The organism is Methylobacterium sp. J-001, assembly GCF_022829565.1.
In the GTDB taxonomy this organism is placed as follows: Bacteria; Pseudomonadota; Alphaproteobacteria; order Rhizobiales; family Beijerinckiaceae; genus Methylobacterium.
Map to the genome: position 1 here is coordinate 1 of NZ_JAKSYN010000112.1, position 54,111 is coordinate 54,111.

General features: G+C 69.1%; 58 protein-coding genes, 1 tRNA gene and 1 pseudogene (1 of these 60 only partly in view). 33 read left to right on the forward strand and 27 right to left on the reverse strand.

The features are described from left to right. Nucleotides 1-33: 33 nt before the first annotated feature. A complete protein-coding gene (locus MKK65_RS12135; RefSeq protein ID WP_243957972.1) occupies nucleotides 34-1,203 on the reverse strand; it encodes a saccharopine dehydrogenase family protein in 1,170 nt (389 codons plus the stop codon). Nucleotides 1,204-1,342: 139 nt separating this feature from the next. Between MKK65_RS12135 and MKK65_RS12140 the strand changes: the two genes are divergently transcribed. After that, nucleotides 1,343-2,119: a DUF4163 domain-containing protein gene (locus MKK65_RS12140; protein ID WP_243957973.1), complete on the forward strand. Its 777-nt coding sequence runs from the start codon at nucleotides 1,343-1,345 to the stop codon at nucleotides 2,117-2,119. Nucleotides 2,120-2,276: 157 nt separating this feature from the next. Then, entirely contained in the window at nucleotides 2,277-5,963 is a 3,687-nt protein-coding gene (gene putA / locus MKK65_RS12145) for a trifunctional transcriptional regulator/proline dehydrogenase/L-glutamate gamma-semialdehyde dehydrogenase (RefSeq protein WP_243957974.1), read from the forward strand. Between the two features lie 4 nt (nucleotides 5,964-5,967). Here putA and MKK65_RS12150 read toward each other — a convergent pair whose 3' ends face one another. From MKK65_RS12150 to MKK65_RS12165, 4 genes are all read right to left on the reverse strand, one after another. Further along, entirely contained in the window at nucleotides 5,968-7,560 is a 1,593-nt protein-coding gene (locus tag MKK65_RS12150) for an ABC transporter substrate-binding protein (RefSeq protein ID WP_243957975.1), read from the reverse strand. A gap of 188 nt (nucleotides 7,561-7,748) precedes the next feature. Next, on the reverse strand, nucleotides 7,749-8,042 hold the full coding sequence (locus MKK65_RS12155) for a DUF2218 domain-containing protein (protein WP_058192738.1): 294 nt from the start codon (nucleotides 8,040-8,042) through the stop codon (nucleotides 7,749-7,751). Nucleotides 8,043-8,961: 919 nt separating this feature from the next. Next, nucleotides 8,962-9,342 carry a cytochrome c gene (locus MKK65_RS12160; protein ID WP_243957977.1) on the reverse strand — a complete coding sequence of 127 codons (381 nt, stop codon included), beginning with the start codon at nucleotides 9,340-9,342 and terminating at the stop codon, nucleotides 8,962-8,964. A gap of 792 nt (nucleotides 9,343-10,134) precedes the next feature. Further along, nucleotides 10,135-11,583: an FAD-binding oxidoreductase gene (locus tag MKK65_RS12165; protein WP_243957990.1), complete on the reverse strand. Its 1,449-nt coding sequence runs from the start codon at nucleotides 11,581-11,583 to the stop codon at nucleotides 10,135-10,137. A gap of 138 nt (nucleotides 11,584-11,721) precedes the next feature. Here MKK65_RS12165 and MKK65_RS12170 point away from each other — a divergent pair, with 138 nt between their 5' ends. From MKK65_RS12170 to MKK65_RS12180, 3 genes are all read left to right on the forward strand, one after another. After that, complete coding sequence (locus MKK65_RS12170) at nucleotides 11,722-12,417, forward strand: fumarylacetoacetate hydrolase family protein (protein ID WP_243957979.1); 696 nt, start codon at nucleotides 11,722-11,724, stop codon at nucleotides 12,415-12,417. Nucleotides 12,418-12,428: 11 nt separating this feature from the next. Continuing rightward, entirely contained in the window at nucleotides 12,429-12,890 is a 462-nt protein-coding gene (locus tag MKK65_RS12175; RefSeq protein WP_243957981.1) for an NUDIX domain-containing protein, read from the forward strand. A 108-nt stretch (nucleotides 12,891-12,998) separates the two neighbouring features. Continuing rightward, nucleotides 12,999-13,073: transfer RNA gene (locus MKK65_RS12180), tRNA-Gly, on the forward strand. Nucleotides 13,074-13,406: 333 nt separating this feature from the next. Here the strand turns inward: MKK65_RS12180 and MKK65_RS12185 are convergent. The 8 genes from MKK65_RS12185 to MKK65_RS12220 form a co-directional block, all read right to left on the reverse strand. After that, entirely contained in the window at nucleotides 13,407-13,868 is a 462-nt protein-coding gene (locus tag MKK65_RS12185; protein ID WP_147840866.1) for a hypothetical protein, read from the reverse strand. Nucleotides 13,869-13,902: 34 nt separating this feature from the next. After that, a complete protein-coding gene (locus tag MKK65_RS12190; protein WP_243925038.1) occupies nucleotides 13,903-14,103 on the reverse strand; it encodes a hypothetical protein in 201 nt (66 codons plus the stop codon). A 97-nt stretch (nucleotides 14,104-14,200) separates the two neighbouring features. Beyond that, nucleotides 14,201-14,992 carry a hypothetical protein gene (locus tag MKK65_RS12195; RefSeq protein WP_147840864.1) on the reverse strand — a complete coding sequence of 264 codons (792 nt, stop codon included), beginning with the start codon at nucleotides 14,990-14,992 and terminating at the stop codon, nucleotides 14,201-14,203. A gap of 61 nt (nucleotides 14,993-15,053) precedes the next feature. Further along, entirely contained in the window at nucleotides 15,054-15,248 is a 195-nt protein-coding gene (locus MKK65_RS12200; protein ID WP_147840863.1) for a hypothetical protein, read from the reverse strand. Next, complete coding sequence (locus MKK65_RS12205; RefSeq protein ID WP_147840862.1) at nucleotides 15,245-15,550, reverse strand: hypothetical protein; 306 nt, start codon at nucleotides 15,548-15,550, stop codon at nucleotides 15,245-15,247. The genes MKK65_RS12200 and MKK65_RS12205 overlap by 4 nt, the downstream gene beginning before the upstream one ends. Beyond that, complete coding sequence (locus tag MKK65_RS12210) at nucleotides 15,547-15,723, reverse strand: hypothetical protein (RefSeq protein WP_187275334.1); 177 nt, start codon at nucleotides 15,721-15,723, stop codon at nucleotides 15,547-15,549. Before MKK65_RS12210 ends, MKK65_RS12205 begins: the two co-directional genes overlap by 4 nt. Further along, on the reverse strand, nucleotides 15,720-16,079 hold the full coding sequence (locus tag MKK65_RS12215) for a hypothetical protein (protein WP_147840861.1): 360 nt from the start codon (nucleotides 16,077-16,079) through the stop codon (nucleotides 15,720-15,722). The genes MKK65_RS12210 and MKK65_RS12215 overlap by 4 nt, the downstream gene beginning before the upstream one ends. A gap of 299 nt (nucleotides 16,080-16,378) precedes the next feature. Continuing rightward, nucleotides 16,379-16,600, reverse strand: a complete 222-nt coding sequence (locus MKK65_RS12220; RefSeq protein ID WP_243957982.1) for a hypothetical protein — start codon at nucleotides 16,598-16,600, stop codon at nucleotides 16,379-16,381. A gap of 136 nt (nucleotides 16,601-16,736) precedes the next feature. Between MKK65_RS12220 and MKK65_RS12225 the strand changes: the two genes are divergently transcribed. From MKK65_RS12225 to MKK65_RS12255, 7 genes are all read left to right on the forward strand, one after another. Beyond that, nucleotides 16,737-17,030, forward strand: coding sequence for a helix-turn-helix domain-containing protein (locus MKK65_RS12225; RefSeq protein ID WP_187275333.1), 294 nt, complete (start codon nucleotides 16,737-16,739; stop codon nucleotides 17,028-17,030). 186 nt (nucleotides 17,031-17,216) lie between these two features. After that, a complete protein-coding gene (locus MKK65_RS12230; RefSeq protein ID WP_147840859.1) occupies nucleotides 17,217-18,896 on the forward strand; it encodes an AAA family ATPase in 1,680 nt (559 codons plus the stop codon). Nucleotides 18,897-18,922: 26 nt separating this feature from the next. Next, on the forward strand, nucleotides 18,923-19,168 hold the full coding sequence (locus tag MKK65_RS12235; protein WP_147840858.1) for a hypothetical protein: 246 nt from the start codon (nucleotides 18,923-18,925) through the stop codon (nucleotides 19,166-19,168). A gap of 52 nt (nucleotides 19,169-19,220) precedes the next feature. Further along, on the forward strand, nucleotides 19,221-19,820 hold the full coding sequence (locus MKK65_RS12240; RefSeq protein WP_147840857.1) for a hypothetical protein: 600 nt from the start codon (nucleotides 19,221-19,223) through the stop codon (nucleotides 19,818-19,820). Continuing rightward, nucleotides 19,801-20,166, forward strand: a complete 366-nt coding sequence (locus MKK65_RS12245) for a hypothetical protein (protein WP_147840856.1) — start codon at nucleotides 19,801-19,803, stop codon at nucleotides 20,164-20,166. Before MKK65_RS12240 ends, MKK65_RS12245 begins: the two co-directional genes overlap by 20 nt. Further along, on the forward strand, nucleotides 20,141-20,932 hold the full coding sequence (locus tag MKK65_RS12250) for a metallophosphoesterase (RefSeq protein ID WP_147840855.1): 792 nt from the start codon (nucleotides 20,141-20,143) through the stop codon (nucleotides 20,930-20,932). The genes MKK65_RS12245 and MKK65_RS12250 overlap by 26 nt, the downstream gene beginning before the upstream one ends. A gap of 1 nt (nucleotide 20,933) precedes the next feature. Then, a complete protein-coding gene (locus MKK65_RS12255) occupies nucleotides 20,934-21,254 on the forward strand; it encodes a hypothetical protein (protein WP_147840854.1) in 321 nt (106 codons plus the stop codon). 264 nt (nucleotides 21,255-21,518) lie between these two features. Here MKK65_RS12255 and MKK65_RS12260 read toward each other — a convergent pair whose 3' ends face one another. Both MKK65_RS12260 and MKK65_RS31365 read right to left on the reverse strand, forming a co-directional pair. Continuing rightward, entirely contained in the window at nucleotides 21,519-22,385 is an 867-nt protein-coding gene (locus MKK65_RS12260; protein ID WP_187275331.1) for a BRO family protein, read from the reverse strand. After that, the gene (locus tag MKK65_RS31365; protein WP_162240219.1) at nucleotides 22,382-23,014 is read right to left on the reverse strand and encodes a hypothetical protein; all 633 of its coding nucleotides are present in this window, start codon (nucleotides 23,012-23,014) and stop codon (nucleotides 22,382-22,384) included. Before MKK65_RS31365 ends, MKK65_RS12260 begins: the two co-directional genes overlap by 4 nt. Nucleotides 23,015-23,218: 204 nt before the next feature. Between MKK65_RS31365 and MKK65_RS12270 the strand changes: the two genes are divergently transcribed. From MKK65_RS12270 to MKK65_RS12280, 3 genes are all read left to right on the forward strand, one after another. Next, nucleotides 23,219-23,482 carry a helix-turn-helix transcriptional regulator gene (locus tag MKK65_RS12270; RefSeq protein ID WP_147840852.1) on the forward strand — a complete coding sequence of 88 codons (264 nt, stop codon included), beginning with the start codon at nucleotides 23,219-23,221 and terminating at the stop codon, nucleotides 23,480-23,482. A gap of 802 nt (nucleotides 23,483-24,284) precedes the next feature. Beyond that, on the forward strand, nucleotides 24,285-25,523 hold the full coding sequence (locus MKK65_RS12275; RefSeq protein WP_147840851.1) for a hypothetical protein: 1,239 nt from the start codon (nucleotides 24,285-24,287) through the stop codon (nucleotides 25,521-25,523). 795 nt (nucleotides 25,524-26,318) lie between these two features. Continuing rightward, nucleotides 26,319-26,477, forward strand: coding sequence for a hypothetical protein (locus MKK65_RS12280; RefSeq protein ID WP_156629667.1), 159 nt, complete (start codon nucleotides 26,319-26,321; stop codon nucleotides 26,475-26,477). A gap of 517 nt (nucleotides 26,478-26,994) precedes the next feature. Here MKK65_RS12280 and arsH read toward each other — a convergent pair. Further along, nucleotides 26,995-27,747 (reverse strand): arsenical resistance protein ArsH, encoded by a 753-nt coding sequence (gene arsH, locus MKK65_RS12285; RefSeq protein WP_147840850.1) that lies wholly within the window; start codon nucleotides 27,745-27,747, stop codon nucleotides 26,995-26,997. A gap of 47 nt (nucleotides 27,748-27,794) precedes the next feature. Here arsH and MKK65_RS12290 point away from each other — a divergent pair, with 47 nt between their 5' ends. The 8 genes from MKK65_RS12290 (at nucleotide 27,795) to MKK65_RS12325 (ending at nucleotide 36,654) form a co-directional block, all read left to right on the forward strand. Further along, nucleotides 27,795-28,142 (forward strand): ArsR/SmtB family transcription factor, encoded by a 348-nt coding sequence (locus MKK65_RS12290; protein ID WP_056251363.1) that lies wholly within the window; start codon nucleotides 27,795-27,797, stop codon nucleotides 28,140-28,142. Further along, nucleotides 28,142-28,567, forward strand: coding sequence for an arsenate reductase (glutaredoxin) (arsC, locus tag MKK65_RS12295; protein ID WP_055959023.1), 426 nt, complete (start codon nucleotides 28,142-28,144; stop codon nucleotides 28,565-28,567). The genes MKK65_RS12290 and arsC overlap by 1 nt, the downstream gene beginning before the upstream one ends. Nucleotides 28,568-28,603: 36 nt before the next feature. Beyond that, nucleotides 28,604-29,899: an arsenic transporter gene (locus MKK65_RS12300; protein WP_147840849.1), complete on the forward strand. Its 1,296-nt coding sequence runs from the start codon at nucleotides 28,604-28,606 to the stop codon at nucleotides 29,897-29,899. Nucleotides 29,900-29,906: 7 nt separating this feature from the next. Further along, nucleotides 29,907-31,070 (forward strand): MFS transporter, encoded by a 1,164-nt coding sequence (locus tag MKK65_RS12305; RefSeq protein ID WP_147840848.1) that lies wholly within the window; start codon nucleotides 29,907-29,909, stop codon nucleotides 31,068-31,070. A 44-nt stretch (nucleotides 31,071-31,114) separates the two neighbouring features. Further along, nucleotides 31,115-31,510, forward strand: a complete 396-nt coding sequence (locus tag MKK65_RS12310; RefSeq protein ID WP_147840870.1) for a hypothetical protein — start codon at nucleotides 31,115-31,117, stop codon at nucleotides 31,508-31,510. Nucleotides 31,511-31,592: 82 nt separating this feature from the next. Then, nucleotides 31,593-31,988 (forward strand): FixH family protein, encoded by a 396-nt coding sequence (locus tag MKK65_RS12315; RefSeq protein WP_056251379.1) that lies wholly within the window; start codon nucleotides 31,593-31,595, stop codon nucleotides 31,986-31,988. Then, a complete protein-coding gene (locus tag MKK65_RS12320; protein WP_147840847.1) occupies nucleotides 31,985-33,490 on the forward strand; it encodes an efflux RND transporter periplasmic adaptor subunit in 1,506 nt (501 codons plus the stop codon). Before MKK65_RS12315 ends, MKK65_RS12320 begins: the two co-directional genes overlap by 4 nt. Continuing rightward, nucleotides 33,487-36,654: an efflux RND transporter permease subunit gene (locus MKK65_RS12325; protein WP_243957985.1), complete on the forward strand. Its 3,168-nt coding sequence runs from the start codon at nucleotides 33,487-33,489 to the stop codon at nucleotides 36,652-36,654. Before MKK65_RS12320 ends, MKK65_RS12325 begins: the two co-directional genes overlap by 4 nt. A gap of 170 nt (nucleotides 36,655-36,824) precedes the next feature. Here the strand turns inward: MKK65_RS12325 and MKK65_RS12330 are convergent, their stop codons facing one another. Continuing rightward, on the reverse strand, nucleotides 36,825-37,235 hold the full coding sequence (locus MKK65_RS12330; RefSeq protein ID WP_187275330.1) for a response regulator: 411 nt from the start codon (nucleotides 37,233-37,235) through the stop codon (nucleotides 36,825-36,827). A 181-nt stretch (nucleotides 37,236-37,416) separates the two neighbouring features. On the opposite strand from MKK65_RS12330, the gene MKK65_RS12335 reads away from it, so the two are divergent. After that, nucleotides 37,417-38,186 (forward strand): IS5 family transposase gene (locus MKK65_RS12335; RefSeq protein WP_243957987.1). Its coding sequence is split into 2 segments (ribosomal slippage): nucleotides 37,417-37,732 and nucleotides 37,732-38,186, totalling 771 coding nucleotides; the frame shifts between segments, so codons are not numbered across the junction. 225 nt (nucleotides 38,187-38,411) lie between these two features. Here MKK65_RS12335 and MKK65_RS12340 read toward each other — a convergent pair. Both MKK65_RS12340 and MKK65_RS12345 read right to left on the reverse strand, forming a co-directional pair. Continuing rightward, nucleotides 38,412-39,848 (reverse strand): YncE family protein, encoded by a 1,437-nt coding sequence (locus MKK65_RS12340; protein ID WP_147840843.1) that lies wholly within the window; start codon nucleotides 39,846-39,848, stop codon nucleotides 38,412-38,414. After that, complete coding sequence (locus tag MKK65_RS12345; RefSeq protein ID WP_147840842.1) at nucleotides 39,845-40,300, reverse strand: DUF305 domain-containing protein; 456 nt, start codon at nucleotides 40,298-40,300, stop codon at nucleotides 39,845-39,847. The genes MKK65_RS12340 and MKK65_RS12345 overlap by 4 nt, the downstream gene beginning before the upstream one ends. A 181-nt stretch (nucleotides 40,301-40,481) precedes the next feature. Here MKK65_RS12345 and MKK65_RS12350 point away from each other — a divergent pair, with 181 nt between their 5' ends. From MKK65_RS12350 to MKK65_RS12370, 5 genes are read left to right on the forward strand one after another with little or no spacing between them, the layout of a single operon-like run. Beyond that, nucleotides 40,482-40,865, forward strand: coding sequence for a hypothetical protein (locus tag MKK65_RS12350; protein ID WP_147840841.1), 384 nt, complete (start codon nucleotides 40,482-40,484; stop codon nucleotides 40,863-40,865). A 43-nt stretch (nucleotides 40,866-40,908) separates the two neighbouring features. Next, nucleotides 40,909-41,418 (forward strand): RNA polymerase sigma factor, encoded by a 510-nt coding sequence (locus MKK65_RS12355; RefSeq protein WP_243924979.1) that lies wholly within the window; start codon nucleotides 40,909-40,911, stop codon nucleotides 41,416-41,418. Continuing rightward, nucleotides 41,415-42,224: an anti-sigma factor family protein gene (locus MKK65_RS12360; RefSeq protein ID WP_147840839.1), complete on the forward strand. Its 810-nt coding sequence runs from the start codon at nucleotides 41,415-41,417 to the stop codon at nucleotides 42,222-42,224. Before MKK65_RS12355 ends, MKK65_RS12360 begins: the two co-directional genes overlap by 4 nt. Continuing rightward, entirely contained in the window at nucleotides 42,221-43,111 is an 891-nt protein-coding gene (locus tag MKK65_RS12365) for a LysR family transcriptional regulator (RefSeq protein ID WP_147840838.1), read from the forward strand. Before MKK65_RS12360 ends, MKK65_RS12365 begins: the two co-directional genes overlap by 4 nt. Further along, a complete protein-coding gene (locus tag MKK65_RS12370; protein WP_056203338.1) occupies nucleotides 43,108-43,479 on the forward strand; it encodes a YidH family protein in 372 nt (123 codons plus the stop codon). Before MKK65_RS12365 ends, MKK65_RS12370 begins: the two co-directional genes overlap by 4 nt. 3 nt (nucleotides 43,480-43,482) lie before the next feature. On the opposite strand, the gene MKK65_RS12375 is transcribed toward MKK65_RS12370, so the two are convergent. The 6 genes from MKK65_RS12375 to MKK65_RS12400 form a co-directional block, all read right to left on the reverse strand. Continuing rightward, complete coding sequence (locus MKK65_RS12375) at nucleotides 43,483-44,568, reverse strand: sulfite oxidase (RefSeq protein WP_147840837.1); 1,086 nt, start codon at nucleotides 44,566-44,568, stop codon at nucleotides 43,483-43,485. 79 nt (nucleotides 44,569-44,647) lie between these two features. Continuing rightward, nucleotides 44,648-45,631 (reverse strand): beta-propeller fold lactonase family protein, encoded by a 984-nt coding sequence (locus tag MKK65_RS12380; RefSeq protein WP_147840836.1) that lies wholly within the window; start codon nucleotides 45,629-45,631, stop codon nucleotides 44,648-44,650. Between the two features lie 184 nt (nucleotides 45,632-45,815). Continuing rightward, nucleotides 45,816-46,154, reverse strand: a complete 339-nt coding sequence (locus MKK65_RS12385) for a c-type cytochrome (protein WP_147762548.1) — start codon at nucleotides 46,152-46,154, stop codon at nucleotides 45,816-45,818. A gap of 11 nt (nucleotides 46,155-46,165) precedes the next feature. Beyond that, on the reverse strand, nucleotides 46,166-47,389 hold the full coding sequence (locus MKK65_RS12390) for a molybdopterin-dependent oxidoreductase (RefSeq protein ID WP_147840835.1): 1,224 nt from the start codon (nucleotides 47,387-47,389) through the stop codon (nucleotides 46,166-46,168). A 194-nt stretch (nucleotides 47,390-47,583) separates the two neighbouring features. Further along, the gene (locus MKK65_RS12395; RefSeq protein WP_147840834.1) at nucleotides 47,584-48,723 is read right to left on the reverse strand and encodes an adenylate/guanylate cyclase domain-containing protein; all 1,140 of its coding nucleotides are present in this window, start codon (nucleotides 48,721-48,723) and stop codon (nucleotides 47,584-47,586) included. A 101-nt stretch (nucleotides 48,724-48,824) separates the two neighbouring features. After that, nucleotides 48,825-49,922: a YeiH family protein gene (locus MKK65_RS12400; RefSeq protein WP_147840833.1), complete on the reverse strand. Its 1,098-nt coding sequence runs from the start codon at nucleotides 49,920-49,922 to the stop codon at nucleotides 48,825-48,827. 206 nt (nucleotides 49,923-50,128) lie between these two features. Between MKK65_RS12400 and MKK65_RS12405 the strand changes: the two are divergent. Continuing rightward, a pseudogene (locus tag MKK65_RS12405) lies at nucleotides 50,129-50,707 on the forward strand (STAS domain-containing protein); the annotation flags it as partial. 416 nt (nucleotides 50,708-51,123) lie between these two features. Here MKK65_RS12405 and MKK65_RS12410 read toward each other — a convergent pair. Continuing rightward, on the reverse strand, nucleotides 51,124-51,891 hold the full coding sequence (locus tag MKK65_RS12410; RefSeq protein WP_147840832.1) for a hypothetical protein: 768 nt from the start codon (nucleotides 51,889-51,891) through the stop codon (nucleotides 51,124-51,126). A 49-nt stretch (nucleotides 51,892-51,940) separates the two neighbouring features. Beyond that, the gene (locus MKK65_RS12415) at nucleotides 51,941-52,789 is read right to left on the reverse strand and encodes a MurR/RpiR family transcriptional regulator (RefSeq protein WP_187275329.1); all 849 of its coding nucleotides are present in this window, start codon (nucleotides 52,787-52,789) and stop codon (nucleotides 51,941-51,943) included. 148 nt (nucleotides 52,790-52,937) lie between these two features. Here MKK65_RS12415 and MKK65_RS12420 point away from each other — a divergent pair, with 148 nt between their 5' ends. The 3 genes in view from MKK65_RS12420 to MKK65_RS12430 are tightly spaced (at most 53 nt apart) and all read left to right on the forward strand, a layout consistent with a single transcriptional unit that may run on beyond the window. Beyond that, a complete protein-coding gene (locus tag MKK65_RS12420) occupies nucleotides 52,938-53,702 on the forward strand; it encodes a COG4280 domain-containing protein (RefSeq protein WP_147840830.1) in 765 nt (254 codons plus the stop codon). Nucleotides 53,703-53,755: 53 nt separating this feature from the next. Continuing rightward, nucleotides 53,756-53,923 carry a hypothetical protein gene (locus tag MKK65_RS12425; protein ID WP_187278719.1) on the forward strand — a complete coding sequence of 56 codons (168 nt, stop codon included), beginning with the start codon at nucleotides 53,756-53,758 and terminating at the stop codon, nucleotides 53,921-53,923. Then, a protein-coding gene (locus tag MKK65_RS12430; protein ID WP_147840829.1) for a phosphatase PAP2 family protein crosses the window boundary here: on the forward strand, nucleotides 53,920-54,111 show its 5' end (the start). Its footprint extends 612 nt past the window's final position; only the first 192 of its 804 coding nucleotides appear in the window; it begins with the start codon at nucleotides 53,920-53,922; its stop codon lies beyond the right edge, outside the window. Before MKK65_RS12425 ends, MKK65_RS12430 begins: the two co-directional genes overlap by 4 nt.

Here is a 54,111-nt window from a genome sequence, read left to right on the forward strand (position 1 = left end):
GGTTGCTTCGCTGCGCTCGCAATGACGGGAGGATCAGAGATCCGTCCGCACGACGTTCGGAAACCCCAAAATAAAATCCGGTCCGAAGGCGGTGACGGGCGTGTGGAACCCGGCCGGCACCGCGCCCGACGCGACACGCCGGGCGGTCTCAAGCGCGGTCAGGACCGTCAGCGTGTAGCCCTCGGGGGTCTCCATGCGGCTTGCCGCGCGATGACCGGACCCGTCCCAGGCCTCGGCCAGGAAGGTGCTGCGCGCCGTCGCCCGCGCCGTCTCGGAGGGTCCCGGCGGCAGTCGGTCGATGCCGCGGTTGATCAGCCGCTGCGCGGTCCCGCCGGCGATGATCCGGCGCAGGCCGGCCGGCAGGCCCGCGGCTGCGGCCATGGCCGGGAAGGCCTCGAAATAGACCTCGATGTTGGGCACCCGCGTCGAGTACCACGCGCTCGAGACGTCGCCCCAACCGAGCCCCACGGTGCGCCGGGCGCCACGGCCGAAATCGGCGCTGCCGCGGGGCGGGCTCGGCAATTCGACGATATGGCCGTCTCGGCGGATCCGCGTCCCCCAGGCGATGCCCTCGACCATGGTGCGGGCCGTCCCCCGGCTGAAGCCGCCGAAGCCGCCGATGGAGATCCGCAGATGCGTGGCGCCGGGCAGCCGGTTCGCCACATGGGCGGCGAGGCAATCGCTCGGCACCACGTCGAACCCGGCTGCCGGGAGAAGGACGATGCCGGCGGCCTTCGCGTCCGCATCCCGGGCGGCCAGTGATTCGAGCACGTCGATCTCGCCGGTGATGTCGACGTAATGCGCCCCCGCGGCGAGGCAGGCCTCGGCCATGGGTTGGGCCGTCTTGGAGAACGGTCCGGCCGCGTGGATCACCGCGGCGATGCCGGCGAGCATCGCGCGCAGCCGGCCCGGATCATCGAGGGGCGCGGCGCGCCAATCGAGCCCGAGGCGGGCGGCCAGTGGCCGGAGCTTGTCGGGATCGCGCCCGGCCAGGACCGGATGCAGGCCTTGCGTACGCGCGTGTTCGGCGAGCAGCGTGCCGGTGTATCCGGTGGCGCCGTAGATCAGGATCGCGGTCATGGCTGGCCCTGTACCATGGCGGGCGTATGCATCGGCAGGGGCGGCCTCCGACGGGCGCTCGTCGAACACGGTTCGTCCCGGCCCCACCGTTGCGCGTCCGGTCTGCCGTGCGCTGCGAGACATGGCGTTCTCCGCCGATCCGTTAGATCGGCGGCCTGTGACGGATTGAGCGTCGCGAAGGCGGTCCTGAGGCAGGATCGGATCGGGATTTGGCGGTCCGAGACGCCGCAAATGGGGCGCGTGGGATGCGTGGGAGCGATCGATGAAGGTGCGTCTTCGGCTTGCGGCGTTCGGGGTCTTGCTCGTCGCCACCGGTGTGCCGGCGAACGCCGCCGACCGGATCGTGCAGATGCAGGCGGCTCAGGTCGGACCGGGCATCGACGCCTTTCCGCAGATCGTCGACCCGGTCGACGATGCGGAGCGGCGGATCAATGCCGCGCTCAGGCGCCTCGACGCACAGGTCCGCAAGGCGGCGAAGAGCTGCAAGGCCGAGGGCGGTGCGAACAGTTCGTGGGAGCGGGGCGTCCGCACGGCCATGCACGGTCCCCGCTTCCTCAGCTTCGAGATCAACGACGGTACCTATTGCGGCGGTGCCCATCCGAACACCGGCACGACGGTGATCGTCTACGATCTCACCACCGGCACGCCGGTGGATTGGACGACGCTGCTGCCACCCGCGCTGACCGGCAAGGTCGCGCTGGCGACCCAGGCCGACGAGACCAAGATGGTGACCCTGTCGTCCGAGCGGCTGCACGCCCTGTACCTCAAGGCCTACCGCCCCGAGACCGGCAAGACGAAGGCGAACGCGGACGATAAGGCGTGCCGCGATGCGGTGACCGAGACCGTCTCCGGCGAACCGCCCGCCATGACCATATGGCCCGATGCCGAGGCGGGCGGGCTCGCCGTCCAGTTCGATCTGGCTCATGTGGTGCAAGCCTGCGCCGACACCGTGGTGATCCCGACATCGACGCTGCGTCGCGAAGGCGTCCAGACCGTGCTCACCGATGCGATCGAGGCCGCGCAGGCCAAGCGTCCGTAGGACGCGTCCCGAACGACGCCCCTACTGCGCCGTGCAGGATCGGCTAACCGGCGCTACACCCGGCTCGGGAATTGGCAGACAAGGCCTGAACAAGGACGGCAGACCATGTAGCCTGGGGTGACGGTGTGAGCCGTCGCGCAACCCCGAGAGGCGTACCATGTCCGGATCCGGCCATCCCCACCCGTCCGTCGACGTGGGCGGCCATCCGTTCGCAGCCTTCGCGGCGGAGACCATCCCTCTGTCGCCCCTCCGGGCTGCCATGGTCGCCGCCTGCCGCCGGCCCGAGCCGGACTGTATCGCGCCGCTCCTCGACCGCGCGCGCCTGCCGCCCGAGGCGGCCGCTCGCGTCGCCGAGACCGCCCGACACCTGATCGAGGCCCTGCGCCGCCAGACCCGGCACGGCGGCGTCGAGGGGCTGATCCACGAATACGCTCTGTCGAGCCAGGAGGGCGTGGCGCTGATGTGTCTGGCGGAAGCGCTGCTGCGCATCCCCGATGCCGCCACCCGCGACGCGCTGATCCGGGACAAGATCGCCGGCGGCGACTGGGCGGCGCATCTCGGCCACAGCCCGTCGCCCTTCGTGAATGCGGCGACCTGGGGCCTGCTGGTCACCGGAAGGCTCGCGGCCACGCGTAGCGAGACCGGCCTCTCGGCGGCGCTCACCCGTCTGATCGGGCGCGGCGGCGAGCCGCTGATCCGCAAGGCGGTGGACCTCGCCATGCGGCTGATGGGCGAGCAGTTCGTCACCGGGCGCGACATCGCCGAGGCCCTGCGCAACGCGAAGCGCATGGAGGCGAAGGGGTTCACCTATTCCTACGACATGCTCGGCGAGGCGGCGTTCACCTCCGAGGATGCGGAGCGGTATCTACGATCCTACGAAGAGGCGATCCGGGCCATCGGCGAGGCCTCGGCCGGGCGGGGGATCCTTCGGGGGCCCGGCATCTCGATCAAGCTGTCGGCGCTCCATCCGCGCTACACCCGGTCCCAGCGCGGGCGGGTGATGGCCGAGCTGGCGCCCCGGGTCCTCGGCCTGGCGCGCCTGGCCCGGCGCTACGACATCGGCCTCAACATCGACGCCGAGGAGGCGGACCGGCTCGATCTGTCCCTCGACATCCTCGAAACCCTGGCCTTCGATCCGGATCTCGCCGGCTGGGACGGGCTCGGCTTCGTCGTGCAGGCCTACGGCAAGCGCTGCCCGTTCGCGATCGACGTGCTCGTCGACCTCGCCCGGCGCAGCCGGCGCCGGCTGATGATCCGCCTGGTGAAGGGGGCCTACTGGGACAGCGAGATCAAGCGCGCGCAGGTGGACGGGCTCGAAGGCTTCCCGGTCTTCACCCGCAAGCTGCATACCGACGTGTCCTACCTCGCTTGCGCGCGGACGCTGCTGGCCGCACCGGACGCGGTCTTCCCGCAATTCGCCACCCACAACGCCCAGACGCTCGCCAGCATCGTCGAGATGGCGGGGCCGGAATTCTGGGTCGGCCAGTACGAGTTCCAGTGCCTGCACGGGATGGGCGAGCCGCTCTACGAGGCGGTTGTCGGTCCCGACAAGCTCGGCCGGCCGTGTCGGATCTACGCGCCTGTCGGCACCCACGAGACCCTGCTCGCCTATCTGGTCCGGCGGCTCCTGGAGAACGGCGCCAACTCCTCCTTCGTGAATCGCGTCGGCGACGCCTCCGTGCCCGTGGCGGACCTGATCGCCGATCCGGTCGCCGCGGTCGCGGCAATGCCGATCCCGGGCGCACCGCACGCCCGCATCGCGCTGCCTCGCGACCTCTACGGTCCGAGCCGCGCCAATGCCGCCGGCCTCGACCTCGCCGACGAGGCCGCGCTGGCGCGGCTCGCCGATCATCTGGCCGAGAGCGGCCGAACGGAATGGCGGGCCGTGCCCTCCGGGGCCGACCCGGATTCGGCCGACACGCCGGTCCGCAATCCGGCCGACCACCGGGACCGCGTTGGAACGGTCCGGGCCGCATCGCCCGCCGAGATCGACGCTGCGCTCGCCCGGGCGGACGCGTCCGCCGAGGCCTGGGGTGCGACGGCGCCGAAGACCCGCGCCGCCGCGCTGCGCAAGGCCTCCGACGCCCTGGAAGCCCGGATGCCGGCGCTGCTCGGGCTGATCGTGCGCGAGGCCGGAAAGTCCTACGCCAACGCCGTGGCGGAGGTCCGCGAGGCGGTTGATTTCCTGCGCTACTACGCGGCCGAGGCGGAGCGGACGCTCGACGGGACGCAGGCCCCCCTGGGCCCGGTGGTCTGCATCGCACCCTGGAATTTCCCCCTGGCGATCTTCGTCGGGCAGGTCGCGGCGGCGCTGGCCGCCGGCAATCCGGTCCTGGCCAAGCCCGCCGGCGAGACGCCGCTGATCGCCGCCGAGGCGATCCGGGTGCTGCACGCGGCCGGCGTCCCGGAAGATGCGCTGCAATTCCTGCCCGGGCCGGGCGAGGTCGGCGCGGCGCTCATCGGCGACGCGCGGGTGCAGGGGGTGATGTTCACTGGCTCGACCGCCGTCGCCAAGACCATCCAGGGCCGCCTCGCCGAGCGCCTGACCCGGGACGGCGAGCCCGTCGCGCTCATCGCCGAGACCGGCGGCCAGAACGCCATGGTGGTCGATTCCTCCGCCCTCGCCGAGCAGGTCGTCGCCGACGTGATCGCCTCGGCCTTCGATTCCGCCGGCCAACGCTGCTCGGCCCTGCGCATCCTGTGCCTGCAGCACGAGATCGCCGACCGCACACTCGCGATGCTTCAGAGCGCCATGGGCGAATTGGTGGTCGGCGATCCGCGCGGGATGGCGGTCGATGTCGGCCCGGTGATCACCCGGGCCGCGGCCGAGCGCATCGACGGGCATGTCGCCGCGATGCGTGCGCGCGGGTTTGCGGTTCACCAGGTTCCGCTCCCGGACGCGGCGGCCTTCGGCGCCTTCGCGCCGCCGACGCTCATCGCGATCGACCGCGTCGCCGATGTCGAGCGCGAGGTGTTCGGGCCGGTGCTGCACGTCCTGCGCTATGCCCGCCAGGACCTCGACCGGCTGCTGCCCGACATCGATGCCACCGGCTACGGCCTCACCTTCGGCCTCCACACCCGCATCGACGAGACCGCGGACCGGGTTCTCGCACGCGTTGCAGCCGGCAACCGCTACGTGAATCGCACCGTCATCGGTGCGGTGGTCGGCGTGCAGCCGTTCGGCGGATCCGGCCTGTCCGGCACCGGGCCGAAGGCCGGCGGCCCGCTCTATCTCGGCCGCCTGCTGAAGCGCCCGCCGGCCGCCGCCCTCGACGGGCTGACGGGCGACGAGGATCTGAGCCGCCGCTACGCCGACTGGCTGCGCGCGCGCGGGCACGGACCGCTCGCGGATCGGCTCGCCGCCGAGCGCTTTCCGCAGCGTGCCGAGGTCGAGCTGGCCGGGCCGGTCGGCGAGCGCAACCTGTACGGGCTGCATCCGCGGGGACGCGTCGCGGCGGTCGCGGCGACGGAGACCGGGCTGCTGCTCCAGCTCGGCGCGATCCTGGCAACCGGCAACCACGCGGTGGTGATCGGCTCCGACCCCGGCGTCGATAGCCTCCGCGACCTGCCGGCCGACCTCGGCGCCCGGATCGCGCGGGCGGCCGATCTCGAACGGGCCGGCGATCTGGAGGCGGTGCTGTTCGAGGGCGATACGACTGCCTTGCGGGCCCTGAATCGCGTCCTGGCCGCGCGGCCTGGGCCGATCCGGCAGGTCCAGGGCCGCACACCCGAGGCCCTCGCGAACGGCGACCTCTACGCACTGCCGGGCCTCGTCGAGGAGCGCGCGACCGCGATCAACACCGCGGCCGCAGGCGGCAATGCCAGCCTGATGGCGATCGGCTGAGCGCTCAGGCCGACCGGCGGAGGTTCCAGAAGATCGGCAGGCCGGTCAGCATGCCCTCCAGGTCGCGGCGGTAAGCGGTGGGCTGGAAATACTGGCCGCAGGGAATGTAGGCGCCGACTTCCAGGGCGCGGGCCTGGATCTTGGCCACCAGCGCCTTCTGTCCGTCGAGGTCGGGGGCGGCGAACCAGGCGCTGCGCAACTCTTCGAGCGGCGCGTCGGTGAGCCAGCTCGGGACGCCGGCGCGGCCGTTGCCACGGACGGCCAGGTGAAAGGCCGGCGAGATCATGTCGAGGCCGCCGGAGAAGATGCCGAACATCGACCAGCCGCCCTGGTCCAGGGGCTTCGCGCTGAGGATGCGCTGGTTCACCGTGCCCCAATCGGTGGCCACCACGTCGAGATTCATCCCAAGCTTGCGGCAGAGATCGGCCATCACCTCGCAGACCGCGTTGATCCGCGGCACGTCGGTGCCGGCGAGCAGCACGATTTTCTCGCCGTTGTAGCCGGCCTCCGCCAGCGCCCGCCTGGCGGCGGCGAGGTCGCGCTTGCCGGTAAGCACGCCCATGCCGGCATCGGACGCCATCGGGCCGCCGGCGGTGAAGATGCCGACCGGGCCGCGCCGGATCGTCGGATCGCTGCCGGCCACCGCGTCCATCATCTCCGTCTGGTCCACCGCCGATAGCAGCGCATGGCTGATCTTCGGATTGTCGAAGGGTGGCAGGGTGTGGTTGAGGCGGATCTGGCCGATCAGCCCGGCGCTCTCCACGAGCTCGACGCGCACATCCTTCTGGCGCAGCAGGTCGGGCACCAGATCGACCAGGGGCTGCTCCCACCAGTCGATTTCGCCGGAGCGCAAAGCGCCGGCCGCGGTGGCGCCGTCGGGAATCGTGCGCCACTCGATCCGGTCGAAATGCGCGATCCGGGGACCGGCTGTGAAGCTGGCGCTGCCGTCCGGGCGCGGTCGGTAATCCTCGAACTTGCGGTAGACGTTGAGCGAGCCCGGTACCCGCTCGGCGGCCGCGTAGCGGTAGGGGCCGCTGCCGACGATCTCCGAGACGGCCTGGGTGGCCGGCGTCGCGCTGAGGCGTTCCGGCATGATCACCGGCAGGTAGGAGGTCGGTTTCGCCAGGGCGTCCGGCAGGAGCGGGAACGGCCGCTTGAGCCGGAACTGTACCAGCGTGTCGGAGGGGGCGGAGAGCTCGTCCACCGTGGCGAACAGAGCGCTCCCGAAAGCATCGCGCTGGGACCAGCGCTTGAGGCTCGCGACGACGTCGCGGGCGAGCACCGGCGTGCCGTCGTGGAAGCGCAAACCATCCCGCAGGGTCAGGCGCCAGGTCAGCCCGTCCGGCGACACGTCGTGGCCCGCCACCATCTGCGGTTGGGCGCGGTAGGATGCGTCGAGGCTGTAGAGGGTGTCGAACACCATCAGCGCGTGCGTGCGCGTGACGTAGTTGGTGGTGATGATCGGATCGAGGAGCGCCAGATCGGCGTAAGGCACGAAGCGCAGCGTGGTGTCCGAGGCCGCCCGCACCAGGGCGGGGCGTGCCACCGCGCCCGCGATCAGGGCGCCGGCGCCTTGCAGCAGGGTACGTCGCTTCATGCTGTCGTCCGCTCGTATCCCGGGGTTGCCGACGCCACTGCGCGCGGCCCGATCCGGTTGCAAAGCCTACGCCAGCAGACGGCCGTGGGATCTTCGAGGGACGAAAGAGGCCGCCCGGTCTGTTTCCGAACGCACCCGAGCGTGACGGGTCGGCGCGCTTCAGCGCATCGCCACCATCACCCCGAGAATCAGGCGGCGCGGGACCAGCGGATGTCGCCGAGGCTTTCGCGGAAGGCGAAACGGGCGAGGTGGTCGGCGACCACGTTCTCGAGCCGGGTGAGGTTCACCGGGTCGGCACTGTCGATGCGCATCACCAGGGCGTCGGGCTCGGCATCGAAGGTGCAGACGCGATCCTCACCGAACGGCACGGTGCCGTGCTCGGGGGTCGCCTCGACCTTGAACTTGTGGCTCCAGTGCCGGCACAGCTGCTGCAGGTAGCGGCTCGCCTCGGTGGTCTGCACACGGGCCTGGGAGGTAGGCATTCCGTCGGTCTCCAGAAAAGGGAAAAGGCTGTCTGTCGGTGGACGGCTCATCATTTGTCTCGCACATGCGAGATGAATGGTTCCTGAGCAAAGACCATGCCTGGGCGGGCGCGGGTGTCCCCGGTGTCTGTAATAAGGGTCGGCCCGAAGCGTTAGCAGTCGCTTAACGCCCAGCCCGGCGGCGACGAACCGTGCCGTTGCGGCAACTCCTGCACCCGCCGCCGTGCCGAATTATGGCGCGCCGCACAAATTTTATCGCCTCATTCCGAGACGTGATCGACAGTGTCCAAACGTGCCGTGGCACGCACGGCTCGAACCGGACGCCTGACGCCCCCTTGAGGACAGCGCTGGAGACGAGGCGGTGATGCATCGCGGGACGGCCGAGGCCGCTAACCCGACCCGCAGGCCCGGTACGAAGCCCATCTCCTGGTCGCAGGCGTAAACCCGGGGCGCGCGCCCGCTCCGCAACAGCATGGGATCGCAATCCGCCGCCCGTGCTTGTGCTGGCGCGCCTCTGACGCCAACACGACCATGCCCGCGTCCTCCAGGCTCGTGATGGGCGACGACGTTCTCGAAGACGCCGTGGCGCCGCTCGGCGCGCATCAGACCCGACAGGGCGACGCGGGTACGGGTAGCCGCGATAGGATCGCCATCGTCTGTTGCCGGGTCTCATGTTGGATGCGCGCGGCCCGCTCGTCCGAGTCTGCGGCATAGCTGACCTCAGACGCTGCGAAACGTGCGTCGGCGACGGTTCGATTTGCGGGTGTCGATGGCTTTGCCGAAAGCAAGAAAGCCCTTGAAATCTATCGCAGCATTGCCCGATCCGACGTCAATATTTGGCTGGAGACCGATAAAGTTTTATTCTATTCCGCAAAATTTGGTTCCATATATTGGTAATCCAAAAGTCGACGGCGGTTGATCATTTGCTCTTTGAGATGACGTTAATCATATATTCGTTCAAGTCGCGGAAATCCTTCACTGTCCATGCGAAGCCCGGCAGAGCCACGCCATTTTCGCGCAGGGTTCTGGGAATGAGATCGCCGTTTGCGCGGAGTATGATCGACGATACGATGACACCGGGATAATCGTGGAGACGCTTCTTGAATTCTGGTTTCGTAAGGTTTGGTGTTGGTGGATCGCTCTTATCGGCTAGAGGTCCGGTGCCTGTCATGTCCCTGCCGTGACACATGGCGCAGCGATTCAAGAAAATGCGCTCACCATTGTGAGGGTCGGCAAAAGACGGCGACGGCGTAGAAAGTAGTACGGCTAGAGAAATCGCGAAGGCGTTCTTATTTTTCATAAATATATTTCCTAAATATTATGAGTAATCGTCAAAAAATTCATGTTCATTAATATTATAGCATTCTATCAAGAATTAAAGGCAAATGCCGGCAAGTTTCATGATCTCAAATCGGACTCTGCTCGTCAATTTTGCCGAATCTATGATCGCTGAACGTGGCTGACTCGCACAGCTGCTTCCACGTCGTTTATTGAGTGCCATCCATGATGGTTTCCGGTCCTTGGCGGGCCCAGTCGTCTTGGACTATGCTCACTGGTTGATGGAAGACACAGCGCCAATGCAAAAGCGCTTGAGCTGGGTCAGGGCAGGAACAATCTTTCTGCGCCTCGGCTCGTGGCTCATCGTGCGGGCCTTTTTGGCATTGGGCCTGTGGACGATCGTTTGACTGACATCGTCTGAACGACACCACGCCGATCCGTGACGCATGCTTTGCCTGTGCTTCCGATCATGAGTGCCATCGTAGGGGGGCATCACGATCCTTGCACATCACTCAGGCGCACCTCTACCGTAAAGTTTTGCCGCTGCGTTGTCGGCCGACGTCTTTGATATAATATAGTTACGAGCGCTGATCCTGGCACTCTTGTCATGCGTTTTGGCAATTTTCGCGCACGACTCCGTTCAACTCGATTTCGATCGATGAAGTGACGATCCGGGCGAGGCTGACACTTGCGCACAGATGTTGCGCAGGCCGGTGAAGTTGAATTCCTATCGGCTGTCGGGTCTGTTTGGCAGCTGGCCAATGCTGCTCCGACGGAGTTTTGACGAGGCCGAAACCTGACCCCACCAGGCGCCCTACGCCACAGCCGGCGGCGTCCGGTTCGGATGTGGAAGAACTTTTCCGGGATTCATCCGGTCCGCCGGGTCGAGGGCCGCCTTCACCCGGCGCATCAGGTCGAGCCCGACCGGGTCGCCGTAATGCGCGAGCTCGTCGCGCTTGATCAGCCCGACGCCATGCTCGGCCGCGATCGAGCCGCCGAGCGCGTGTACGATGTCGTGGACGATCCGGTTGAACCGGCCCCATTCCGCCAGGAACGCCGCGCGGTCCATGGCGGCCGGCTGGGTCAGGTTGAAGTGGATGTTGCCGTCACCGAAATGCCCGAAGCCGCAGGGGCGCAGGCCGGGCATCGCCGCGATGCAGGCCGCGCTGGCCCGCTCCAGGAAATCGGGCAGCTTGGAGAGCGGCACCGACACGTCATGCTTGATCGAGGCACCCTCCCGGGTCTGAGCCTCGGGCACGCCCTCCCGCAGGCTCCAGAGCGCCGTGTTCTGGGCGCTGCTCGCCGCGATGGTCGCGTCCGCGATCACCCCGGATTCCAGCGCATCGCCGAGGGCGGCTTCCAGCTCGGCCCGCGTGTCGGCGTCGGGCCGCGCGGAGGAGACCTCGATCAGCGCGTAGGCTCCATGGTCCCCGGAGAGCGGCCGGACCGTCCCAGGGACGTGGCGGAGCACGATCTCCAGGGCGAAGGGCGGCAGGTATTCGAAGGCCGTGAGGTCGCGGTCCATCCGGGTCCGCAGGGCCACGAAGAGGTCGAGGGCGGCGCGCGCCGAATCCAGGCCCACGAAGGCGACGCTGGTGGAGCGGGGCCGCGGAAACAGCTTCAGCACCGCCGCGGTGACGATGCCCAGCGTCCCCTCGGAGCCGATGAACAGCTGCTTGAGGTCGTAGCCGGCATTGTCCTTCCGGAGCGCCTTCAGCCCGTTCCACACCCGCCCGTCGGCCAGCACCACCTCCAGCCCGAGGACGAGATCCCGCGCGTTGCCGTAGGCCAGCACCGCGATGCCGCCGGCATTGGTGGCGATGCCGCCGCCGATGCGGGCGGAGCCCCGCGACGCGTAGGACAGCGGGAACAGCAGGCCGGCCCGCTCGGCCGCATCCTGCACCTCCGAGAGGATCATCCCGGCCTCGACCGTAATGGTCGAATCCACCGGATCGAGCGCGCGCAGGCGGTTCATCCGCTCCAGCGACAGGACCACGCCGCCCTGCGGGATCCCGGCCCCGGTGAGCCCGGTATTGCCGCCGAGCGGCACCACCGCGATGCCGGCCTGGGTGCAGGCGCGGACCGCGAACGCGACCTCCTCGGTGCTGCCCGGGCGCAAAACCGCGAGCGCCGAGCCGGTGAACAGCTTGCGGCTCTCGGACAGGTAGGGGGCGAGATCGGCCGGCTCGGTCAGCACGTGCCGCGCGCCGAGCCCGTCGCGCAGGGCGCTCAGCAGCGTATCGTGGGTGAGGGCTGGCGGCATCATCAGCGAAATTTTGTAGACCAGGGCGCGGGCCGTGCAAGCGCCGGGATGGCGCAGGCCCCCGCACGCCTTACAACCCTACCCCACGCCCGGGACGGCCAAGCGCCCGGATCAGGGCGCCCCACCGCAGAGGTTGCGATGCTCTCCGTCATCCAGAACCCGCCCCGCATCGCCCTGCCGATCGCCGGCAGCAGCGACCTGTTCCCCGTCCGCCGGGTCTACTGCGTCGGGCGCAACTACGCCGCCCATGCCCGCGAAATGGGGGCCGATCCCGACCGTGAGCCGCCGTTCTTCTTCATGAAGCCCGCCGACGCCCTGCAGATCGTCGGGCCGGCGCCGGCGCCGCACGCCTATCCGCCCCAGACGCAGAACTACCATTTCGAGGTCGAGCTGGTGGCCGCTCTCGCCGGCGGCGGCAGCGACATCCCGGTGGAGAGTGCCCTCGACCACGTCTACGGCTACGCGATCGGTCTCGACATGACCCGGCGCGACCTTCAGGACGACGCCAAGAAACTCTCGCGGCCGTGGGATCTCGGCAAGGCGGCCGACGGCTCCGGCCCGATCGGCGCCCTGTTTCCGGCCTCGGCCATCGGCCATCCGGCGCGAGGGTCGATCACCCTCGCGGTGAACGGCGCGATTCGCCAGCAGGGCGACCTCGCCGACATGATCTGGTCGGTGGCCGAGCAGGTCGCCTACCTGTCGCGGTACTTCACCCTGCAGCCCGGCGATCTGATCTTCACCGGGACACCCTCGGGCGTCGGCCCGGTCCAGCGCGGCGAGCGCATGGTCGCGGCGATTGCCGGCCTGGGTGAGATGACCCTCGACGTCGTCTGACGGCGCCAACCATGCTCCTCGACCGGCCGTTCCTGCGGCGCCTGTTCCACCTCGGGGCGCTCGCGTCCCGGGGCATGACCCTCGGCGTGCGCGGCGTGGCTCTCGACGCCGAAGGCCGCGTCGCCCTGGTCCGCCACACCTACGTCGGCGGCTGGCACCTGCCCGGCGGCGGCGTCGAGCGCGGCGAGACCGCCAGCGACGCCATGGAGCGCGAGTTCCGCGAGGAGGCGGAGATCGTCGCCGAAGCACCCCTGCGCCTCCACGGGCTCTACCGAAACGCCGCCGCACCCCGGGACCACGTCGCGGTGTTCGTGCTGCCGGCCTTCGCGGTCCTCGGGGCCAAGACCCCGGATCGCGAGATCGCAGCCTGCGACTTCTTCCCCGTCGATGCGCTCCCCGAGGGCACCACCCGGGCGACACGCGCCCGCCTGCGCGAGATCCGCCAGGGCCTCCCGCCGGACCCGAATTGGTGAATCGTCACGAACCGCAAAAAGGACGCTTGCGTCGCCCGGCGGAATGGTGTTTAGAGAGCGCCGCCGGGGGCCGCCGGCGCGGAAGTTCAGGCGGCCAGGCACTAGTGAGCGGGTGTAGCTCAGGGGTAGAGCACAACCTTGCCAAGGTTGGGGTCGAGGGTTCGAATCCCTTCGCCCGCTCCAATTCACTCGGACAGATTTGGACGCGATTACAGCGCGTTAGCAGAGGCCACCTTCGGGTGGCCTTTTGCGTTCCTGGGGGTGTGGTCCCGTAATTGGTCCCGAAACGGGCTAAAACTCCGCTCGGGATGGGCCCGGCAGGGTGGAAGGCGATCGGCGGTCCCGATTGAAACGGGGCCGGCCATTCGGTCGCAGGCCGACGCTCTCACGCGCCATGGACAGTCCCAAGCCAGGAATTTCCGACCTCGTGTGCGCTGTCGCACATGGACGGTTTTCAGCCGATCGAGGGATTTCGGCGCCGGCCACCCGGATTCCCGCGGGCGGCTAAATCCTGCGTCAGGGGGCGAGCCTGCCGAGATCCTCAAGGTCCTCCGGATCCGGCGGCGCGAGGATCTCGGGTTGGGCTTCCAGCAGCGGCCCGACCGCGGCCGCGATCTCCCGCTTGTCGAGGAGACGGTAGGCCCCGTCGCGCAGCAGGATGACGGCTGGGGCGGGCTTGAGCTTCTTGGCCCCCTTCTCGGGCGTCAGGTACACGCCGTCGTACCCGGGGGGGCCGGGCTTGAACCACACCACGAGGGCGTCCGGCGTCTGCCGCCTGAACCAATCCGACGTTGCGACCCAGGCCGCGCAGGCCTCCTTGGCCACGCGCTTCCGGTTCACGTTCGACAGCTGGGACGCCAGGAACAGCGCGTGCCCGGCGAGCTCGCCAACCGGCAGGGGCGTGAACACGATCTCGCCGGGGGGAGCGTCGACCCGGGTGAAGGTCTCGATGATGGGTTCGGGTTTGGCGTCGGGCATGTCCGCATGATGCGGGCGAGCCGTTAACCGCCCGTCAGCCGGCGGAGCGGGCGGCCTCCCGGGCCCGGCGCTCCGGACCCAGCTTCCTCGCCAGGTCCGCCGGCCGCTGGGCCCGCACGAAGCCGCGGGAGACCTGCCCCGAGAGCTCGGCCATCTCGATCAGGGCGTCACCAGGCGCCCGCCTCAGGGCGTCCCTCGCGTCGCCGTCGGCGGCCTCCATGTAGGCCCGCTCCATCTCGTCCACGAGGACCTCCATTGATTCGCATATGAGAACGAATGAAGAACAAATTGGTGCGGGAGTCGATCCCTGGACGCGACGTTTCGGCCCTCAGTCAGACGAACCAGCTGACCACCAGTGCGACCCCGATGCCGAGGCCGACCTGCAGAACGGTGGAGCGCAGGCGGTCGATCGCTGCGGTGAGGTTGGCGGCATCCAGGTTGGGGGCGGGATCCGCGGGAGCCTGAGGCGGCGGCCCCTGTTCCGGCACCCCATCATCCTCGTCGACCTTCGGCTGCGGCGCATCGCTCCAGCTGAGATGGCGGACCGTGCCGCGGGCCACCTCTGGGCTCTCGCTCGCGTGGTCCGCGTGGGGAGCCAGATACCAGGTGACCCCGTAGCCGGGCGGCGTGTGCTCGTCGCCCTTCATGATCCAGAGATCGAGCTTCACGCCGAGGTGGAACGACGGCATCTCGCCAGCGCGGTAGGCCGCGAGCATCGCGGCCATGTCCATCTCGGGGATCCAGCACTCCAGGAACCAGGCATCCTCGCTCTTGAACTCCCAGTCACCGGCGATGAAGCCGAGCACGCTGGTGAACGGGGTGTAGCCGTTGCCGTCCTCCTGGGGGATGGCGGGCCGGATCGTCACGGGCAAGACCCGGCAGGTGTCGCCCCATCCCGCGAGCCGGACGGTGTCCCTCCGGATCGTGGCCATCCCGGAGATCTGAGGTGTTCGGCTGATGGTCCCGTAGTCCGTGGAGACGGCCTGTCCCATCTTGAGGTTCGAGACCTCGACCCAGAGGGTTCGATAGGGGTCGTGGTGCCACTCTCCCTCGACCTCCGGGATCGCCATCGTCCCGTCCGTAACGATCGATTTCAGCCGCGCGCGCTTGTCCTGTCTCGCCATCTGCCCCCCGAGGTTGAGGCACTCTCGCGGGCTGGCGACGCCCCGTCCAGGGTTCCCGTCCTTAGGCCTGCCTGCGTCCCACGCGGCGCCGGTCGTTGCGGGCCTCCCGCTCCACGGTGTGCCCGATCCACCGGGCGAGCGCGTCCCGGATCCGGGACTCCCGCTCGGCCGGGCCGTCCCCGGGATCCGCGGCGATGATGCACTCGACCGTCCGGGTTGCCCCCCGGGCGAGCTCGTCGATCGTGGACTGCCTCACGGGGTGACCTTCACCAGCGTCAGCCGCGATGCGTTGGCCGCGAGGTGCGACCGCCAGGCCTGCGCGTGCACGCGCCTCGCGAAGCGGACACCGCCAACCTTCTCCGGTATCGCCGAGAGTGGGGGCGGGGGTCCTCCGTTCGGTCCCACCAGTTCCTCGACCGCCTCGCGCAGGACGACCTCCCGCCGGGTCGGCCACATATCGTCGCGAGCCTGTCGGAATGCCTCGTGGTGGCCGGCGAACGTGGCGGCGGCGACGGCGCTCCACCAGAAGGCCTGCTCGGCCGGCCAGTTCCGGATCATCGCGTTCCCACAATCCTGAGGACGATCGCCTGGGGCATCGGGCGCTCGGCGTGACGGGCCATCATCGCCAGCATGGCGAGGCCCTCAGCCTGGTTGAGCAGCAGGGCGGCCGCCTTGTCGACGGCGTCCCGAGCGGCGGCGATCTTTGCCTCGGTGGTCGTTGTCTCGGTCATGCCGCGTCCCTCTTATTCCAGGACCACTCCATCGACGGGGTGAACCTCCGCATCAGGGCGTTCTTCGCGACCCGGACGCGTCCCCGGTTGCGACGCCGGGCGCGTCGGGACAGGGGCTTGCCGATCGAGGGGCGCATCGCCTCGGTGCGGGCCTCCTTCGTCGCCAGGTTCTCCAGGACCTGGCGCCAGAAGTTCGGGAGGAGCTCCCGTGGCATGCCGTGCCGCATGAGAGCGACGTCGCGATCGTACGCCCCACGCTGGGCCTCCAGCAGCGAGGAGGCGGTCCCTATCTCAGGGTGGACCACGGCCATCCGGGGTGGCGCCAGGCGGAAGGGCGTCTCGGTGTAGATGCGCATGGCTCAGGACTTCCGTCCGTTCACGTGAGCCTGGAGACGGCCCAGCCCGGCGCTGATCCAACGGCCGGCGTCGAGCATCCCGAGGGCGAATTCCGCCCCCATGGCCGCCCCCTACCTGGCCGCATGCGCAGCCGCAGGATCTCCCTCCCGCCATGTCCGGCGGGAGATCAGCGCCTCCAGCGTACCGGCCGAGGCGTCGCAGTCGGCTTGAGCCGCCAAGCGCCTGGCTGCCCGCGGGATGGCGTGTGCCGGCAGGCCTGAACGCCGGAGCTGTCGGCGGATGCCGCGCTCAGACTTGGTCATGCCGGCCTCCGTGCCTTGGCCTCGGCCGCCCGGCGCTGCTCGGCGAGCAGGCCGTCGAGGCTGTCCCGGAGCGCCCGGACGAGCGTCATCCCGTCGATGTCGTCGGGGTCCGTGCAGGCCTCGGCCTCGCGCAGGGCGGCCCGCACCGCGGCGATGTCGTCCTCAATCGCGACGTGGCGCTTGGGCGCCTCGCCACCCAGCCCCTTGACCTGCGCCATCCCATTTCCCCCATCGAATCCGTGCAAATGGGAGTCTGCCACGGATCGAAGATTTCCACTGGACGGCGTCCGAAAATTCGCGCAGCCGGCTGAGTCGCAGGGGGTTCCTTGCATGCCGATCAGGTACGCTCAGGGCATGAGCATCTTCGACCTTGGCGAGTCCCTCGCCCTTGCGCGGCGCCACCGCCGGCTCTCGCAGCGGGCCCTTGCGGCCAAGGCCGGCGTCAGCGTCGAGTGGGTGTCCCGCTTCGAGCGCGGTGACAGCATGGAGCCATCGATGCACCGCGTGATGCGATGCCTCCATGTGCTTGGGCTGGACCTGCGGCTGTCGACGTACAACCAGGGCCGGCCCAGCCTCGACGACCTCATCGCGCAGGACGAGGAGGCCGATAGCAGCCCGGCGCTGAAGGCGGCGCTAGGGCTTGGTTAACCCTAGGAACGCGACTCGGTCCGCAACGGCTGCACATAACTTGCACCCTGAGCCGGCTTGGCGCATAACGGCGTCACACCGGAGATGACGTCGATGATCTGCCCTCGCTCGAAACGGATGCCCTGCCTGACCGCCTGAGCCCTGCTCGGCGCGCCCCGCGTGCACTCCCGTTCCAGCGAGATCCCCATGACCGACGACGCCTCTCGGGCGCGCGCCGCTGCCGTCCAGGCCGCCCGTGCCACGCTCCTCGACTCCACCGCCCTGACGGGGCCCCGCCAGCCCGAGGCTCCCATCGGGCCGCGTGCGAAGGCGTTCGGCGGCGAGCACGTGCGGTACGACGCCCGCGTCGACGCCGGCCTGGCTCTCGCCCGGTTCCTCGGCGAGGAGCCCCGGCTCCCGGCCGCGCTAGTCCGGCAGCTCGGGCAGACCCGGCGGGACGTCAGCATCGCCTCCCTGCAGAAGGTGGAGGCGGCGCTGCGCGGGCACGCCAACGCGGAGACCACGTCGGACGCGGGCCGGAACGCCGCGGCGCTGCTGGCGGATGACCTGCTTTTCGCACAGGCGGCGCTGGGGTCCGCCAAGGCGGCGGCGTGCTGCAGCTCGATCTGCTTGCGCCTGGCGCTGGCGTCGGCCTCCAACGGGCATCACGCCGCCGCTTGGCTCGCCCTGCGGAACGCCCTTCGATACTGCGGCGATGCCACGGAGGAGCTGGACGAGGCGGGGTACGTTTCCGAGGACCTGGCCAGCAGCCTGGCGCCGTACGACAACCACGTGGCCCGATTCGCCGAGACGCTCGCGATCATCGCGGCGGCGCACCGGCAGATCGGCATCGAGGAGGACCTCGCCCGCGGTGGCGCCGGCGGCACCGCCAAGGACTGGGTCGACGCGCAGGCGGACGGCCTCGCCGCGCTGGCGCAGCTGGACTGGCCCCTCGGCGACGGAGGCTGGAGGGACCGGGCGGCGCGCGCCACCCCGACGCTCGTCGTCCTAGCCAAGGGGGCCTTGGACCACCTACCCGGTTCCGAGACCACGGGCTCATCGCGGACGTCGCGGGGGTCCACGCCGCGCGCGGAGTTCAACACGCTCGCCGGGGAGGCCCTGCCGCTCGTCCATGGCGTCGATGTCGTGGCCGTCGGCAAGCTGCTCGACGCGCGGTTCCCGTGGTTCACGGACCTCACCGCGCTGCTGCTGCGGGACCTCGCCAACGGGGGTGTAGCCCGGCTGCGGAACACTCTCGCGGTGTCGCCGCCGGGCAGTGGGAAGACGAGCTACCTGCAGGTGTTCTGCGAGGCGGCCGGGATCCCGTGCGTCCTCTACAACGCCGCCGGCGTCGCCGACGCCGCGTTCGGAGGAACCTCGCGCCAGTGGAGCACGGGGCGCGCAAGCGTCCCGTTGCAGACGATCCAGCGGCTCCGCGTCGCCAACCCCGTAATCATCATCGACGAGATCGAGAAGGCGGGTACGAGGTCGGAGAACGGGCGCCTCACGGACTCCCTGATCGCCCTGCTGGAGCCGGTAGGGAGCCGCGCCTTCCACGAGGTCTATCTGGAAACGAACGCCGATCTGAGCGGCACCCAGTTCCTGGCGACGGCCAACGGGACGGGAGCCGTCCCCGGCCCCCTCCTGGACCGCTTCCGCGTCGTGCACGTCGGCCTTCCCAAGGCCGAGGACCTGCCCGTCGCGGCGGCCAACCTCGTCGCCGAGCTCCGCGACGAGCGTGGCCTCGACGCCGGCTGGCTCCCCGACCTCGACGGCGACGAGCTGCATCTGCTGGCGCGCGTGTGGAAGGGGGGCAGCCTGCGCCCGCTCCGCCGCGCCGTGACGACGCTTCTCGACGGCCGCGAGACCCTCGCCCGTCGCCACTGACACCTCATCACTGAAGGAGACCCTCCATGTCCGACGCACGCCCGAATGCCGCCCCGGCCGCCTCCCTCGACGAGGCGATCCTCTCCCTGCGCGCCCGCCGGGAGACGAGCGACCTCCGCTTGGAGGCCGAGTTCTCAGGCCTGTCTGTACTCCACCTGGCGCGGCGGGCGCAGGCCCTCGGCCGCCTCGGGCCCTGCGACGTCGACCGCCTCGTCCAGGGCGTCGTCCGCCTCGTCGACGCCCTGCCGGGCACGCGCGGAGACAGGGCGTGAAATCCGCGCGCGGCCCCCCTCTGCCCACCCCGCATCCTGACAGGAGACCCCCATGCTCATCGACGAATTCCGCGTCATAGCCGACGACGCCGTGTGCCGGCATCCCGGGCACGTCGACGTTGTACCCACCGGCGTCAGCCCGTCCCCGCACGGTCCCCTCGTGACGTGGACGGGCGGCAGCGTGCTCCCCCGGCAGGACAACGGCAGGACAGTGGCGCCGCCCCCCGCGCAGGACGTCCTCCGCGTCCTGGCGCGCACCCTCGCCCTGCGCTGGCAGACCGGCCGCGCCGTCGTCCCGGACGACTGGGACGCCACCCTGCGGGCGCGCCACCCGAGGACGTTCGAGGACGGCGGGCCGTACTCGGGTGGCGGGTGGCGGTGGCTATGGGAAGCGGGCGCGAGCCTGATCTCCGAGGCCGGCGCGACGGGATTCCGCACGACGCAGACCAAGGAAAAGTTTGCGCAAGCGCGATGGTATTACTCCATCGAAGGCAAGACTAGGAAGGCGATGCGCAATGAAGTCAACACTATAGTTGACTGCGTAGAGCACCTGTCGGCCTTCATCTGCGAGACGTGCGGAGCGCCTGGTCGGATCCGGCACGGAGGCTGGTCGAAGGCCTGCTGCGACGCCCATGCCGCCGGGAAGAAGTGACGTCTACCGCAACCTGACGCGCCGGCTCTGGTCCGTGCGCGTCGGCGGCCGGGTCGTCGGCCACGTGCCGGCGATCGTGCTTGCCGACGTCGTCCTCCGGGCGTCGGAGGCGGGCAGGCTGCGGTGCCTCCGGACGGGGGCCCGGGACGTCCACGCGTGGGCGACCGGCACGGTGGCCGAGGGGGACCGGCCGCCCTCGGCGCAGCGGCTTCGGTACGGGCTCTGGTGTCCCGGATTTAGGACGAACGGCCTCCTGGTCACCCGGGCGGCGCAGGTGTGGTTCGAGGCCGACGGGTCGGCGTGGTGCGTGGGAGGGTGGGATGCTGAGAGCCTGGATTTTCAGTGACGTGCACGACGACGCCGACTGCTGGGAGGGCCCGGCCGTCCCGCCGTGCGACGTGGCGATCATCGCCGGCGACGTCGCCGACGGCCTGACGCGGAGGTCCATCCCCTGGCTCGCGGCGTGCGTCGTGCCCTTCGTGCGGCGCGTCATCTACGTCCCCGGGAACCACGACTTCTACGCGTCGAGGTGGCAGAGCGAACTCGAACGCGGGCGCGAGGCCGCGGCCGCCGCCGGCATTCACATCCTCGCCGTCGGGGAGACCCTCGACATCGAGGGCGTGCGGTTCGTCGGGGCCACGCTCTGGACGGACTATGAGCTCCTCGGCGAACCGTTCCGCGTGTTGGCGCAGTCAACGTGCGGGGACCGCGTCGGCGGAATGCGGGATCATCGGCAGATCCGGACGCGGCTCCCGTCGGGCGAGACGAACGCTTTCCGGCCACCGATGGCCGCGGCCGCGCACGTTGCCCAGCTCGGCCGGATCGAGCGCGCCCTAGCCGAGCCGCACGCGGGCCCGACCGTCGTCGTCACGCACCATGCGCCGCATCCCGCGTCGCTGGGCAGGCAGGGTCCGTTGCAGGCGATCGATGCCGCGTACGCCTCGGACTGCAGCCGCGTCCTCGAAGGGGAGCACGCCCCGGATCTCTGGATCCACGGGCACATCCACCGGTCCGCCGACTACCGGATCGGTGGGACCCGCATCCTCGCGAACCCGCGCGGCCGCCGGGGCGAGAACCCCGCCTTCGACCCGTCCCTAGTCCTGGAGATCTGACATGCGTGCGCTCGCCATCCTCGCCCTGCTCGCTGGCCCGGCCGGGGCGGACCCCTACCAGCCCGCCCCGGGCCTCTACTGCCCCGAGGGGGCCGACGTCCCCGCCATCGTCGTCGGGCCCGCCCCCGGCGAGGTCGGCATCGATCTGATGGAGTGCCACGGGGCGAGGATCTCAGGCGGCCGGGTGACGGCCTCCCGGTGCTACGGCAACGGGGGCCGGCCGGTCCCCTACGAGGCGGAGCTCAGCCTCCTGCCCAGCGGCGTGCTGCTGCACGACGGCGTCCGGTACCGGCGGCGGCCGTCCGGGGGGCCGTGCCCGTAGGCCACCGAGCGCCTGGATCGGGGGGTGCTGCAGCGCGCTCCACGAGCGAGGCCGGATTTCGCTCGCGGTGTAACGCCGATCGCGCGGACTGAAACGCGCGAAAATATGCTGAGAGCGTGCCGAAACCGTGCGCAGGCGTGCCCGGGCCGGGTTGCCAATGATACCGAACCGGCCTTCGCTCCCATTTCGCTGCACCAGATTTCAGTCACGAAAAAGGGGCCCGGTCACCCGGGCCCCTCGTCACCACTCAGAGTCTGAGGGGTGTCAGTCGAACAGGTCGGGCTCCCGTGCGGCCCGCCAGTCGACGGAGACGCAGAGCTCGCGTCCGTAGTGGAGGATGCCCTTCGACGTCATCTTTGGCGTCGCACGGGGCTTGCCGCCGTACTCCTCGATCCGGACGCGGAACGGGGCACGGTCGATGAGGTCCTGCCGGGGGAGGTTCGACCTGTTCAGATCCAACAGGTCGCCGCGCTCCTTCAGCCAAGCGATGAACTTGTTCGGCTTTTGCCCGAGGGCCTTGCCACCGGCCTGGAGGCTGTAGAGATCCTCGCTCTCGGTGAACCGCTCGACGCACTCCACCGCCGGCAGGGCCCGCTGTACCTGCCGCTGCGAGGCGGTGAGCTGGCGAGAGGTGTCGATGAGCTCCTGGTCTGTGATGACGAGGCGCTCGACGAGGGCGTCCTCCCGATCCATCCGGGCCAGGAGCATCCTCCTCAGCACCCTGTTCTCGTCGAGGTCCTCGGGGATCGCGACCGGCGTCGGGGCGGGTGCCACGGCGTAGGAACCGGTCCGCCGGATCTCGGGGAGGACCTCGTTCATCGCCCACCGACGGAACCGCCATGCCGTCGCGCCCTTCACGAGGGCACGCTGGCTGCGCATCAGCAGGGTGTAGAGACCGCCCTCGGTGATGACCAGGACCTCGCCCTGGGGATGCCCTAAGAAGATCTTAGCCCTCTCGTCCTCGTCGAGCGCCTTGAGCGAGACGGACGGGTTCGAGAGGCGGGCGGCCTTGCAGACGTCGGCGCCGACGAACCAGGGCTGCCCGTCGATCTCCACGACGCGGATGTCGTGGTTGTCGAAGCGGAAGATCGAGATCGCCGGCGCGGCCGGGATGCGGACGATGGCGTTCACGCGCGCCTCCCGTCGGTGGCGAGGGGTACGGCCACGAAGGCGATGTTCGGGGGCAGTAGGCCGGCGATGTCCCGTGCGGTCTCGGGCGCACCGATGACGATGCCCCGCTCGTACTGTCTGTTCTCGGCCAGGCATTCGACCATGTCGTGCAGGTCGCTCACGACGGCGGCCCGGCAGACGTAGACGCAGGGCACGTCCTTCCCGTCGATCAGGACGTGCCAGAAGGCCCGGGCGAACGGGCGGACTTTGCTGACCTCGGCGCCCGGCAGAAATGCGCCCGGGTCCCGGCGGAAGATCGCCTCGCGCGCCTTGTCGTTCTTCCCGCCCGGCGCGTCGTCGCCGGTCACCAGGAGGAGGCGGTCACGCGCAGCGGCTTTGGCGGCCTCGATCCGGAGCTCGATCGTACCGAGGACGCTCCTGCGCAGCATCGGGAACGCCGGCTCGGCAGTGCGCTCCAGGAGGAACGACCGCGCCGCGTGGGGATCCTCGACGCTCATGGCCGCCGCGATCTCAAGGACCGAGGCCTCCTCGAAGCGCTCGGCGTACTGCGAAATTCCCTGGGCGAGGGACGCGGCGAGGCTACCGTTCGGGGCGGTCGTGGTGGTAAGGTGGGTGCACGGTTCGGTCACGGGGATGCTCCTGTGGCTGACCAGGCCTCGGCGGCGTTCGCGCGCTTCCGGGGCCATTTTTTTCGCCAGTGGATCCGGCGATGTCGGCACGAATCGGAGGATATCACCTTCTTCTGAGAACGCGAGTCGATGTGCCGTCATTGCACGTTTCGGGCGCTTTGGTGATAATGGCCTTCCATCGAATCCGGCTCGGAGTGCCTCGTCGTGTATCCCTCCCCAATGCAGCTGCGCGCCGCGCGGACCCTCGTCGGCCTGACGCAGGACGAAATTTCCCGACGCGTCGGCCTGTCCCAGAGGACCATGGTCGCCGTCGAGATGAGGAAGTCGTCCCTGAGCGCGCTCCACTCCGTGATGGGGTTTTACGCCGGCTTGGGCATCAGCTTCTCAGGCACGCCCGACTACACGGTGCAGACCGTCACCTACACGCAGGCGACGCCTCCGGACGTGCCCCCGATCCCGGACACGTAAGGGAATGTCTGGCGGGCGGTGACCTGCGCGCGGCGCGGTTCGCTGCCGCGATGAGTTTGCCTCGGTAGCGCCCGCCCCACCGTGCCAGGACGCTCTCCACGCCCTCGCTCGCCAGCGTGGCCCGCACGGCGGCCGCGGTTGGGGTGGGCCTCAGCCGACTCTCCCAATCCTCCTCGTGGACTAAGCGGACCGCGCGAATCGGTCAGGTGTAGTCAACGGGCACGGATGCGTCCCCAAGGGCGGCGCAAGCCGATCGGCATGCCCGGTAGGTCGGGACAGGGTCGGCGAGGATGCCGACTCGCAGCAGGCCTGCGAAGGTGAGTAGGAACGCCTGGTCACTGGGCATCACGCCTCGGCTCCGATCCTACCGGCGTCGATGTGCTTCACGGCCGACAGGGCCCGCTCCAGGGCCGCCGCGAGGTCATCGGGTAGACCCCGATCGGGTTAGGAGTTCGAGCCACCAGCTCACCAAGCTGTTCGCGGATTCGATATGTCCTCACGGCATCAGGCGACGGCCGCATGCGAGCACAAATAAATTTTCGACCGCATTAGAGCCCCGTGGAGCCGTCCACGGGGCTCGTTGGCTGAATCCTCCGGTGCCTCGAAGTTAGGCCGTGGGCGAGGCTGAAATCGATGCTTTACCCCCGTGAGATCATGCACCCCGTCGGGGCGGTAGAACTACTGGTCTCGCGAAGTATATCAGTGGATCTCCAAAGCACAGACCCATAGACTAAGGCTAATTTCGAGCGGATCATCGGTCCCGACACGGCGGTGTGGTGCCTGACGTGTCGATGGATACGACATGCTCAACACGGCACAGGCGCGCGACCGCGCCCTCGATTTCCACTGGCGCATCCCGGAGAACATCCTCTCGGCCGCCGGCATCCCCGACATCCCCGATCGCAGGCAGGACGTCGCCAGGCGCAGCGTCCTCGCGGCCGCGTGCATCGCGGCCGACATGGCGCCCGGCGAGGATCGCTGGGTCAGCTACTCGCGCCGCAAGGCGTTCTACGCCGGTCAATCGCGGTACATGGGCCTGCCCTACACCTACGACCGCGTGCTCGCCGCCGTGGCTGAACTCGTCGAGCTCGGGCTGATCGAGGAGGTCCGGGCCCGCCCTGGCGACCACCTCTCCACCGGGATGCAGAGCCGCCTGCGTGCGACCCCCGACCTCGTCCACGCCTTCCGCGACGCGCCCTTCGAGTACGAGACGCGCCGCTGCCGCCTCATCCTCAAGGACGAGGCCGGCGACGTCATCGGCTACGACCCGACACGTCAGACGCGACGCCTGGAGGCCGAGCTCGACCGCATCAATGCCTACCTCGGCAACGTCTCGGTCACGATGCCGACGGGCGACGGGTGGGAGCACGCCACGCGCGTTGTCCGGGCCCGCAACGACCGCAAGGAGAAGGGGACGTGGGCCAGCGTCGTCCCGACCCCGAGCCCCGAGGTTTACCGCGTGTTCGGCCGTGGCCGTTGGGACCGCCACGGCCGGCTCTACGGATGGTGGCAGAACCTCCCCAAGGGACGCCGCCGGGAGCTCCTCATCAACGGCGAGGCGGCCTTCGAGCCGGACTTCGCCACCCTCCATCCGCGGATCCTCTACGCAGCCCGTGGTCACGTCTTGCGCCACGATCCCTACGTCACGGGAACATTCCCCCGTGACGAGGGCAAGCTCGCCCTCAACGTCGCCTTGAACGCGAAGACCATGAACGCGGCAGCGGCGGCCATTATGGACAAGGACGACTGGGAGCACGGCTGGGACTACACCCGCGGCCTGCTCAAGGCCGTCGTGGCGCGGAACACCCCCATCGCCGCAGACATCGCTGCAGACCGTGGGATCCGCTGCATGGCCGTAGACAGCGCCATGGCGGTGGATGTCCTCAAGGCCTGCGAGAAGGCGTCCATCCCCTGCCTGCCCGTCCACGATAGCTTCATCGTACCGGCCTCCAAGGGCCCGTGGATGGAGGCCAAGATGGACGAAATCCTGACGGGCGTTCTCGGCGCTGTAACCCGTTCTCCCTCAACGATAATCGGGTGATTGGTTCCACATATGGGCCCCTGGGCCCCCGTTGTCCCCTTGGGCCCGGGCCTCCTGGTTCCCCGCGGGTCGTCATCCCGCCGTCGTCCCCCTGCTACCTTCCCCGTCGCTGCCGCCCGCCCCGTTCCCTGGTGTAGCTCACTACCGTGACGTTCTGCGCCGCCCTCCCTGGATGTGGCTGGCCGTCGACGCTCAGGGGGGGTCGTAGGAATGGCTCTACCCCCTACTGGACCGCCGTTGTTCCAAGTCTAGAACCGCCGCTTACCCCTTGCTAGACCGTCGTTATTCGCCCTCTTTTTGCTTGTCCGATGCTGTTCGGTGGGGTATATTCTAGGCTGTCGACGTATCCGTCGTCCTCGCGATGCACCACATCCTGAGCGCACCCTCCGGCCCCCGGGGTCGGGGGGTGTTATGTTTCAGGGCCCCACGTGACGTTCACCCCCTTAACGCCCCCGGTCCACGCTATCTCACATGGTTAGTCTCTCCCTCGACGTCATCTGCGACGCGGTCGGCGCCTGGCTGTGGCTCAGGTAGGCCCAACAGGCCGATGGCTACTGGCTCGATCCGAACGCTCCGGCTCCGCCCGACGCGGCCGCTGTCCTGGCCTACGCATACGAGGCGCACCTAGCGGCCGAGGCGGGCGGCACGACGTGGGACGGCTGGGCGGTCGCCGTCAACGAGCGGGCCCTGACGCGCACGCTAAGCGAGGTCACCGCGACGCTGCTCGACGCCCGGAAGGACAGCGACCCGTGGACGTTCGCCGACGGGGTAGATCGGCCCCTCACGAACGACCGCTTGAAGGTGCTGAGCCTGCAGATCCGGAGGCACATTGGCGTCTGTCTGGCGGTCTACAACCAGGTCGCCGCCGGCATCGGCGCCGGCGCCATCACCACCGCGGAGGTCGACGGCGCCTTCGCCGACGTCGACGCGATCGTCTTGAAGGCGGCGTCGTGACCATCCCACTCCTGGCCATCCTCGCTCGCCGCCTGACCGCGTCGACCCTCTCCGAAGTGGCGGTGCTGGAGACAGCGACGCACGGGACCGTCCGGACCTGGGCGGGGTTCGTTCGGCGCAAGGCCAAGGAGGACGTGATGCCTAGCGAAATTTCTGCTCCTGACTGCGGAGCCGATCGCCTCCATCGCCGAGGCCGACGCGCCGGGCACGGACGTCCGCGACCTCGTCTACGTCTCGGGGACGCTCCACTCCGTCCGGTCCCCCTCGCTGACCGAGGCGGCATGCGGAAGCTCCAGCTGAGCCTAGTGAAGCTGACCGCCGTCGACGTTGGCGAAGGATCCGTCCACGTCGCGATCGTCGGCGCCCCGACGAGACGGCCCCCGTGGTCGCCATCGTGGCGGCCGACGTGCCCCAGCGCTCAGACTCTTGTGCTTACGGTCGTGGAGCCCTTGAAATAGGGATCGCTATCCTACCGGGCGAGGCGATGGCGTAGAAGAGGTCGGCGTGGACGTGCAGATCAGGAGGGTCGCTTCACGAACCCGATGTCGACGGCGACGGCCTTGAGCCTTTCGGGCTCGCGCTCCTTGCGTTCCGAATACCGGTCGACGAGGTAGTCGGATCGCTCGCGCGTGAGGAGCGTGAACTTCATCAGCTCCTCGCAGACATCGACCACCCGGTCGTAGAGCGGACCCGGCTTCATCCGGCCGGCGTCGTCGAACTCCTTGTACGCCATCGGGACCGAGGACTGGTTCGGGATGGTGATCATCCGCATCCAGCGACCGAGCACGCGGAGGCTGTTGACCGCGTTGAACGACTGCGAGCCGCCGGAGACCTGCATCACGGCGAGCGTCCGCCCCTGCGTCGGGCGCACCGAACCCTCCGAGAGCGGCAGCCAGTCGATCTGGCTCTTGATGACCCCGGTCATGGCGCCGTGTCGCTCGGGGCTGACCCAGACGTGGCCCTCCGACCAGATCGAGAGGTTTCGGAGTTCCTGGACCTTCGGGTGATCGGCCGTGGCGTCGTCGGGCAGCGGCAGGCCGTGCGCGTCGTAGATCCGCACCTCGCCGCCCATCGCCTCCAACAGGCGCGCGGCCTCGTAGGCGAGGAGGCGGCTGAACGAGCGCTCACGGAGCGATCCGTACAGGATCAGGAAGCGCGGGGCGTGGGTGAACGGTGTCTTCACGTGCAGGGCGTCGGTCGTCGGGACCACGAAATGCCCCTCGCTCAGGTTCGGCATTCCATCGGCGAAGGGCTGCAGGGGCTTGTCCAAGACGTTTCGTTCCTCTACGTTTCAACGATGGTTGAGATATTGACATCATGATGGACGAACGGCAAGCCGTGGCGGCCTTCGCGGCCCTCGGCCAGGAGCATCGCCTGCGCATCGTGCGCCAGCTCGTCACCGCCGGGCCGGAGGGCATGGCGGCCGGCATGCTGGCCGAGGCGGTCGGCGTGTCCGGCACCAACCTGTCGTTCCACCTCAAGGAGCTCAGCCATTCGGGGCTGGTCACCTCCCGGCGGGAGGGGCGCTCGATCATCTACAGCGCCGCCTACCCGGACCTGTCCGAGCTCATCCAGTTCCTGATGCGCGACTGCTGCCAGGGACGCCCCGAGGTCTGCGCCCCGGCTGTCGCTGCCCTCGCCGCCTGTTGCACGGAGACCGCCTGATGGACGTCGTGATCTACCACAACCCGGATTGCGGCACGTCCCGCAATACCCTAGCCCTCATCCGCAACGCCGGCATCGAGCCGCACGTGGTCGAGTACCTGAAGACGCCCCCAAACCGGACCCTGGTGCGCCAGCTTGCCGAGCGGGCGGGCGTGAAGGTCCGTGATCTGCTCCGTGAGAAGGGTACGCCCTTCGGCGAGCTCGGCCTCTCGGACCCGAGCCTGACGGACGATCAGCTTCTGGATGCCATCGGCGAGCATCCGATCCTGCTGAACCGCCCCTTGGTCGTCACCCCACTGGGTGTTGCCCTGTGCCGCCCCTCCGAGGCGGTCCTCGACCTCCTTCCCGCCCAACAGGGCGAGTTCGTCAAGGAGGATGGCGAGCGCGTCGTCGACGAGCACGGGCGCCGCGTCGCTACCGCCTGACCCGCCCTGAAAGACCAAGAACAAGAAACGGTCCCGATGCTCGCCCTCGCCATCTTCGTGGTCACCCTCGTCTTCGTCATCTGGCAGCCGAAGGGGTTCGGGATCGGATGGAGCGCCCTGATCGGGGCCGCGGTCGCGCTCGCCACCGGGGTCATCCACCCCGGGGACATCCCGGTGGTCTGGCACATCGTCTGGGACGCCACCTTCACCTTCGTCGCCCTGATCATCATCTCGCTCCTGCTCGACGAGGCCGGCTTCTTCCACTGGGCGGCGCTGCACATCGCCCGCTGGGGTGGGGGTCGGGGACGGCTGCTGTTCCCGCTGGTAATCCTGCTGGGGGCCGCGATCGCGGCGGTGTTCGCCAACGACGGCGCGGCACTGCTGCTCACCCCCATCGTGCTCGCCATCCTGCTCCGGCTGAACTTCAAGCCGGCGGCGGCGCTGGCCTTCATCGTCGCCTGCGGGTTCGTCGCGGACTCGACCAGCCTGCCGTTGGTCATCTCGAACCTCGTCAACATCGTCTCGGCGAACTTCTTCGACATCTCCTTCAGCCGATACGCGGCCGTGATGGTGCCGGTGAACCTCGTCTCGCTGGCCGCGACCCTGGTGGTGCTGTGGCTGTTCTACCGGCGCGACCTTCCGGCCACGTACCCCGTGGCCGAGCTCGAAGCGCCCCGCCACGCGATCAAGGACCCGCTGGTCTTCCGGGCGGCCTTCCCGCTCCTCGGGCTGCTGCTGATCGCCTACTTCGTGACGGCACCGTTCGGCGTGCCGGTCTCGGTGGTCACTTGCGCCGGCGCACTGGTCTTGCTGGCGCTGGCCAACCGCAGCCGCGTCATTCCCATCCGCAAGGTCCTGACGGGGGCCCCCTGGCAGATCGTGCTCTTCAGCCTCGGCATGTACCTCGTGGTCTACGGCCTGAAGAACGCCGGCCTGACCGACTATCTGGCGCAGGGGCTCGTCTGGCTCTCGGGCCATGGTCCGTTCGTCGCCACCATCGGCACCGGGTTCGCCGCCGCCATCCTGTCCTCGGTCATGAACAACATGCCGAGCGTGCTCGTGGGTGCGCTCTCCATCCAGCAGGCTCCGGATCTCTCGCCGCTGATGCGCGAGCTCATGGTCTACGCCAACGTCATCGGCTGCGACCTCGGCCCGAAGTTCACGCCCATCGGGAGTCTGGCGACCCTGCTCTGGCTGCACGTCCTCGACACCAAGGGCCAGCACATCACCTGGGGTCAGTACATGCGGGTGGGTCTGGTCATCACCCAGCCCGTGCTGCTCGTCACCCTGGCGGCGCTGGCCCTCTGGCTACCCGTGCTCGGCGCCCGGTAGCGATCCGATGGCCCCGGCGCGCCGATGGCCCGTGATCTCGGCCCTGGGCGTGGTCCAGATCCTGACGTGGGGCTCCTCGTTCTATTTGCTGTCGGTTCTGGCCGCGCCGATGTCGAAGGATACGGGATGGCCTCTGGGATGGGTCATCGGCGGCCTGTCCCTCGGTCTCCTCGTCGCGGGCTTGGCCTCGCCGCGGGTCGGCACCTACATCGGCGAGCATGGCGGCCGGCCGGTACTGGCCTTCGCGGCCGTCGCCCTCGCCGTCGGCCTTGCCATCCTCGGCCTCGCTCCGAACCTGCTGACTTACCTCGCGGGGTGGCTCCTGATCGGCCTGGGCATGGGCACCGGACTGTACGATCCCGCCTTCGCCACGCTCGGACGCCTCTACGGCGCCGAGGCAAGGCCTGCCATCACCACGCTGACCCTCTGGGGCGGCTTCGCCAGCACGGTGTGCTGGCCGCTCTCGGCCTTCCTGATCGAACAGGTTGGCTGGCGTGGGACCTGCCTCGCCTATGCCGGGCTGCACCTTTCGGTCACGCTGCCGCTCGTCCTGCTCGCGATCCCCCGGCCCCCCGCACATCCGATCACGCGACCCGCAGGCCCGAGCCCAGTCATTCGTCTCGATGGTCGGGAGCGTCGCGCCTTCCTCCTCATGGCCGGGGTGCTGACCCTTGGCGGGACCGTGATGGCCCTGGTCTCGGTTCACCTCATCACCTTGCTTCAGGCCCGTGGCGTGGCTCTTACCTCGGCCGTGGCCTACGGCGCCCTGATCGGACCGGCCCAGGTGGGGGCACGCATCGTCGAGATGGCCGGCAAGGGCCGGCACCACCCGCTCTGGACCCTCACGGCGGCGATGGTTCTCGTGGCGACCGGGATCGCGATGCTGGCAGCGGGCTTGCCCGTGGTCGGACTGGCGCTCGTCCTCTACGGGGCCGGCAACGGGATCTACTCGATTGCCCGCGGCACGGTGCCTCTCGCGCTGTTCGGTCCCGAGCGCTACGCCCCGCTCGTCGGCCGGCTCGCCCGTCCGGGGCTGGTGGCGCAGGCGCTCGCGCCCTCCCTCGGGGCCGTCGTGCTGACGCAGGCGGGCGCCGACGCGACCTATGTCCTCCTTTCCGTACTCGCCCTCGCAAACGTCGCGCTCGCCGTATCCCTTTGGCGCGTCCGGTAGTCCCGTCCCTTCCTCGCCGGTCTACGATGTGGCATCGTCCGACGGTGACCTTCTGGCTCGCCCTTCGCAGGCTGCTTCCGCTCCTGGCGGTTCTCAGCCTCGCCCTTGCGCCGGTGACCGCATCCGCGGCCGCCGCGGGCATGCGCGCGCCGATGGCCGTTCAGGGTCACGTCATGGCGATGCCCGACGAGGCCATGGACGACATGGCCGGGATGGCCATGGACGAGATGCCGTGTTGCCCCAAGGAGCGGCCGGACTTGCCCGATTGCTCGAAGGGCTGCCCGCTGATGGCGCTCTGCCTGGCGAAGGTCGCCACCGGCCTGCCGGTCGCCGTCGGACTTCCGGGCCGCGTTGCCGTCATCGAGGGGCCCGCCCGGGCCGTCACCGCCTCCTTCGACAGCCTGTCGCAAGGGCCGCCCACCGAGCCTCCCCGAGCCTGAACCCGATGCCGCCGGCGCCTGCGCCGGCCGATCCCGCGCGCCTGAAGGCCCGGGTCACATCGTTTTCAGGAGATCATCCACCGTGTCCAAGACATCGTTTTCACGCGCCCTGACGGCTGCGCTGCTCGGTCTCGCCCTGACCACCGCGGCCCGGGCCGACACCAAGGACTACGAGTTCCAACTGGTGAAGGACGAGGCCAAGCAGGGCGAGGCCATCCTCGACGTCCGCCTCGTCGACAAGCGCACGTCCAAGCCCGTGCCGAACGCCGTCATCTTCGCCAAGCGCATCGACATGGCGCCCGACAGCATGGAGGAGATGACCTCCAGGATCGAGCAGCTACCGTCGCCGGAGCCGGGCCTCTACCGGTTCAAGGCGAAGCTGACGATGGCCGGCGGCTGGCGCCTCTCGCTCGGAGCCAAGGTTCAGGGCGAGACCGGCACCGTCGAGAACAAGCTGGTGTTCAAGGCCACCAAGTGAGCCGGATGGCATGGCTGGCCGGGACCCTCGCCGCGCTCGCGGCGGGGGCCCTGGGGTATGGCGCGGGGCATGAGGGCAGCCCCGTACCGGCGCTCGTCCAGCAGGCGCGGACCGGGTTCACCCACTGGCTGCCGAGCACGCCCCGGCCGGCATCCCCGATACAGGCATCGGTCGCGGCGAAGGCGACGGGACCGGTCGTCTTCTACCAGGACCCGGACGGGAAGCCGGACTACGCCTCCGAGCCGAGGCGCACGGCGGACGGTCGCGACTATCGCGCCGTCCGCGCCAGCGAGGAGGTGCGCTTCGACGAACCCGACGAGGCGGAGGCGATGCCCGACGCCGGGCACGGCGACATGGCCATGGGTCAGGCCACCACGCCTGCGGGGGCCCGCAAGGTGCGCTTCTACCGCAACCCGATGGGCCTGCCGGACACCTCGCCGACCCCGAAGAAGGACTCGATGGGGATGGACTACCTCCCCGTCTACGAGGGGGAGGACACCGAGGACGGCACCGTGAAAATCTCGCCCGGCAAGCTACAGCGCACCGGGGTCCGGACGGCGGTCGTCGACCGACGCGTCCTGTCGATGCCGGTGCGCGCGCCCGGCGCCATCGAGGAGGACGAGCGCCGGATCTCGGTCATCGCGATGCGCACCGACGCATTCATCGAGAAGGTCGAGGCCGTCACCACCGGCGACCACGTGCACAAGGGCCAGCCGCTCCTGCGCCTGTTCTCGCCGGAGATGAACGCGGCGGCTGCGCAGTACCTCACCGGCATCGGCTACGAGGGCGCCCGCCGGCGCCTGGAGAACCTCGGCATCCCGCCCGAGGTCATCGACGAGATCGAGCGATCCCGAAAAGTGCCCTCGACCATCACCTGGTCGGCGCCCCGCGACGGCGTCGTGGTCGAGCGCAACGTCTCCGACGGCATGCGCGCCAAGTCCGGCGACACGCTGTTCAAGCTCGTCGACCATTCCAAGGTCTGGGTCCTCGCCGACGTGACCGAACGCGACTTGGCGGCCGTGGCAGAAGGCCAGATGGCGACCGTGCGCGCCAGGACGTTCCCGGACCGCGTCTTCACCGGCGCGGTGACCCGGATCTACCCGCACCTCGCCATGGGGACCCGGACAGCCCGTCTGCGCATCGAAATGCCCAACCCGAACGGCGACCTGCGCCCGGGGATGTTTGCCGACGTGACGATCGCCACCGGCAGCGACAGGCCGGTGGTCGCGGTGCCCGACGACGCGGTCATCGACACCGGCACGAAACAGGTCGTCCTGCTGGACAAGGGCGAGGGTCGCTTCGAACCGCGACCGGTCAGGCTCGGCGTCCGCGGCGACGGCTACGTCGAGGTCCGCGACGGCATCGCCGCGGGCGACCGCGTGGTGACCTCGGCCAACTTCCTGATCGACGCCGAGAGCAACCTGAAGGCGGCGCTGCAGGGGCTTTCGGAGCCCAAACCCGACCCGGGCCCGCAGGCCGCCGCCGAGGGGAAGGCGCCATGATCTCCCGCCTCATCGCCTGGTCGGCAAAGAATCTGGTGTTAGTCCTGATCGGGACCGTGTTCGCGGTGGGAGCCGGGCTCTACGCCCTGAGGACCCTGCCGCTCGACGCGATCCCGGACCTCTCGGACGTCCAGACCATCGTCTACACCGAGTACCCCGGGCAGGCGCCCCAGGTCATCGAGGATCAGGTCACCTACCCGCTGACCACGGCCATGCTGACGGTGCCGCGGTCGAAGGTGGTGAGGGGGTTCTCGTTCTTCGGGGTCTCGTTCGTCTACGTCATCTTCGAGGACGGCACCGACCCGTACTGGGCCCGCAGCCGGGTGCTCGAATACCTCAACACGGTGGCCAAGCGCCTACCGGCAGGGGTGACCCCGACGCTGGGACCGGACGCGACAGGGGTGGGCTGGGTCTATCAGTACGTCGTGGTCGCCAAGGAGCGGTCGCTGGCCGAACTCCGCTCGCTCCAGGACTGGGTCGTCCGCTTCGGGGCGTCCCGCGCCGAGGGCGTGGCCGAGGTCGCCGGCGTCGGCGGCTTCGTGAAGCAGTACAACGTCGTCGTCGATCCGAACCGACTGCGGGCGCAGGGCATCACCATGTCCAAGCTCCGGGAGGCCATCAGGTCGAGCAACGCCGACGTCGGCGGCCGCACCGTCGAGTTGTCCGAGTTCGAGTTCGTCGTCCGTGGCCGCGGGTACCTCAAGAGCGTCGCCGACATCGGGAGCATCGTCCTGAGGACGGAGGCGGGCACACCCCTGCGGGTGAAGGACGTCGCCCGGGTCGAGCTCGGTCCCGACGAGCGCCGCGGCATCACCGAGATGAACGGGGACGGCGAGGTCGCCGGCGGCATCATCCTCCAGCGCTTCAGGGCGAACGCCCTCGACGTCATCGCGAGCGCCAAGGCGCGCCTCGCCGAAGTCGCCGCCAGCCTGCCGAAGGGCACCGAGATCCTGCCCGTCTACGACCGCTCGCACCTGATCGAGGCGGCCATCGAGACCCTCAAGGGCACCCTGATCGAGGAGAGCGCCATCGTCGCTCTCGTCTGCGTCGTCTTCCTGCTCCACGTGCGCAGCGCGCTGGTGGCCATCCTGATGCTGCCGGTCGGCATCCTGATGGCGTTCGCGGGCATGAAGGCGCTGGGCTTGGGCGCCAACATCATGAGCCTGGGCGGCATCGCCATCGCGGTCGGCGCCATGATCGACGCCGCCATCGTCATGATCGAGAACGCCCACAAGCACCTGGAGCGGGCGGACCCCGGCAAGCCCCGGGTCCAGGTCCTGATAGAGGCCGCCTCCGAGGTCGGTCCCTCGCTGTTCTTCTCGCTCCTCATCATCACGGTCAGCTTCCTGCCCATCTTCACCCTGGAGAGCCAGGAAGGGCGTCTGTTCGGGCCGCTGGCCTTTACTAAGACGTTCGCGATGGCGGCGGCGGCGGTGCTGTCGGTGACGCTGGTTCCGGCCCTGATGGTCCTGTTCGTGCGCGGCCGCATCGTGCCCGAACACCGCAACCCGGTGAACCGGCTCCTGATCTGGCTCTACCGTCCCATCATCGCCGGCGTCCTGCGGGCGCGGGTGCTGACCATCCTGATCGCGCTGGGCGTTCTAGGCGCCTCGGTCTGGCCGGCCCTGCAGCTCGGGTCCGAGTTCATGCCCGACCTCGACGAGGGCACCCTGATGTACATGCCGACCACCCTGCCGGGCATCTCGGTGACCAAGGCCGGAGAGCTTTTAGGGAGACAGGACACCATCCTGAAGAGCTTCCCGGAAGTCCTGTCTGTGTACGGCAAGGCGGGCCGGGCCAACACGGCCACGGACCCGGCGCCCTCCGAGATGTTCGAGACCATCGTCAACCTGAAGCCGAAGGCGGAGTGGCGCCCGGGCGTGACGTTGGCGAGCCTCAAGGCCGAGATGGATGCCGCGCTCCAGTTCCCGGGCGTCTCGAACGCCTGGACCCAGCCAATCCGCGCCCGCATCGACATGCTCGCCACCGGCATCCGAACCCCCGTCGGCATCAAGGTGCTCGGAACCGACCTCGCCGAGATGGAGAAGGTCGCCCGCCGGGTCGAGGCGGTGGTGAAGGCGGTGCCGGGCACGTCGAGCGCCTATGCCGAGCGCGTCCAGGGCGGGTACTTCCTCGACATCACGCCGGACCGTGAGGTTCTGGGCCGCTACGGCCTAACGGTCGGCGAGGTTCAGGACGTGATCGCCATGGCGCTCGGCGGTGAGAGCGTGACCAACACCGTCGAGGGCCGCGAGCGCTACACCGTGAACGTTCGCTACCCGCGCGCCTTCCGGTCGAGCCCACAATCCATCGCGACCGAGGTGCAGGTACCCATCGCGGGCGGAGGCACGGTCCCCTTGGGTGAGGTCGCCAAGGTCGCGCTGACCCGGGGCCCGACCCAGATCCGGACCGAGAACGGGCAACTCGCGGTCTTCATCTACGTCGATGTCACCGGACGCGACCTTGGCGGCTACGTGGCCGAGGCGCGAGCGGCGGTGGCCGGCGAGGTGAGCCTGCCGCCGGGGACCACCCTCCAGTGGAGCGGGCAGGTCGAGTACCTCGACCGCGCGACGGCCCGGCTCAAGATCGTGGTGCCCCTGACCCTCCTGACCGTGTTCCTGCTGCTCTACCTGAACTTCCGGCGCCTGACCGAGACCCTCATCGTGATGCTGTCGCTGCCCTTCGCCCTGGTCGGCGGCGTCTGGCTGATGTGGTGGCTCGGCTTCAACCTGTCGGTCGCCGTGGCCGTGGGCTTCATCGCGCTCGCCGGGGTCGCCGCCGAGACCGGGGTGATCATGCTGGTCTACCTCGACCATGCGCTGGCCGAGGTCCGGACGGAGTGCGAGCGGGAGGGCTGGCCCCTATCGCGAAATGACCTGAGGCGGGCGATCATGGTCGGCGCGGTCGAGCGGGTGCGGCCCAAGATGATGACCGTGGTCGCCATCATGGCCGGGCTGTTACCCATCCTGTGGAGCACCGGCTCGGGCTCCGAGGTCATGCAGCGCATCGCGGTGCCGATGATCGGCGGCATGGTGTCGTCGACCGTCCTGACCCTCGTCGTGATCCCGGCAGTGTACGGGCTGGTGAAGGGATGGGGACTGCCGAGATCCGACATGCGGCCGGAATCCGTCGAGGGGCACACGATGCCCTTGGCCGCGGAATGACAACGAGGACGAGACCATGCTGGTGGTCGAAGACGAGCCGAAGGTAGGCAGGTTGGTCTCCGACATTCTCGAAGACCTCGCCTAACCCGACATCGAGGGTCGCTCGCATCCGGTCGATGATCGAGGAGAGCCGGGAGGAGGCATGGGGCTCCGGCCAACCGATCCCGGGCTTACCTCCGAAGGGGCCCGGGGTGCTTCTCCGGCGGCATCGTCTCGCGCACGTGGTGCCGGACCAAGGAGGGGCTGAACGGCTTCCCGATGAACGTCGCCCCATAGGGCAGGTCCCCGGGTTCAGGTCGCACATTGCCGGAGGCGACCACGATGGCGATGTGGGGCCACGTCACGGCCGTCCGCCGCGCCAGGTCGAAGCCGTTGTCCGGGCCGGGCATCTGCACGTCCGTGAACAGCAGCTGCACCTTGCCGTGGTGCTCGTCTAGCACCCGCATCGCCTGGGCGACGTTCATCGCCTCAAGAACCACGAAACCGGCATCCTCCAGGATGTCGGACACATCCATCAAGATGAGGGCGTCGTCGTCGACCACGAGGACATGGGGGGCATCGGCGGTGTCAGGCAGGGGCATGGATACCAAAGGCCGGCCTGGCCGGTAGGTTGCCGCATAACATAGGTTTCTTTTGCGTCCTTGAAGCCCGGTTGCCTGGCGACGTTTCCGTAGGTCCCGTGGATGCGGGCCCCTAGGGCCTGTCGTCGCCTGAACAGATTGGCTGGGCTTGCGTTTTCGTCTCTCTGATGGAGGAGGGACGATGCTGAGCGACGCGCAATGGGCTGATCTGGAGCCTCTGGTTGAAGCCTGCCGGCCCAAGGCCAAAACGCCTCCGCAGGATCTGCAGCGCACGCTCTCGGCCATTCTCTGGCGGCATCAGAACGGGGCCAAATGGCGGGCCATTCCCGAGGAATTGGGACCCTGGTGGCGGGCCGCCCAGATCTTCATCCGCTGGTCGCGTGCCGGCGTCTGGGAGCGGCTTCTTCACCTTGTGCAGGAACGCGGCGTCCAACTCGGCATGGTGTTCCTCGACGGCACGAACGTGCGGGCGCACCAAAAGGCGGCGGGAGCCGCCAAAAGGGGGGATCTGCGGCCGAGCGAGACGCTCGTGAAGCTCTTGGCCGCTCGCGTGGCGGCGATAGTACCAAGGCTTGCGTGATCGCCGACGGGCAGGGCCGCGCCATCGCCTTCCGGCTGGCGCCCGGTCAGGCCCATGAACTCCCTCACGCTGTTCCCCTGCTCGATCAACTGCCGGGGGTGCCCAAATGGGTCGTGGGAGACCGCGGCTATACCAGCCACGTCTTTCGCGAACACATCTGGGACATGGGCGCTCGGCCTACGATCCCGCCTCAGCGCCACGAAGCGCCCGTGGCCTGCCCGGATTGGATCTACAACAACCGTAACCAGGTCGAGCGCCTCTGGGCCAGGCTCAAAGAGTGGCGCGCCATCGCCACCCGCTACGAGAAGACCGCCGTCAGCTTCATGGGCGTCCTCTACCTCGCCGCCGCCCTCGATTGGCTCAAGCGATGACACGCCCTAGTGGTCGAAACCTGACGCTTGGTACCCATTCGCGAGGTCAGCTTGGGGTGGAATGCGGAAGGTAACCGGCCGCCCGCAAGCGGACATTCCGCATCCGACCCAACTACGCCATAGAAGCGGGCTGACGCTGTTCTCGAAAGCAGACATCGAGGCTGGGCTCGCGTCACGGAGGCATTGTTTGAGATGTTCGCCTTCCGGACTGGCGACACCGCTCGATTAATCCGTGATCTGCACCTGCACGACGCCGCCGAGTTTGCCGGGCTTGCCCGCCGCGACCACGAGGTAACGGCGGCTCGGGCCGGCGTCCTTGCGGGTGACTTGCCGGATCGGGCCGATCGCGTTGACGATGGCCGCGCCGGCCGGGTTGGTGGTGAAGGCGGCGAGTGGCTCCAGGCCGGTCGCGCCCTTCGGATCTGCGGACAGCGCCAGCACGAACGGCATCTTCGGCGCCAGTCCCGTGATCGCGGCCTGCAGCGTCTGCAGCACGCCCTGGTCGAACAGGGTGACCTGCGTCGCCGGCTTGCCGTCGCTGCCCGCGAGCGTCAGCGCACTGGTCTGGCCTGCGGCCCCCAGCGGCTGCAGGTTTTGCATTCCGTCGCCCTCCGGTACGGCGTTCGGGACGTAGGCGACGCCCTGCGGACCCTGCCCGATCGGCACCTCGGCGATCACCGTGTTCGACGCGGTGTCGATCACCGCGGCCTTGTCGGCGTTCTCCAGACCGACATAGACGCGGCTGCCGTCGCCCGAGGGCCAGAGCCCGTGCGGCAGGGCGCCGGTCGGGATCGTTGCGAGCTGGGAGAAATCGTCGGTGCGGAACACCTTGACCTGGTTCAGGCCGCCAATCGTCACGTAGGCGAACTGGCCGGCCTTGGTCGAGACGATGTTGACGTGGTTGGTGATCGGCCCGGTCTCGATCGTCTTCAGCGGCGCGAATGGCGGACGCGCCGAAAACACCTGGGTCCGGCCGACATCCTTGAGGGTGAACCACACCTGCTTGCCGTCCGGCGTGGCGGCGATGTCGGGGCAGAACGGACTCTCCTGCTTCACGCGGCCGACGATGGCGTGGGTCTTGGTGTCGATGACGACGGTCTCGGGGCTGAAGCTGGAGCAGACGTAACCGTAGGTGCCGTCCGGCGAGAAGATCGTCATGCCCGGCCCGTTCGGTACGGTGATCCGGCGGGTCTCCATGGCGGTCGCGGCATCGAGCACGGCGATATAGTCCTCGCCGCGCACGCTCACCCAGACCTCTCGGCCGTCCGGCGTGAAGAAGGCTTCGTGCGGCGAGCGGCCGACATAGGCGGTGTGGCGGACCGCGTTGGTCGCCGTGTCGATGAAGCTCACGGAGTTCGAACCGATCGAGACCGCGAGCAGGGTCCTGTGGTCCGGCGAGAAGCCCATGCCGTGAACCAGAAGCTGCCCGCGATAGAGCGGGCTCAGGTTTGTCGGCGTCGGGTCGCCGAGCCGGATCACCCCGAGCAGGGTGTTGGCGGCGGGATCGACCACAGAGACCGTATTGGAGAACTGATCGGAGGTGTAGAACCGGTCTTTGCTGCTGATGGGCACGTCGGGCGCCGAGGCGGGGCCTGGAGCCTGCCCGGCGAAGGCCGAGCCGGAGAGCAGCACAAGGGCGAGAACGGTCAGGGCGGTCTTCATCGGCGGTGCTCCGAAGGCATCTCGGCGGCAGGTGCCGCGCCATGGTGGTGAACGGGAGGGGCGCCGGCGGCCCGACCCGGCATCGCGAGGCGATCGGCGAGCGCGCGGCGCATCACATCGATCTCCTGGCCCTGCTCGACGACGATCCCCTGCGCGAGGCGGCGCAGGACCGGATCCTCGCCGTGGAGCAGCTCCGCCTTCGCCATCGCGATCGCGCCTTCGTGGTGCGGGATCATCATCGCGGCGAAGTCGCGGTCGGGGTCGCCCGAGGGCGGGACCATCATGTCGGCATGCATCTGCGCCATCGACTGCGCCATCATCGCGTCGAAGGACGCAGACGGAGCTGCCGCTGGCTCGGTGGCGGCCAAGGTCGGGCGCATCATCATCCGGCCGCCGACGAGGCCGCTCGCCATCAGCGCCGCCGTCACGGCAAATCCCAGTGCTCCGCGCATGCGGCTTCCTTTTGATCCGGTGTCGATGGGAAGGATGCCTGGGGCGCGGCTTTATTCCGCGGATGTGGCTGAGAGCCCGTTCACGCCTTCGTGATCTGTCGTCGAGAAGACGCGTGGAATAGAGGCGCCTCTTCGGCATCCCTCCCGATGCGGTCATGCTCGACCGCGGGAGACCTCACCCATGCGCACTCTGCTGATCCGCGGCGCCTTCGCGGCTGTCGCCTTCTCCGCCTTGGCCGCCCAGGCCGCCGCGCCTGCCATGACGGCCGAGACCGCCAAGGGGCCGGCGCTCGTCGATGCCAAGAGCATGACCCTCTACACCTTCGACAAGGACATGGGCGGCAAGTCGATGTGCAACGGCCCCTGCGCCACCAACTGGCCGGCCCTGATGGCCGCCTCCGGCTCGGCCGCCAGCGGCGACTGGACGATGGTGACGCGGGACGACGGCACGATGCAGTGGGCCTACAAGGGCAAGCCGCTCTACACCTTTGCCAAGGACACCAAGCCCGGCGACATCACCGGCGACGGCTTCCTCAATGGCGCGTGGCACATCGCCAAGCCTTGATCGGTGAATGCCTTGATCGGCCCCCTCTGACCGGGAAGCATCGTTGGACGAGATCGCCGCCCTGATCGAACCGCAAATCCCGGCCCTGCGGCGCTACGCCGTCGCGCTGTTGCGAGACCGCGAGGCGGCGGACGACCTCGTCCAGGACACCCTGGAGCGGGCCTTGTCCGCTTGGTCCGGGCGCCGCCGCGACGGCGACCTCCGAGCGTGGCTGTTCACGATCGAGCGCAACCTGTTCCTCGGCGCCGTCCGGCGCCAGGGCCGGCGCGGCGTCGATTGCGGCGCGGAAGCGCTGGAGCAGGTGCCCGACCCAGGTATCGACCCGGAGGCCGCGATGGGGGCCCGCGACGTGCTCGCCGGCCTCGACGCCCTGCCCGAGGAACAGCGCTCGGTGCTGCTCCTCGTCTCGGTGGAGGATCTGTCCTATGCCGAGGCGGCCCAGGTGCTTGGCGTACCGCTCGGCACCGTGATGTCGCGGTTGAGCCGGGCGCGGACGCGGATGCGAAGTTTTCTGGAAACAGGCCGAACCGGCCTCTTGAGGAGGGTGAAATGAGCGGGGATCCACGCCCGGTCGGCGAGGACGACCTGCACGGCCTGATCGATGGCCGCCTCGAACCGGAGCGGCAGGCGCTGGTCGAGGCATGGCTCAAAGGAAACCCCGCGCGTGCGGCCGAGGTCTCGGCGGATCGCGCTCTGCGCGAGCGCCTGCGTGCCCGCCTCGCGCCGATCGCCGAGGAGGCGATCCCGGCGCGGCTCCGGGTGGCCAACATTCGCCCGCGACGTCGGTTCGTCGGCAGGGGCTGGTTCCCCATGGCGGCTGCAGCCGTGCTCTGCCTTGCGCTCGGCGGTGCCGGCGGCTGGGTCGGCCATGCCCTGCGCGGCGGACCCGCAACGGCGATGGTGACGGAGTCACCGGCGACGCAGGACGCGGTCGCGGCCTTTCGCACCTTCGTGGTCGAGGTGGTGCATCCGGTGGAGGTGCGCGCCGACGAGAAGCCCCACCTCGTGACGTGGCTCTCGAAGCGCCTCGGTCACGCGGTCGCGGCCCCCGATCTCGCGGCCCAAGGGTTTCGCCTGATGGGCGGGCGGCTGCTGCCGGCCGGCGCTGAATCCGCAGCGATGCTAATGTACGACGACGACCGCGGAACCCGCCTGACGCTTTACAGCCGCGTCGGAGACGGCGATGGGCGAACGCTCTTCCGCTTCGCCCGAGAGGGCGACATCGCTGCCTTCTCCTGGGTCGATGGTGGCATGTCCTACGTCGTCACCGGCCGTACCGACGAGGCCCGGCTGCTCACCGTCGCGCAGGCGGTCGATGCGCACGTCCGCGGCCTCGCGCCGGATCGTCGGCAGCCGTGACCCTCGACCAGCTTCGCATCTTCGTGGCGGTGGCCGAGCGGCAGCACGTGACGCGAGCCGCCGAGGCGCTGAACATCGTCCAGTCGGCGGTCAGCACGGCGATCGCCAACATCGAGGGGCGGCACGCGACGAAGCTGTTTCACCGGGTCGGCCGCGGGATCGAACTCACCGAGGCGGGGCGCGTATTCCTCATCGAGGCTCGCGCGGTGCTCGCCCGGGCGGAAGCCGCCGAACTGGTGCTCGCCGACCTCAGCTGCCTGCGACGCGGGACGCTGGCGCTCTACGCCAGCCAGACCATCGCCAGCGACTGGCTGCCGCGCCACCTCGTCGCCTTCCGCCGCACCTACCCTGAGATCGCCATCCGGCTGGCGGTCGGCAACACCACCGATGCCGCCGACGCGGTGCGCGCCGGGCAGGCCGAACTCGGCTTCGTCGAGGGAGCGTTGGACGACCCGACGCTTGCGAGCACCACCATCGCGCGGGACCAACTCGTCCTCGTGGTTGCCCCAACACATCCCTTCGCGGGGGCGACCGCGCTCGCACCCGAGGACCTCGCCGGGGCCGATTGGGTGCTGCGCGAGGCGGGATCCGGAACCCGCTCGGCCTTCGAGGCAGCGCTCATGGAGGCTGGCCTCTCCACGGCCCAACTCCGGGTCACGCTCGAACTGCCCTCGAACGAGGCGGTGCGCGCCGCCGTCGAGGCCGGGGGCGGGGCCGCCGTCCTGTCCGAGACCGTGGTCGCCGCCGCGCTACGGGCCGGAACGCTGGTGCGGGCGGCGTTCGCCCTGCCGAGCCGGCCCTTCCGGGTGCTGCGCCACAAGGAGCGCTATCGCAGTCGGGCAGCCGACGCGCTGCTCGACCTGATCCAGGAGGCGGCTGCCGGATGAGGGAACCTGCGAAGCCCGTTCCCCCCGACGACCCGCGGGTCAGGCTCGCCGAGGACCGCACGGTGCTGGCAGCCGAGCGCACCTTCGTGGCGTGGCTTCGCACCGGGCTCGCCTTCCTCGGCGTCGGCCTGGCCGCGCAGCGCTTCCTGCGAGAGGTGCTGGCGGTCTGGCCACTGAAGGTGCTGTCGCTCACGCTGATCGCCTGCGCGCTTGCTTCGTTCGCCGGCGCCGCATGGCGGGACCGGGCGATCCGAGCGCGACTCGCCCATGCCGAGATCCCGATGATGCCGCGCATCCTCACCGTCGGGGTTGCGGCCCTACTCATCGCGATCTCGGGCCTCGCGGCCACTGCCCTGCTCTGGGCGTGACGGTCAGGCCACCGTGACCCGCACCCGGTGCCAGGCGGCGCTGAGGTAGCCCTTGTAGTTCCAGGTGTCGTCCGGCGCCGCAGGCTGGGTCTGGCCGGCGGAGTCCCAGGCCCGCACCGCGAGTTCGTGCTCGCCGGTCGTCAGCTCGCAGTCGATCTCCCAGAACGTCCAGGCGTAGGGCGCGTCCGCATCGCGGTCGATCCGGGCCTGCGCCCAGCTGCGACCGCCATCCGTCGAGACGTCGACGCGGGCGACCGCTCGGTCGCTGGCGATGGCGTAGCCGCGGATCGCGTGCCGGCCGGCCTTCAACGCTGCGCCGCGGGCGGGCTCGCAGATCGCGCTGTTGAGCGGCATCGCCTCGATGGTGATGCCGTGGGCGGGGTCCGCGGTCTCGGCGGTCACGTCGGGCGGAAACAGCTTGTAGTCGTCGGCCTGCATCGGGTTGTCGGAGGGGTGATCCTGCACCGTGATGCGGGCGAGCCACTTCGGGCTGCGGATACCGGCAAAGCCCGGCACCACCACGCGCAACGGATGGCCGTGCTCGGGGGCGAGAGGCTCGCTGTTCATCGCGAAGGCGAGCAGCGTCTCGGGGGCGAGCGCCTTGGCGAGCGGGATCGAGGCGCCGAAGCGCGTGTCCGTATGGGCGATCCGGTCGTGGCTCTCGAAGGCGACGTGACGTGCGCCCCCCGCGTCGAGGCCGGCCGCGCGCAGCACGTCGGCGAGGCGCACGCCGGTCCATTCCGCGTTGCCGATGGCGCCGGCCGCCCACGGGTCGCCGGCGACCGGGGCCACCGCCAGCATGTCGGCCCGGCGGTTGCCGGCGCATTGCATTACTGCCGTGACGGTGATGGGTGCGAACCGCGCCTTGAGGTCGGCGACGGACAGGTCGAGCGGCGTCGCGACCATCCCGTCGACGGTCAGGCGGTAGCTGTCGGCGTCGATGTCCGGGATGTCGCCGTGGCTGCGGACGTAGAAGTCGGCCTGCTCGGTAATGAAGGTCGCGCGCAGGCGATCGAGCGGCGGCTCGGCGTTGTAGGGCGCCTTGCCGTGGACGATGAGGCGGTCCTTGCGCTGGAACAGGCCGAGCATGGGGTCTTTGTCCTGCGTTCGTGACGTGTCGACGACGAGAACGCGCCGGGAACCGATAAGGCCCCCGGCGCGCGTCGCCTCAGGGCTTCATCGTCGAGATGACCGCGTTCTTCGCCCGGTCCACCACGGCGACGCTGAGGTCGCGGTTGAGGACGTAGGCGCGGGCGTTGTCGGTCGAGAACGCGATCGCCTGGCGCGGCTCGTTCAGGCCGGTCACCGTTGCGACGACCTTGAGAGTGCCGGTGTCGATCACCGACAAGGAGTTGTCCTTGAGATTGCCCGAATAGACGAAGCGCCCGTCCGGGGTCAGCGCGGCGCCGTAGGGGTCCTTGCCCACTGCCACCTCGGAGGTGACCTTACGGGCGGCGACATCGACCACGCCGATGGTATTGCGGCCGCTGTTGGCGGCAAACAGCGTCTTACCGTCCTTGGTGATCGAGATGGCGCGCAGCTTGTCGAACCCGGCGATCTCGCCGGTGATCTTGTTGGTAGCGGTATCGACCAACGTGATCTTGTCGCCGAGGAAGTTCGTCACGAACACGGTCTTGCCGTCCGGCGACAGCTTCACGCCCTGGCGCGGCTGCGCGAAGCCGGGGATCACGGCCTCGGCGAGCATGGTCCTGGTGTCGAACACGGTCAGCGTGCTCGCGGCCTCGTTGTTGACGTAGAGCTTGCCTCCGTCGGCCGAGAGCACCGTACCGAACGAGCCGGGGCCCGCGGCGAGAACGCCGGCCTCCTTGCCGGTGGCGGTCTCGTAGACCGTGATCCGGCCGGTGCCGCTGTCGGAGACGTAGAAGCGGGCGCCGTCCGGCGCGAACACGATGTTGCGCGGCGTGACGAAGCCGTCGAGGCGGCGCAGCACCGTGCCCTTGGCGACGTCGTAGACGACGACGGCGCTCTCCTCGCTGTTCGAAACAGCGGCGACGGTCCCGGCGGCGTTCAGCGCCAGGGCGTTGTTCTTGATCGCGCCGTCGAAGCCGGCGGCGAACCCGGGCTGGGCCTGGGCTAGGAGCAAGGCGGCTCCGGTGAGGAGGGTGCGGAGGCTGGTGCGGATATGGGTCATGAAGCGGGTCTCTCGGGCATGCGCGCTCGTTCGGCGGCCGGGGCCTGCCGTGAGGGCTGGTTCGAAATCGGAAATCCGTGGTGCAAGGCCGGGCCGGCCGTGCATCGCCCTGAGGAGACGCCAGAAGGCGCGGTTTATTCCCCGAGGCCGGCGAAATAGCGCGGCGGCCTCGGGATTCGGGGGTTCAGGGCGTCGGCTTCAACGCCGTGAGGTAGTCGACGATGGTCTGCACGTCGGCCTGATCGACGGGCGCCTTGTAGACGTGGACCATCTTGTTCACGGTCTCGGTCCACTGCGCCTTCGTGAGCTTGGGCTGGGTCAGCACCATCCCGGCCGAGTGGCAGGCGAGGCAGTTGTTATTGACCGCCTCGGCCCCCGGTCCGTCGGGGAACATTCGGTCGGAAGTCGGGAATTCGATCGATTGCGAGGTGAAGCGCATCGGCTCGGGAGCCGGGGCGGCGAGCGCCACCAGGGGAGACAGTATGAGCGCGGCGATGAGGGCCGCAGGGCGGATTGGGTTCATGGCTGTTCTCCTCAAGCGGCCTGGAAGGACACGGCCTCGATGCCGTTCTGCATGAAGCCGGCGCCGTTCCAGACCCGGTCCATGGGCTGCGCGACGCCGTTGGTGTTGGTGCAGCGGACCCTGATCGTGTGGGTGCCGGAGGCCAGCGCCGGTAGGCTGCCCTCGAAGCGGCGGAAGCTGTAGGGGCCCTCGTCCGCGCCGAGCTGCGCCGGGAACCACGTCGCTCCGCCATCTCCGGAGAAGTCGACCGTCTTCACCCCGCAATCGCCGCCGAAGGCGATGCCGCGAAGGGCCACCGGCGTTCCGGCCGCCACCTTGGCGCCATCGGTCAGGTTGGTGACGAAGGAGCGCGGCACCATCCTGTTGATCGGGACCGTCTTGAAGCCGGTCTGGCCGGGCTTAATGTTGGCGCCCGGCACGTCCGGGATGCGGTAGGCGGTCTTCATCCAATATTGGTCGTCGGGCTTGTCCAGCACCTCGATGTCGGACAGCATCTTGACCCAATAGGTCGAGTACCAGCCCGGCACCACGAGGCGGAGCGGGAAACCGTTGAGCAGCGGAAGTTGCTCGCCGTTCATCGCGTAGGCGATCATCACCTCACCATTGTTGGCGTGGTCGAGATCGAGGGACTTCTTGAAGTCCGGCGCGTCGTCGACCACGGGCTCGTCGAGGCCGCTGAAGCGCACCTGCAAGGCACCAGACTTCACGCCAGCGCGTTCGAGCACGTCCTTGAGGCGCACCCCGGTCCAGCGGGCGTTGCCCATCGAGCCGTTGGCCCATTGCGCGCCGGGCACACGCGGCTCGAACAGCCCGCGTGAATTGCCCGAGCACTGGTTCACCGCGGCGATCTCGAAGCGGGGCAGGCCGGCGATGGCGTCGAGGGAGAGCGAGAGTTCCTTATCGACGTGGCCGTGGACCTTAAGACGGAAGGTGCCGGCGTCGACTTCGGTCGGGATCGAGGCCCAGTGCCAACGGACGTAGAAGCGGTCGTTGGGTGTGAACACGCCCTCGTCGAATACCGAGAACGGCGTCTCCAGCAGCGGCGGATGAGTGCGCTGCAGGATCATCTCGCCCTTGTCCGGAAAGGCCGTGGTCAACGCCCGCTCATCCGGGCCGCCCGGCAGCGGAAGCTTCACCGAGCCCGCCGCCCAGGCCGGCATGGCGGCGCCGAGGCTGCCGAGCCCTAGGCCACCCAGGACGAGGCGGCGGTTCGTCGGTCTGTCCAGTCCGTGCATGGTCTCTCCCCTAAGAATGTCGGCGTCGATGCGTTCGAGGGCATCGGACCCGTCGCGATTCCTCGCGACCATGGAGATGCTACGGGATACGATTTATTCCTTCCAACGGTCTTTCGCGATGTGAATGATCTCCAAACGCGATGATTTGAGAAGTTTCGATCTACGATGGGACGATCAAGGACGCCGTCTCGGCGTCACGCCGCCGGCGCGCCGACGGGCGCGGTCCTGCGATGCCCGAACAGGGCGTGACGCTCTGAAAAACCGCGAAGGGCGACGGTGCCGAGAGGTTCGAGGGCATGTGCCAACCCGTCGATGAAGGTGTCGGTGGCGATCAGCGGCGTGTCGTAGGTCTTGCACAGGCGCTCGACGCGAGCGAGCACGTTGAGATCGCGGCCGATCGCCGTGAAATCGACCCGGTCGCCGCCGCCGATATTGCCGTAGGCGATCTCCCCGACATGAAGTGCGACGCCGACCTCGAAGGCAGCTGTGTCACCGTCGCGCAGGGTCGCAAGCGCAGCGAGTGCGGCCTCGGCGGCATGCAACGCGGCACGGCGCGCCGCGGCCTCGTTGCGATCGGCATCGAACACGGCCAGTAGCCCGTCGCCGATATACTTCAGCACCTCGCCGCCTTCCGCCTCGATGGCCGGCACGATGGCATCGAACATCCGGTTGAGGGCGGCCACGACACAGTCTGGGCTCTGCCGGTCGGACAGTTCACCGAACCCGCGCAAGTCAGTCAGCATCATCGCGGCCCGCATCAGGCGCACGTCGCCACGCCGCACCGTGCCGGCCAGAATCTGCCGCGCCGGGTCGCGCCCGACATAGGCGCTCAGCACCGCGCCGAGCATGTCGTCGAGCGCCTTGATCTCGAACAGCAGCGAGAAAGACCCGACCAGCGCCAGCAACGTGTCGATCTCGATCGGCGTGAAGCCGCCCGGTCTCGCCGTGGCCCAGGAGGCGGCGCCCATGCGTCCACGCGCGGCGCGCAGCGGCACGATGAGGTAGTCGGTCAGACCCTCGTCGCGAAGCTCGCCCAGCACGGGAAACGGCAGCGGCCCATCCCCGTCGAGACGGCATCGGAATGGGGTACGGGTCTCGACCACGTGCTCGACGGTGTTGCCGTGAAAAGTCGGCGTACCCTCGATGCCGTGGCGGCGACGCAGGGCTAGGCTCGACGCTCCGGGATGCCAGACGCGCATCACCCACCGGAACGACGGATGCAGGGTCGGCGCGTGGGTGGTGGCGCGGGCCAGTGGCAGGCCGAGCCCCGAGAGGCACGCGCTGAACCCGTCGAGAAGGGCTGCCGCGTCCGCCGCTTCGCGACCCGGCCCCATCAACCATCCCGTCGCCTGCGCGACCGCCTCGGACGAAGATTGGGACGAACGTGTCACGGCAGTTCTTTCATCAAGAATTCGGATCGATGCCATAGCGCGGATCAGACGAGGCCGAGCACGTGGATCAGGCCGAGGCTGACGGCGCCTAGCGCAAGGAGCGAGGCGACCACCGCGAGGGTCACCCGCGCCCCGGCCTTGGCGACGCTGCGCACGTCGACCCCGAGGCCGAGCGCCGCCATCGAGACCACGGTCAGCACGTTGGCGGTCTCCGACATCGGCGCGAGCGCAACCTGCGGGACCAGCCCGGCCGAGCGAAGGCCCGCGAGCGCCAGGAAGGCGAGGATGAACCACGGCACCAGGCGGTGGATCGCGAGGCCGCCGCGGGCCGGGCGGTCGCCGGCGGTGACGCCGGGGGCAGCCTCGTCGGTCTCCTCGCGCAGCCGGCTCGCGCCGAGGGAGAGCACCAGGACGACCGGGCCTAGCATCAGCACCCGGACGAGCTTCACCAGGGTTCCGACCTGGACGCTGAGCGCCGCGACCGGCGCGGTGGCGGCGAGGACCTGCGGAACAGCGTAGACGGTGAGGCCGGCGAGCACGCCGTACTGCATCGGCGACAGACCGAGCAGCGGCACCAGCAGCGGCAGGCCGAGCACCACCAGCACGCCCAGCACCGCGGTGAAGGCGATGGAGGCGGCGACGTCCTCGCCGTCGGCGCCGATCACCGGGGCCGTGGCCGCGATCGCCGAGTTGCCGCAGATCGAGTTCCCGCAGGCCACGAGGATCGCCATGCGCGGATGCAGCCCGAGCGCTCGGCCGATGCCGTAACTCGACAGGATCGCCACGACGACGACGCCCGCGATGCCGAAGAGCAGGCCCGGTCCGGCGGCGAGGATCGTCGCGAGGCTGAGCGACGCGCCGAGCAGTACGACCGCGATCTCCAGCACGGTCTTGGCCCCGAAGGCGATGCCGGGAAAGAAACGCTGCGACGGGGTCCAAATGGTGCGGATCGCGCTGCCGAGCAGGATCGCGAGCACCAGGGCTTCGAGCCAGGCACGACCGAACAGGTGCGCCTCGGCGGCTTCGAAGCCGATCGCTGCGGCGGTGACCGCCACGCAGAGGCCCAGTCCCGGAAGGATGGCTCTCGTGCCGGCCAAGGCACGCGTCGGACGAGAGTGGGAGAAAAGTCTGGGCGCGGACATGGATGGCTCCGATGTGATGCCGGAGGATCCCAGGTCCCGTTCATTCACTCCAACGGAATGATTAGATGCTTTTCATCACTGAAATAGATGAAATGCGGACCCCTTCAGAGTTTGCGGAGACGCATTGTGAGGGGCCGACAGGCGGATTCACCCGTCGATCCAGCGGGCCGTGATCGTCGTGTCCGCAGCAAGCTCATAGATCCTGACTGCTGTTCCTGATCGTCGTGCTTGGTCCCTACGTGGCCCGGATCCCGATGGCCGCCCTCGTTGCGGTGATGATCATGGTGGCCATCAACACCTTCCAGTGGAAGTCGCACGGGACCCTGGTGACCCACCCGAAGGCGTCGAGCTTCGTGATGCTCGGCACCGTGGCGGTGGTGGTCGCCACCCACGACCTCGCCAAGGGCGTCCTTTTCGGCGTGGTCCTCAGCGGTCTGTTCTTCGCCCACAAGGTTACGAGGTTCTTCGCCGTCCGGTCGTCCCACGGTAAGGGCGACGTGCGGACCTACCAGGTCACCGGGCAGATCTTCTTCGCGACGGCCGAAGCCTTCCACGCCGCCTTCGGTTTTCGCGAGGAGGCCCTGCGGGCGGTCGTGACTGACCTGCAGGCGGCGCACTTCTGGGACATCTCGGCCATCAACGCCCTCGACCGGGTCGTGCTGAAGTTCCGTCATCACGGCATCGCGGTCGACGTCGTCGGCATGAACGAGGCGACGGCCACGATGGTCGAGCGCGTCGGCACCCACGACAAGCCGGGGGCGACCTTCGCCGTGGGCGGCCACTGACCGTGGCGTCATCCTTCGCAAGGGCGGACGGATGCGGGCTGCCGTCTTCATCCGCCGGTGCGACAGGTCCCTCGGGTGCGCGGTCTGAAAGTCGGGTCGGCAGGTTTGCGGCGTTTGTCGGGAGGTGCGACCTCGATGACCCTCGACCTCTCTCGGCCAAAGGCCTTTCGGCACCATCGCCGACGCCCGCAACGCTTTGCCCTGGCCGGGGACCGCGGCCGCGCCCCGCATCGCGCTCCGTTGGACGAGTGTCAGGTGGGACGGGACGATCCGCGCGACCGTATCCCCGACGCTTTCGCGATCAGGGGGAAGGCCCACATGGGAGCGACGCCGGTCCTCGATCTGCCTCAAGGGTGGAGGCACAGAAATCGACGACCCGCGAAATTCCCGCCTCGGCCTTCCTCGGAACGTCGAGGCTAAGCCGACGCCGGATGGTGGCCGGCCCTCTGGGGAACGACCAGAACGCATACGACCATCAACGCCGCGAGCACCACCGAGATGGTCAGGTCGCTGATCCCCAGGCCACCCTGGGCAGAGGGCTTGTCGAGCGAGTTCGCGACCGTCGCACCGAGCGGACGCGTCAGGATGAAGGCGGCCCAGAACAGCGCCGTGCGGGAGGTTTTCGTGAAGAAGTAGAGACCGGCCGTGACGGCCAGGGCGCCGGCGATCAGCAGGGCGCTTCCGTTGTAGCCGAGTGGGGTGTCGTCGGCCATCCAGTCGCCCAACGCGGTGCCGAGCGTCTGCGAGAACATGATGGTCAGCCAGTAGAAACATTCCACCTTCGGGGTCGCGACGGTCTCGACCGCGACCGTCCCCTCCGACCTGTACCAGAGGCCGAGCGAGCCCAGCACGAGCGCGAGGAGGGATAGCGACCCGCCAAGGTAGCCGATGCCCAGCGACCGGTCGAAGAGATCGGCCATCGTCGTTCCCGCCAAGGTCGTCGCAGTGATGACGGCCCAGTACAGGGACGGGTGAAACCGCTTGGCGTTGATCTGGGCCGCCACGGCGACAGCCAGGAGGGTCGCGAAGATCAGGGTGCCGACGAGGTAGCCCAGACCCAACGTCAGGGTGACGGCGTTGCCGCCGACCTCGCCCAGGGTCGTGGCAACGATCTTGATCCCCCAGAAGGCCAGCGTGATCTCCGGGACCTTGCTCACTTCGATACCGGTTCGGTCGTCGGCCATGGATGGGTCCTCCGTCAGGTCGATGGGTCGGCGGCGTCACGGCTGCCGCTCAGGACCCGATCAGCTTCCTCAGCCGGTCGAGGTTGGCGAGTTGCCGAAGGGCGGTGTCGCGGTCGGCCGCGGCCAGGCCGAGGATGACGGCCTCCAGGGCGACGAGCGTGGTGGCGTGAAGGGCGACCTGGTTCGCGCGGCCGCGACGGGCCAACAGCACGACCGTGGCCTTGCGGGCGATGGTGCTGGTCTCCGTGTCGGTCACGAGGACCACGGGCAGGCCCAGACGGTGCGCCTCGCCCATCACGGCCTGCACCTCGCGGTAGGGCTTGCCGTAGGCCAGGAGTACGACCGCGTCGTCGGCATGCAGGCCCAGCAACTGGTCGGCCAGCGACCATCCCGTCGCATCGAGAAGCAGGCTCTGCCGTCCCGAGCGCGTAAGTTGGAAGGCCACGTACCGGGCAAGATGCGCGGAGGGGCCGATCCCGAAGACGCCGATCCGGGTCGCTGGATGCAGGGCGGTGACCGCCGCGAGGATACCCGCGCGTCCGTCCTCGGTCCGGAGCGCTTCCATCCCCTCCCGGTGCGCTTCCAGCACGGCATCGATGGCATCGCCGGTGGTGGCGCCGACTTCCGCCAGCGTTCGACGCATGTCGGTCGCCGGCGTCCGTCGGCCGTCGAGTCCGGCGGCGAGCGCCTGCTTGAGATCGGGCAGGCCATCGAACCCCAGCGCCTGGACGGCGCGGATCACGGTCGCGTCCGATGTCGCGAGATGCGTGGCGATCTGCTGGGCCGAACTTGCGAGAACCGTCGCCCGGTTCTGATCCAGGTAACCCGCAACCCGGGCAACGGCGGGGGACAGGGATGGCATCAGCCGCCGGACCGTGTCGCCGAACTCGTCCGCCATCGGCTTCGACTCCGCCAGTCGGTGGTGCCCCGTTTGGAACCATGATGTAGCATTTTCTACAATGATGTTGACATCGGTAGCAAGAGCGACATTTCCTCCCGACGGAAACCGCGTCCGGCCAAGCGGTCGAGTGGCAGGGAGGATCGGAATGGCCATCGACTGGGTGCATGCATGGCCCACGGCACTTGCGGCGTTTCTCGCCTCCATCGTCGAGTTCGTCGAGGCCCTCACCATCGTGCTCGCCGTCGGCGCGACCCGGGGTTGGCGGAACGCCCTCGCGGGCGCCGCGGGCGCCCTCGCCGTCCTCCTTGCCATCGTGCTGCTCTTCGGCCCACTGCTGACCCGCATCCCCCTGCGGGACGTACAACTCGTCGTCGGCGGCCTGCTGCTGCTGTTCGGCATGCGTTGGCTGAGCAAGGCCATCCTCCGCTCCGCCGGGGTCATCGCCCTGCACGACGAGGACGAGGCTTACGGCAAGCAGGCGGCCGCGCTGGGCACCGGAGGCGGCGGCCGCCTTCGATGGGATGCGGTGGCCGTGACCACCGCCTTCAAGATCACCATGCTCGAAGGCCTGGAAGTCGTCTTCATCGTCGTCGCCGTCGGTGCGGGCGGGGCGGGACTCCTGGTCCCCGCCAGCCTCGGGGCGCTCGGCGCCCTGATCGTCGTGGTGGCGCTCGGCGTCGCGCTTCACCGCCCCCTGTCGATGGTGCCGGAGAACACGCTCAAGTTCACGGTCGGCGTCCTCCTGTCGGCCTTCGGCGCGTTCTGGGTCGGCGAGGGCATCGGCCTCGACTGGCCCGGCGGCGACTGGGCGGTCGCGGCGCTGACCGCGGGCTTCCTCGGCCTCTCGGTTCTGGCCGTGCCGACGTGCCGTCGACGTGCCGCCGCCCTTCGTCCCCTTCCCAACCTCTAGGCATCCGCATGCACTGGCTCGGAACCGTCCTTCGCGAACTCCTGGGATTGGTCGTGGACGATGTCGGCTTCGCCGCCTCCATCGTCGCCTGGGTCGGGGCGGCTTGGCTGGTGCGCGCCTACGGACAGGCCGGCACGACATCGGCCGCGATCTTCCTGTTCGGAGGGCTAGGCCTGATCCTGGTGGAAAGCGTCCTCAGGCGTTCCGGGGCGCCGCGATGACCCGGCCCTCGCTGCCGGTCGCGACCGATGAGATCAAGGCCGCCGAGATCACCCCATCGCTCCTAGCACGCATGGGGCAGCGCGACTTCGGGCTGGCGGCGGGCGCCTTCCTCGTCGTGGCACTGCTCCTCGGCTTCGGGCTTCTCGCCGACGAGGTGATCGAGGGCGGAACAGCACGGTTCGACCTG

What these genes read in the sequence shown, in the direction of transcription:
- MKK65_RS12420 (WP_147840830.1), top strand. Translation starts at nt 52,938, where the DNA reads ATGGCCATCGACTGGGTGCATGCATGGCCCACGGCACTTGCGGCGTTT.
- MKK65_RS12215 (WP_147840861.1), bottom strand. Translation starts at nt 16,079, where the DNA reads ATGCGCATCTACACCGAGACGCCCTTCCGCCTGGCGCCACCCCGGATG.
- MKK65_RS12385 (WP_147762548.1), bottom strand. Translation starts at nt 46,154, where the DNA reads ATGAACCCAATCCGCCCTGCGGCCCTCATCGCCGCGCTCATACTGTCT.
- MKK65_RS12345 (WP_147840842.1), bottom strand. Translation starts at nt 40,300, where the DNA reads ATGCGCGGAGCACTGGGATTTGCCGTGACGGCGGCGCTGATGGCGAGC.
- MKK65_RS12375 (WP_147840837.1), bottom strand. Translation starts at nt 44,568, where the DNA reads ATGCTCGGCCTGTTCCAGCGCAAGGACCGCCTCATCGTCCACGGCAAG.
- MKK65_RS12325 (WP_243957985.1), top strand. Translation starts at nt 33,487, where the DNA reads ATGATCTCCCGCCTCATCGCCTGGTCGGCAAAGAATCTGGTGTTAGTC.
- MKK65_RS12330 (WP_187275330.1), bottom strand. Translation starts at nt 37,235, where the DNA reads ATGCCCCTGCCTGACACCGCCGATGCCCCCCATGTCCTCGTGGTCGAC.
- MKK65_RS12170 (WP_243957979.1), top strand. Translation starts at nt 11,722, where the DNA reads ATGCTCTCCGTCATCCAGAACCCGCCCCGCATCGCCCTGCCGATCGCC.
- MKK65_RS12395 (WP_147840834.1), bottom strand. Translation starts at nt 48,723, where the DNA reads ATGGGGCCGGGTCGCGAAGCGGCGGACGCGGCAGCCCTTCTCGACGGG.
- MKK65_RS12195 (WP_147840864.1), bottom strand. Translation starts at nt 14,992, where the DNA reads ATGGCGAGACAGGACAAGCGCGCGCGGCTGAAATCGATCGTTACGGAC.
- MKK65_RS12380 (WP_147840836.1), bottom strand. Translation starts at nt 45,631, where the DNA reads ATGACCCATATCCGCACCAGCCTCCGCACCCTCCTCACCGGAGCCGCC.
- MKK65_RS12290 (WP_056251363.1), top strand. Translation starts at nt 27,795, where the DNA reads ATGATGGACGAACGGCAAGCCGTGGCGGCCTTCGCGGCCCTCGGCCAG.
- arsC (WP_055959023.1), top strand. Translation starts at nt 28,142, where the DNA reads ATGGACGTCGTGATCTACCACAACCCGGATTGCGGCACGTCCCGCAAT.
- MKK65_RS12230 (WP_147840859.1), top strand. Translation starts at nt 17,217, where the DNA reads ATGACCGACGACGCCTCTCGGGCGCGCGCCGCTGCCGTCCAGGCCGCC.
- MKK65_RS12240 (WP_147840857.1), top strand. Translation starts at nt 19,221, where the DNA reads ATGCTCATCGACGAATTCCGCGTCATAGCCGACGACGCCGTGTGCCGG.
- MKK65_RS12190 (WP_243925038.1), bottom strand. Translation starts at nt 14,103, where the DNA reads ATGGAGCGGGCCTACATGGAGGCCGCCGACGGCGACGCGAGGGACGCC.
- MKK65_RS12165 (WP_243957990.1), bottom strand. Translation starts at nt 11,583, where the DNA reads ATGCCGCCAGCCCTCACCCACGATACGCTGCTGAGCGCCCTGCGCGAC.
- MKK65_RS12275 (WP_147840851.1), top strand. Translation starts at nt 24,285, where the DNA reads ATGCTCAACACGGCACAGGCGCGCGACCGCGCCCTCGATTTCCACTGG.
- putA (WP_243957974.1), top strand. Translation starts at nt 2,277, where the DNA reads ATGTCCGGATCCGGCCATCCCCACCCGTCCGTCGACGTGGGCGGCCAT.
- MKK65_RS12410 (WP_147840832.1), bottom strand. Translation starts at nt 51,891, where the DNA reads ATGGCCGACGACCGAACCGGTATCGAAGTGAGCAAGGTCCCGGAGATC.
- MKK65_RS12255 (WP_147840854.1), top strand. Translation starts at nt 20,934, where the DNA reads ATGCGTGCGCTCGCCATCCTCGCCCTGCTCGCTGGCCCGGCCGGGGCG.
- MKK65_RS12140 (WP_243957973.1), top strand. Translation starts at nt 1,343, where the DNA reads ATGAAGGTGCGTCTTCGGCTTGCGGCGTTCGGGGTCTTGCTCGTCGCC.
- MKK65_RS12160 (WP_243957977.1), bottom strand. Translation starts at nt 9,342, where the DNA reads ATGAAAAATAAGAACGCCTTCGCGATTTCTCTAGCCGTACTACTTTCT.
- MKK65_RS12245 (WP_147840856.1), top strand. Translation starts at nt 19,801, where the DNA reads ATGCCGCCGGGAAGAAGTGACGTCTACCGCAACCTGACGCGCCGGCTC.
- MKK65_RS12175 (WP_243957981.1), top strand. Translation starts at nt 12,429, where the DNA reads ATGCTCCTCGACCGGCCGTTCCTGCGGCGCCTGTTCCACCTCGGGGCG.
- MKK65_RS12400 (WP_147840833.1), bottom strand. Translation starts at nt 49,922, where the DNA reads ATGTCCGCGCCCAGACTTTTCTCCCACTCTCGTCCGACGCGTGCCTTG.
- MKK65_RS12185 (WP_147840866.1), bottom strand. Translation starts at nt 13,868, where the DNA reads ATGCCCGACGCCAAACCCGAACCCATCATCGAGACCTTCACCCGGGTC.
- MKK65_RS12415 (WP_187275329.1), bottom strand. Translation starts at nt 52,789, where the DNA reads ATGGCGGACGAGTTCGGCGACACGGTCCGGCGGCTGATGCCATCCCTG.
- MKK65_RS12220 (WP_243957982.1), bottom strand. Translation starts at nt 16,600, where the DNA reads ATGGCGCAGGTCAAGGGGCTGGGTGGCGAGGCGCCCAAGCGCCACGTC.
- MKK65_RS12235 (WP_147840858.1), top strand. Translation starts at nt 18,923, where the DNA reads ATGTCCGACGCACGCCCGAATGCCGCCCCGGCCGCCTCCCTCGACGAG.
- MKK65_RS12390 (WP_147840835.1), bottom strand. Translation starts at nt 47,389, where the DNA reads ATGCACGGACTGGACAGACCGACGAACCGCCGCCTCGTCCTGGGTGGC.
- MKK65_RS12135 (WP_243957972.1), bottom strand. Translation starts at nt 1,203, where the DNA reads ATGTCTCGCAGCGCACGGCAGACCGGACGCGCAACGGTGGGGCCGGGA.
- MKK65_RS12360 (WP_147840839.1), top strand. Translation starts at nt 41,415, where the DNA reads ATGAGCGGGGATCCACGCCCGGTCGGCGAGGACGACCTGCACGGCCTG.
- MKK65_RS12370 (WP_056203338.1), top strand. Translation starts at nt 43,108, where the DNA reads ATGAGGGAACCTGCGAAGCCCGTTCCCCCCGACGACCCGCGGGTCAGG.
- MKK65_RS12225 (WP_187275333.1), top strand. Translation starts at nt 16,737, where the DNA reads ATGAGCATCTTCGACCTTGGCGAGTCCCTCGCCCTTGCGCGGCGCCAC.
- MKK65_RS12340 (WP_147840843.1), bottom strand. Translation starts at nt 39,848, where the DNA reads ATGAAGACCGCCCTGACCGTTCTCGCCCTTGTGCTGCTCTCCGGCTCG.
- MKK65_RS12350 (WP_147840841.1), top strand. Translation starts at nt 40,482, where the DNA reads ATGCGCACTCTGCTGATCCGCGGCGCCTTCGCGGCTGTCGCCTTCTCC.
- MKK65_RS12305 (WP_147840848.1), top strand. Translation starts at nt 29,907, where the DNA reads ATGGCCCCGGCGCGCCGATGGCCCGTGATCTCGGCCCTGGGCGTGGTC.
- MKK65_RS12205 (WP_147840862.1), bottom strand. Translation starts at nt 15,550, where the DNA reads ATGATCCGGAACTGGCCGGCCGAGCAGGCCTTCTGGTGGAGCGCCGTC.
- MKK65_RS12210 (WP_187275334.1), bottom strand. Translation starts at nt 15,723, where the DNA reads ATGACCGAGACAACGACCACCGAGGCAAAGATCGCCGCCGCTCGGGAC.
- MKK65_RS12155 (WP_058192738.1), bottom strand. Translation starts at nt 8,042, where the DNA reads ATGCCTACCTCCCAGGCCCGTGTGCAGACCACCGAGGCGAGCCGCTAC.
- MKK65_RS12250 (WP_147840855.1), top strand. Translation starts at nt 20,141, where the DNA reads ATGCTGAGAGCCTGGATTTTCAGTGACGTGCACGACGACGCCGACTGC.
- MKK65_RS12300 (WP_147840849.1), top strand. Translation starts at nt 28,604, where the DNA reads ATGCTCGCCCTCGCCATCTTCGTGGTCACCCTCGTCTTCGTCATCTGG.
- MKK65_RS12150 (WP_243957975.1), bottom strand. Translation starts at nt 7,560, where the DNA reads ATGAAGCGACGTACCCTGCTGCAAGGCGCCGGCGCCCTGATCGCGGGC.